Below are 56753 nucleotides of genomic sequence, written 5' to 3' on the forward strand. Positions count from 1 at the left end.
GCCACCACCACACCCTCGGCGGCGACCCCGAAGCCGAAGCCGACGACCGCCCGCCCGGCCGCACCGGCACCCGCGGTGACCTCGAAGAAGAAGGGCGTCGGCGTCTGGACGTTCAACGGCGTCAGCGCGGCATTGGCCAACTCCACGGCGAGCTGGTACTACACCTGGAACGTGGGCCACCCGGGGGTCACCAGCCCCAAGGGCAGCGAGTTCGTCCCGATGATCTGGGGTGCGAAGAGCGTCACCCCGAGCAACCTGCAACAGGCCAGGAAGAACGGGCGCTACCTGCTCGGCTTCAACGAGCCGGACATGGGCGGTCAGGCGAACATGAGCGTGGAGCAGGCGCTGGACCTGTGGCCGCAACTGGAGTCGACCGGCCTCCCGCTGGGCAGCCCCGCCGTCGCGTGGGGCGGGGACCGACCGGGCGAATGGCTCGACCGCTTCATGACCGGCGCGAAGGAACGCGGCTACCGGGTCGACTTCATCGCCCTGCACTGGTACGGCGGCGACTTCACCACCGCCAACGCGGTCAACCAGCTCAAGGCGTACCTCCAGGCCGTCCACGACCGCTACAAGCTGCCGATCTGGCTCACCGAGTTCGCCCTGATCGACTTCTCCAACGGCGTCCGCTTCCCCAGCCAGGCCCAGCAGGCCGCGTTCCTCACCGCGGCGACCCGGATGCTGGGCGGGCTGTCCTGGCTGCACCGGTACGCCTGGTTCGGCCTGCCCGCCACGGACAAGGACCAGACCGGCCTCTTCCGCACCGGCAGCGCAGCGACCGCCGTCGGCCGCGCCTACCAGGCCGCCCGCTGACCGGAACTACAACAGGTCCACATGGTCCCGCCAGGAGTGCTGGGGCTCGAAGCCCAGCACCCGGCGGGCCTTGTCGATGCTGAGCAGGGTCTCGTGCTCACCGAGGTCCTTGCGGATCTCGACACCCGGATAGACCGCCGCCATCAGGCTGGCGCTGGACCTGCTCATCACCGTGTCGGCGTTGGCGATGATGAAGACCTCGGCGCCCGGCTGGTCGTGGACGAGTGCCCGCTCGACCGCCTGGGCACCGTCGCGGGCATCGATGTAGCCCCACAGGTTCCACCGGCGCAACTGCGGATCCGCGTCGAACGACGGGAACGGCCCGTAGTCCTCGACGTCCATCACGTTGGAGAACCGCAGGCCCACCATCACCAGCTCCGGGTCCCACCGGCAGAAGTGCCGCGCCATCTCCTCCTCAAGAGCCTTGTTCAGCGAGTACGTCGACTCCGGGCGCGGCGCGTACTCCTCGTCGACCGGCGCGTACGGCGGCGGGGTGTCGAACGGCAGCCCCAGCACCGTCTCGCTCGACGCCCACACCACCCGCTTGATCCCTGCCGCCCGAGCCGCCGCGAACACGTTGTACGTGGCGGCCGAGTTGTTCGCGAAGGTGGTCGCGTTGCTGTGCAGCCCGGGGGCCGGTACCGCCGCCAGGTGCACGATCGCGTCGATCCCGCCGGGGTGCTCGTCGGCGCCGCCGGTGAACGCCTCCACCACCTGCCCGTAGTCGGTGAGGTCGACGAGAAGGAACTCGCCGTTCACGTCGCGGGGGTCGCGTCCGCCGGCGCGGTCGACGGCCAGGACGTCGACGCCGATGGCGCGCAGGTGAGTGACCACGGCGCGACCGAGCTTGCCGGTGGCACCGGTGACGACGACACGCTTGGGCAGGGCGGGATTGGTCATGACCCCATCTTCTCCGGCAGAGCGCGGCGCCCCACACGCGGGTGTGGTCCGCTCAGTTCTGGGGGTGGCCGGCCACCGCACTGGTCACGGGTCGCGAGGCCGCCCAGCGGCGGCACAACATTGCGCTGCGGCTCGGCTTCGAAGAGCCGGGCCGACACGGAGCGCCACTGATTGGTAACGTGGCGGCGGTCTCGGCGGTGATGACCGCCGATGTCCCTGGGGAGGGCCGACATGTGGGCGGACGACGCTGCGTTGGAGGCGGCGGCACGCCGGCTCGATGAGTGGGAGTCGTCCCTGGCCGAGCGAGCGTCCCGGGCGACGGCTCTGTCGGCACGGCTTCAGGCACTGACCGGCACCGCCACCACCCCCGACCGGACCGTCGAGGTGACCGTCGACGCATCCGGCCTGCTGACCGAACTGCGGCTGGACGAGCGGATCCGGCAGCATTCTGCGACCCACACCGCCCGTCAGATCATGGAAACCACCAGGGCCGCGCACGTCGACCTGCTGAGGCAGCTCACCGAGGCGACCGCCGAAGCGCTTGGCGACGACGACCCGACCGGACGAGCGCTGATCGACTCCTACCAGCGTCGGTTCGGCTCGGACGAGAGCGTGCCAGATGCCCAGCGGTGACAGCATCCATGTGGACCCGGACGACCTGACCTCCCACGCCGCACACATCGACCGCAACGCCGACAGCCTCGATACCGCCCGCCAGGCCGGCCAGCACGTCCGGTTGAGCGCCGACGCGTACGGGCAGCTCTGCGCGATCATGCCCATCCTGTTGGACGGGCTCCAGCGCACCCTGGTCGACGGCATCGGCACCGCCGCCGGGTCGGTACGCGACACCGCGGGGAGGCTGCGCACGAGCGCGGACCACTACCGGGCGTCCGACGCCCGCGCCGAGCAGGTACTGCGTCAGGCTGGGCGCCAGCGGTGACGACCAATCCACTGGTCGCCACAGCCTTCGCCTCCTCACCCAGCCCTTGGGCCGGCATCTGGATCTGCGAGGACATCGAGCTCATCGCCCAGGGCGTTCGTAACGGCAGTTGGATCGACGGCGGCCTCGGCGTGGTCAGTGCCGGCCTCGACGCGCTCGCCCTCGTCTCCGACCCGGCCGGCGCGCTGCTCCAGTACGGCATCGCCTGGCTCATCGAGCACGTCAAGCCGCTCAGCGAGGCTCTGGGCTGGCTCGCCGGCAACCCGGCAGAGATCGTCGCCCACGCCCAGACCTGGCGTAACGTCGCCTCCTCGCTGCGCGAGGAGGCCACCGGAATGGCCGCCGCCGTCCGCGCTGACGTCGCCGGTTGGGGCAGCACCGCAGGTCCCGCGTACCGGGCTTGGGCCGCGCAGCAGGACCAGGCCATCACCGGGCTCGCCCAGGGCGCCGACACCCTGGCCGCGATCACCGAGGGCGCCGCCGGTCTCGTCGCCGCCGTCCGGCTGCTGGTCCGCGACGCCATCGCCACCTGCGTCTCCCGCCTCATCGTTTACGCGGGCGAACTGGTCATCACCGGCGGGCTCGCCACACCGCTGGTGGTGGAGCAGGTCACCACGACGGTGGCGTCATGGGCCGCACGCATCGCCCGAATGCTGCGGGGCCTGCTGGCCAGCTTGCGCAGGTTGATACCCGAGATCAGACGGCTCGGCGACCTCATCGGGAAGCTGAAGCAGGTGCTCAGCCGTTTGAGGCGAGCTGGACCTGACCCTGGTGACCTCAGTCGGGTACGCAACAGGGGCCGTGGACCCCGAATGCCGATGAACATGGAGTCGGTACAGGTGATCGCCGACAAGTACGGCATCGATGTAACGGGCATCAAGTTCACCATCAACAACAGGATCTCGGGAGTGTGCGGGGTGACCAAGCCGGACCAGTCGGTCATGCTCTGCCGAGAGGCATTTCGGAGCGAAGAGGACCTGGCACGCACTCTGGAACACGAGAGATTCCATGTCTCGGAACTTCAGGATGGAAGCCCTTACCCCACCACCCGCGAGGGTATCGACGCTTTCGAGGATCGGGCCTACGCCCACGAGGAACGATGGTGGAATGATCACCAGATCAGGCCAGAGGGAATGAATTGATGGCAACCTTCGATGAGTGGCTGGACGCGTACGACGTTGTCTACCGCGCCCTGCCGGTGTCGTCTGACCTGCGATGCCCGAACTGCGGCCACCGGACGCTGCGCCTGGTCTTCACCGGACCATCCGGATCTGGATACGGCTACGCCTCGTTCTGGTGTGACACCTGCCTGGAGGGCATCCACCTTTCCAGGGTGCCTATCCCGGACGGGGTACCGGCACGATCCCTCGATGCCCCGGCCGAGGAACGCCACGGGGACATCCCCAGCTATCGGATCGTCACGTAGCCTCCGCTGGACGAGCCTGGCCGCCTCGGCATCGGCCGCGCGGCTGGCCCTCCCGCTCGGAGGCGGTCCGTCGGGGCGACAAGAGCGCAGCCCCTGCTGACTGGGCTCGCTGCGTGCGCGGCCAGAGGCGAGGTTCCATACGAGTTCGGTCCCGAGGACAGGTTTGCTCGAACGTTCATTCCGGACCGGAGCCTCGGTCCGTGAGTATTCATCGTGGGGGACTGATGGCCGGTCTTGTCGTGCTGAAACCTGGGGTCGACTGGAGCGCGACGGGAGGGTTGTTCGACTGGACGCTGGAGTTCCTGATCGGCCGCCTCTCAGACGAACAGACCGCGGCCCACCTCCAGGAAATTGTCGACAACAACCTCGGATCTCTGTGGATCGACGACCTGCCTGCCGCAGCCCAGCAGGAAGTTGTCAAGCACTGGCGAGACGGCCTGGTCGCGGCCGGGGAGCAGCAACTGCCGGACAGCGAGCACAAGGCGGATGTCATCCGCCATCTTCAGGAACTGGTGGACGCCACCTACTGGGACGGCTGCACCGGGCCGAACGATCCCGCGTAGTCGCTCTGCAGGCCTGCGCGGCATTCGGTGGGCTGCGTGCTGAGGAGCACTCGTTGACTGATCCCGGCGGTCGTGACCGGCGCCATGTGAGGCAAGCTTCCAGTGGACTCGCCTCACGGCTGACACCCATGACGGGGTGACGGACCACCCGGGTCCGCTTCGGAGGGAACGGGCACCGGTCAAGCGGCGGATTTGGCAGGATGGCGCCATGGCCACGGTCGCTGTGATCGGTCTGGGTGGGATGGGTAGCCGGATGGCGGGCCGGCTGCTCGATGTCGGCCATGACCTCGTCGTCTGGAACCGCACACCGCAGAGGGCCAGCGATCTTGTGGCGCGTGGCGCGGTCGCCGCCGACAGTCCGGCAGAGGCTGCCCGCCGGGCTGAACTGGTCATCACGATGCTGGCCGACCCGGCCGCGCTGCAAGAGGTGGTCGAGGGCCCGCAGGGCATCCTTGCCGGCGCTGACGCGTCGACGACGCTCGCTGAGATGTCGACGGTCGGGCCGCCCGCGGTGCGACGGTTGGCCGCGATGCTGCCGGAGGGCGTTGGCCTGCTCGACGCGCCGGTGCTGGGCAGCGTCTCGGAAGCCGAGTCGGGTTCGCTGCGGATCTTCGTCGGAGGGCCGGAGCAGCTCGCCCAACGGTGGATGCCGGTGTTGGGCGCGCTTGGCTCGCCCATGCATGTCGGGCCGCTCGGTGCCGGCGCTGCGGCCAAACTGGTCGCCAATTCGACCCTGTTCGGGGTCCTCGCTGTTCTCGGTGAGGCGCTGGCTCTCGCGGATGGGCTTGGACTGCCGCGGGACACGGCGTTCGAGGTGTTGTCCGCGACTCCCGTCGGCTCGCAGGCGGATCGGCGACGACCAGCGGTCGAGTCCGGTCAGTTCCCGCTCCGGTTCGCGCTGTCACTCGCCCTCAAGGACGCCGATCTGGTCGTGTCGGCCGCCGAGTCGGTCGGCGTCGACCTGCCGGTCGCGGCCGCCGCGCGGCAGTGGGTCGCGTCAGCCCAGGAGGCGGGCCTTGGCGACCGGGACTACTCGGCCGTGATCGCGCACATCACCGACGCCGCCCGATCGGCCTGAGACCTGGCCGTGCGGCGGGCCCGTCCGGTGACCGTTCAACTCGCCGGGCAGCAGGCGATGCCAGATCGACCCGGCAGGTTCAGCGGGGTCGGCTCAGCCACTCCCAGGCGCGGCGGAGGCCCACCTGCACCGGGTCGTTACCCGCGGCCTCGACCTCTCTGGCCGGCGTGTCCTCGCCCGGCTCGTGCATCTCGGCGCCGGGCACCGACAGCACGACCCCCCGCTCGTACAGGTCGGCGATCTGGTCCCGGTGGGCGAAGCGATGGGAACGGTACGGCTTCGGCGGGGCCACGATCACGCCGTGGAAGATGTCGGAGCGTTCGTCGGTGAGCACGTGCTCGACCACGCCGACGGGTGCCGATTCGACGTCGTAGACCCGGGTGCCGACGGCGAGCGCAAGGTACGAGACCTTCGCGCCGAGATCCTCCACGGCGTTCACGTTACCCGCCGCCTGATCCGGATGGGCCCGATCACGTAGTCGATGCGGACGCCAGGTTGGTGCGCGGCGGGGATTCGCCGCGCCCACCCACCACCACGCCGTTCACGCGGTACGCAGCCAGCCGAGAGTCGTCATGGTGGAGAGGCTGGTCGCCTTGAGGCCCCCGGCGGAGACGGTCCAGAGCACTCCGTCGATCACCAGTGACCGACGGATCGGGGTCAGGTCCTCGGGACGCCCCGTGCCCGGCGTGTGGTCGATCGTGCCGACCTCGGTGAACCCGCCGTCGTCGGCTCGCAGGGCCACAGCCACGTTGCTCGGCAGGCCCTTGCCGTAGACGGTCAGTGGGACCACGACCAGGCGTTCCGCCGGCCAGTAGAGGAACGCATGGGGGTCGAACTCCGCCTCGGAGTGCCCCTGCTTGACGTGATACTGGGCGAGTCGGGTCGGCTTGGTCGGATCGGAGACGTCGAAGAGCGAGAGCTGGGTGCCCTGGACGCGGCCCTGGGCGGACGCCTCCTGCCCGACGCCGAGCAGCCGTCCTTCACCGGCCGGGTGCAGGTACGCCGAATACCCGTTGATCTTCAGTTCGCCGGTCACCTTCGGCGCGCCCGGATCACGCAGATCGACGGTGTAGAGCGGGTCGGTCTGCCGGAAGGTGACCACGTACCCGGTGCCGCCGACGAACCGTACCGCGTAGATCCGCTCCCCCTTGCCCAGTCCGGTGACCTTGCCGACGTGGGTCAGCGTCCTGCCGTCGGCGCGCAGGACGTGCACGCTGGACGTCGAGTTCGGCTTGTCGCCCCAGGTACGGCCACTGGTGGTGGCCACTCTCAAATGCCCGTCCCACTCGGACATGGCGTACTGGTTGATGAGCCAGCCCGGGACGGACGCGTCGGCGACGTACCGCGGGGCACCGGCGCCCGAGATGTCGAACTGATAGATGTCGGTGGTCTCGTCTTTGGGATCGGGTGCGACGTTCCGCGCCCTCAGCATCGGCAGCACCCGCCAGCGCTGGTCGTTGGCGACGTACAGCCGGGGTCCGTTGCTGTAGACGGTGTCGCCGTCGGCGATCACGCTGACCGGGTCGCCGGCGCCGAGCGTGGCCGCACCGAGGTTGAAGCTGAGCATGGTCACCAGCGACGTCCCGGAGTAGGCGGCCGGCCGGCTGATCCGTTCGCAGCCGACCCGTCCGGCGCTGGTCCGTCCGCCGGAGGTGACCTCGTACCGGGGCAGCCAGTCGTCGAGGGTGGCGTTGTCGATGATCTCGCGGTTGGCGGCGGTGCGTTGCTCCTCGGTGGCCCGTTGCGGGTGCGGGAAGTCCAGCCGGGGCGCGGAGCGGACCACGACCCGGACAGTGGTGCCCACCTGGCGGGCGTCCACCAGATTGCCGTCGATCCGGTATTCGCCGATGATCTTCGGGGCGTCGGACAGGTCGACCATGATCAGCCGGGGGCCGATGATGCCGTCCGGCGTCGGGGCGTCCGCGACGCGCGCGTCTCCCCCGCGAATGGCCGGTTTCCCCATCCCGGCCCACCCGTCGCCGAGCAGCACCAGCGCCCGGTCGCCGTGCAGCAGCAGGCTGTCTTCGCCCCCGCGGAATCCATCGGCACCCGGTGCCAGTTTCAGTTCCCCGGTCAGCTGGCGGGTGGCCGGGTCGACCACGTACAGCTTGCCGTGCTGCACGGTGACGATCCGCTTGCCGTCGGTCTTGACCAGGTCCGGCTCATCGGCCCCGGCCTCGTGGGTGTTGGTGCCCGAGTAGCTCTTGGGCGCCGCATCCGTCCGCATCGCAGTGGCAGGCCCGGCGGCCTGTTCGGCGCCGGCGAAGGTACGGATGTCCCCGTTCGGCCCGAACCCCCAGGGCCCGACGTACGCCTTGGCCGCCGTCCTCAGCTGCTGCAACGCCTCCGGGCAGGAGTCGAACGCGACGAGCCGGAAGCCGCCAGCCGGCACTTCCCGGTCACGTGGCGGGACGGGAGCCGGCTCCGCCGTACAGCCGGTGACCAGCGCCAGGCCGGCGACCAGGGCCAGCCCCAGGAAGCGAGCTGGAGTCATTAATCGGGGGACGCCGGTGGCGACGGTTGGCTGGGGTACGTGGGCGCTGCTACGCGTCATGCCCCCTACGACGTGGCTGCCCCTGGCTCGGTTCCCGCCATACAGACCTCGCACCCGGAGCTGTCCGATCGACGTGACTCGGCGAGGAGCTGCTCAGCTGTTCTGTGGGAAGCCGAGGTTCACGCCGCCGTGGGACGGATCGAGCCACCTGCTGGTGACCACCTTGGCCCTGGTGAAGAAGTGCACGCCGTGCGGCCCGTACGCGTGCGAGTCACCGAACAGGGAGTCCTTCCAACCCCCGAACGAGTAGTACGAGACCGGAACCGGGATCGCCACGTTGACGCCGACCATGCCGACCTCGATCTCATTCTGGTACCGCCGCGCGGCGCCGCCGTCGTTGGTGAAGATGGCGGTGCCGTTCCCGTACGGGTTGGCGTTCACCAGGTCGACCGCCGCGTCGTAGCTGGGGACCCGCACCACCGAGAGCACCGGACCGAAGATCTCGTCGGTGTAGATGGACATGTCCACGTCGACGTGGTCGAAGAGTGTCGGCCCCAGCCAGAAGCCGGCGTCGTCGCCGTCGATCGATTGCCCGCGTCCGTCGACCACCAGCTTCGCGCCCGCGGACCGGCCGGCGTCCAGGTATGACCGCACCCTGTCGCGGTGCGCCCCGGTGACCAGAGGTCCCATCTCGCAGCCCGGTCGGCGACCATCGCCGACCTGCAGTCCGGCGATCCGTTCCCTGATCTTGCCGACCAGCTCGTCGCCGACCGGATCCACCGCCACGACGACGGAGATCGCCATGCAGCGCTCACCGGCCGAGCCGAAACCGGCCGAGACGGCGGCGTCCGCGGCGAGGTCCAGGTCGGCGTCGGGCAGTACGACCATGTGGTTCTTCGCGCCGCCGAGCGCCTGCACCCGCTTGCCGTTACGCGTTCCGGTCTCGTAGACGTACCGGGCGATCGGCGTCGACCCGACGAACGAGACCGCCTTGACCTCCGGATGCTCGAGGATCCGGTCGACCGCCTCCTTGTCGCCGTGCACGACGTTGAACACGCCATCCGGTAGCCCGGCCTCGGCGAGGAGCTCCGCCAGGAAGTTCGCCGCGGAGGGGTCCTTCTCGCTCGGCTTCAGCACCACGGCGTTGCCGCAGGCGATCGCGTTGGGAACGAACCACAGCGGCACCATCGCGGGGAAGTTGAACGGGGAGATCACCCCGACCACGCCGAGCGGCTGCTGGATCGAGTACACGTCCACCTTGGTCGAGGCGTTCTCGCTGAACCCGCCCTTGAGCAACTGCGGGATGCCGCAGGCGAACTCCACCGCCTCCAGCGCACGCTGTATCTCGCCCGCCGCGTCGGAGAGCACCTTGCCGTGCTCGGCGGTGATGATCTCGGCGAGGTCGGACTTGCGGGCGTTGAGCAGTTCGCGGAACGCGAACATCACGTTCGCGCGTTGGGTGAGGGAGGCGTGGCGCCAGCGGGAGAAGGCTTCGCGGGCGGCGGTGACCGCCTCGTCGACGTCCGAGGCGCTGGCGAAATCGACCTGCCCGCCGACCTGACCCGTCGCGGGGTCGTACACGTCACCCGTGCGCTGGGCGATGCCGGTCCATGCCTTGCCGCCGATCCGGTGCGTGATCCTCATGCCGACACCGCCTCGATTGCCTCAGCGAGGATGCCCAGCGCCTCGTCGGCCTCGTCCTCGGTGAGCGTCATCGGCGGCGCCAGCCGGATCACGTTGCCGTGCAGGCCGCCCTTGCCGACCAGCAGTCCGCGACTGCGCGCCTCCTCCAGCAGGGCGGCCGCGGCCGCGGGATCGGGTTCGCCGGCCGGGCCGACGAACTCGAGGGCGAGCATCAGACCCTTTCCGCGTACGTCGCCGACCACCGGATGCGTCGCGGCGACCGAGCGAAGGCCATGGATCAGGCGGTTCCCCAGCTTCGCGGCGTTCGCCTGGAGGTCGTGGTCCAGGAGGTAGTTGAGGGTGGCGAGGGCCCCCGCGGTGGAGATCGGGTTGCCACCGAAGGTGGAGATCGAGTTGGCCTGTAGGCAGTCCATGAGTTCCGCGCGGGCGACGACACCGCCGATCGCCAGACCGTTGCCGAGTCCTTTGGCGAAGGTCATCGCGTCCGGCACGACGTCGTGCGCCTGGATGCCCCAGAAATGCTCGCCGGTACGCCCCCAACCGGTCTGGACCTCATCGGAGACGAGCAGGATGCCGTACTCGTCGAGCACCTTCTTGAACTCGCGGAACAGGCCGTCGGGCGGGGAGGCGAAACCGCCCACGCCCTGGATCGGCTCGACGATCATGCACGCCACGTCGCCGGCGGTCGCGGTCTCGATCACCTCGCGCAGGTCGGCGACGCACGCCTTGACGTAATCGGCGTCCGCCAGGTCCTTGAAGGGGCTGCGGTACCGGTAGCCACCGTGCACCCAGCTCACCGTGATCGGGCTCAGCTCACTGGCCGACCAGCCGCGGATGCCGGTGATCGCGACGGTGGCGAACGCGCGCCCGTGGTACGAGTTGCGCAGCGCCAGCACCTGCCCGCTGCGGCGGTACTGCGTGGCGAGCATCAACGCGGTCTCGTTGGCCTCCGTGCCCGAGTTCGTGAAGAACACCTTCGCGTCCGGGATCCCGGACAGGTGCGCGATCTTCTCGGCGAGCTCGACCTGCGACTCGATCAGGTACAGCGTCGAGGAGTGCAGCACGCCGGTGTCGAGCTGCGAGCGGACCGCGTCGCTGATCTCGGCCACGTCGTAGCCGACCGAGTTGGTGAGAATGCCGCCGAAGAAGTCGAGGTACGTGCGGCCCTCGCGATCGGTCACCCGGCGACCGTGCGCGCTGGCGATCTCAATCGGCTCCTCGTAGTAGAGGGCCAGCCACTTCGGCAGCACGGACCGGTGTCGATGCAGCAACTCCCGATGCGCCATCGCGTCCTCCGTATCTCGTACCTCAGCCGAGTGTCCCGAGACTTCGGTGCTCGCCGCCACCGACAACCTGTACGGGTCGGCATCGATGGCGCTACGTTGTGTGCAACCCCGCAGGGGAGGCGGCATGTATCCGACGGTCGCGGAAGCGGTGGCGCTGCCCGTGATCCGGCGCGGCCGGCCACGCGTCGTCGCGGGGTCCGATGGCATGCAGCGACCCGTCCGCTGGGTTCACGCGGCGGAGGTCGCCGACATCGCTCATCTGCTGCGCGGCGGCGAGCTCGTGCTGACCACCGGCATCGCGCTGCCGGACGAGGAGACGGCACTGACGGCGTACGTGGACGACCTGGCCGCGGTCGGCGCGGCGGGGCTCGTGGTGGAGTTGGTCCGACGCTGGAGCGACCACGTGCCGGACGCGCTGGTGGCCGCTGCGGAACGACACCGGCTTCCATTGATCACGCTGGCGCGGGAGACCCAGTTCGTGTCCGTCACGGAGGCGGTCGTGGCGTTGATCGTGGACGCGCAGCTCGCCGAGCTGCGGGCGGCTGAGCAGGTGCACGAGACGTTCACCGCGCTCACGGTCGCCGGGGCGGAGCCAGCCGAGGTGTTGCGCGAGGTCGCGAGGATCTCCGGGCTGCCGGTCGTCCTGGAGACGCTGGGGCACGACGTGCTCGCGTACGACGCGGCCGGGCAGGACCCGATCGAGCTGCTGACCGACTGGGGGCAGCGATCCCGGTCCGTGGCGGTGTCCCAACGGACCGCCTACGACGAGGAGGCCGGCTGGTTGATCACCGCGGTCGGCGCGCAGGGCGCCGACTGGGGACGGCTGGTCCTGCTCTCACCGGCCCCTCCCCCGCACCGGCACGTGGTGGTCGCGGAGCGGGCCGCGTCGGCGCTGGCGGTGCACCGGCTCGTGGCGCGGGATCGGGAGAGCCTGGAGCGGCAGACACACCGGATGTTGCTCGCGCAACTGCTCGGCCAGGCGCTACCTCCTGCTGATCTGACCACCCGGGCGGCCGCGTTGGGCGTTGCGCTGGAGCGGCGGAAACTGGTCGGGGTGGCGATCCGACCGGGGAGCATCACGCCGCGCGCCCCCGCACTGGCCACGCAGGAGGTGTTGCGGGACCTCGCGGAGGCCACCGCGTTGGCCGCGCGACGGGTGAGTGTGCCGGCGTTGGTGGGCGTCGTGGACGACACCAGCGTGCGCGCGTTGTTGTCGTTGCCGGCGCAGGCGGAGGTCGATGCGATCCTGCGGCGGTTGGCCAGAGAGGTGCACCGCTCGGCGGCGAGTGCCGTGGTGGTGGCCGTCGGCACGACGGTGTCGCAGGTGTCCGATGTGCGGCGCAGTCTCGGCGAGGCCGCACACGTCGCCGGTGCCGCGCTACGGTCCACCGGCGCCCAGGTCTACCACCGGCTGGACGACGTGCGACTGCGTGGCCTGCTGCACCTGCTGCGCGAGGACGAGCGTGTCCGTGCTTTCGCGCACCGGGAGCTCGGGCCCCTGTTGGCGCGCGACGACAGCCAGGGCAGCCGGCTCGTGGAGCTGCTGCGCTGCTTCTGCGAGCAGGGCGGGAACAAGTCGGCGGCCGCCGGCGCCGCGCACCTGTCGCGTACGGCCTATTACCAGCAGCTGTCGCGGATCGCGCAGGTGCTCGGGGTGTCGCTGGAGGACCCGGAGTCGATGTTGTCGTTGTACGTGGCGCTGCTGGTGCACGAACTCGACGACGCGTGACGGGTCAAGGGCCCGGCAGAAGGCCCGAATCCATCCACCGTGGGGATTGACAGCTCAGTACGGGCACGCCCGTGGACAGAGTGTGCCCCGATCACGGCAAGCGTGGACACTTTGCCGCTGCCCGTGGCGGGTCCGGGACACCCACCATTCCGAGATAAAGATCGTGCTGATCCGCCCCCACTCGCAGCACGCGCCGGTTGGCCGGCCGCTGTTGCGGCAGCGTGACAGGGAGGTGACCGATGGCCGTTGAACCCCTGCCCCCCACCGAGACCACCGCGGTCGAGCCGGGCACACAGATCACCCATCCGGATGGCCGAGTCGAGTTGCGTGACTTCTCGACGATCGCCGACAGCCGTTACTTCAACGAGGAACTCGCCCCGGTTCCCATCGAGAAGCGCACCTGGACCACGTACAACTTCGCGGCGCTGTGGATCGGCATGGCGCACAACATCCCCACCTACCTGCTCGCCGCCGGGCTCATCCAGCTCGGCATGAACTGGGTGCAGGCGTTCCTCACGATCACGCTGGGCAATCTGCTCGTCCTGATCCCGATGCTGTTGAACAGCCACGCGGGCACGAAGTACGGGATCCCGTTCCCGGTCTTCGCCCGCGCGTTCTACGGAGTCCGCGGCGCGAACTTCCCGGCCCTGCTCCGCGCCTTCATCGCGTGCGGCTGGTTCGGCATCCAGACCTGGATCGGCGGCGAGGCGATCTACGCGATCGCCGGCAAGCTGCTCGGCTCCTGGTGGGTCGACGCGGCGACGGTGATGGACTACCCGTGGACGCTGTGGGCCTCGTTCTTCGTGTTCTGGGCCATCGAGATGGCCATCATCTGGCGGGGCATGGACACCTTGCGGCGCTTCGAGAACTGGGCCGCACCGTTCGTCATCGTGGTCGCCGTCGCCCTGCTGATCTGGGTGCTGGTCGAGGCGGGCGGGCTCGGCCCGATCCTGTCCGAGCCGTCGAAGCTGGGCTGGGGCGCCGACTTCTGGAAGCTGTTCGCGCCGTCACTGATGGGGATGATCGCCTTCTGGGCGACGCTGTCGCTGAACATCCCCGACTTCACCCGGTTCGGGGGCAGTCAGCGGCAGCAGGTGACCGGCCAGGTCCTCGGCCTGCCGACCACGATGTCGTTCTTCGCCATCCTGTCCATCCTGATCACGTCGGGCACGGCCGTGATCTACGGCGAGGCCATCTGGGACCCCATCCAGCTCGCGGCCAAGTTCGAGAACCCGCTGGTCGTCGCGCTCGGCCTGTTCACCGTCGTGGTCGCCACGCTGTCGGTGAACGTCGCGGCGAACACGGTCAGCCCGGCGTACGACTTCTCCAACGCCGCGCCCCGACTGGTGAGCTTCCGGACCGGGGGCCTGATCACCGGCGTGCTCGGCATCCTGATCCAGCCGTGGCGCCTGGTGCAGGACCCCAACATCTACATCTTCGTCTGGCTCGGGTTCTACGGCGGCCTGCTCGGCGCGGTCGCCGGCGTGCTCATCGCCGGGTACTGGATCCGCCACCGCACCAGCCTCCAACTGCCGGCCCTCTACCGCCCCGAGGGCAGGTACTGGTTCTCCGGCGGGTGGAACTGGGCCGCCATCGTCGCCACCGTCGTCGGCGCGGTCCTCGCGGTGGGTGGCGCCTACTCCGCACCCGGCAAGGGGCCGTTCCCGGAGGACGGCCTCATTCCGTTCCTCAAGCCGCTCTACGACTACAGCTGGGTGGTCGGGCTGGTCGCCGGGTTCCTCGTCTACCTGGCGCTGTCGATGCCGCGCACCGCGCACGTTAAGGGGGAGAGATGAGCACTATCATCCGAGCCGGGCTGGTGCAGCAGAAGTGGACCGGCGACAAGGAGTCGATGATCGCCAACGCGGTCGAGGCGATCCGCAGCGCCGCCTCGCAGGGCGCGCAGGTGGTCTGCCTGCAGGAATTGTTCTACGGCCCGTACTTCTGCCAGATCCAGGACGCGGACTACTACTCGTACACGGAGGCCATCCCGGACGGGCCGACGACCGCGCTGATGCGCGAGGTCGCCGAGCAGCACGGCGTGGTGTTGATCGTGCCGATGTACGAGCAGGAGCAGCCCGGGGTCTACTACAACACCGCCGCGGTGATCGACGCCGACGGCACCTACCTCGGCAAGCACCGCAAGAACCACATCCCGCAGGTGAAGGGGTTCTGGGAGAAGTTCTACTTCCGGCCGGGGAACCTCGGCTATCCGGTGTTCGACACCGCCGTGGGGCGCATCGGCGTCTACATCTGCTACGAGCGGCACTTCCCCGAGGGCTGGCGGGCGCTCGGCCTGGCCGGCGCGAAGATCGTTTTCAACCCGTCGGCGACCAGCCGCGGCCTGTCGCAGTACCTGTGGCGGCTGGAGCAGCCCGCGGCCGCGGTCGCCAACGAGTACTACGTCGGCGCGATCAACCGGGTCGGCGTGGAACCGCTGGGCGACAACGACTTCTACGGCCAGTCGTACTTCGTGGACCCGCGCGGGCAACTGGTCGGCGACGCGGCGTCGGACACCGAGGAGGAGGTCGTCGTCCGCGACCTGGACATGGACAAGCTGGCCGAGGTCCGTGACCTGTGGGCCTTCTACCGCGACCGCCGTCCCGAGACGTACGAATCGCTGGTGCAGCCGTGAGCATCGTCATCCGCAACGGAACAGTCGTCAACGCCACCGGGGCGTACCCGGCGGACGTGCTGGTCGAGGGCGAACGGATAGCGGCGCTCGCCGCGCCCGACTCTGGTCTGACCGAGCAGTGGGCGTCCGGTGCCGAGCGCGTGATCGACGCCGCCGGGAAGTACGTGGTGCCGGGCGGCATCGACGGCCACACCCACATGGAGATGCCGTTCGGCGGCACGTTCTCGGCGGACAACTTCGAGACCGGGACAATCGCGGCAGCCTGGGGCGGCACGACGACCATCGTCGACTTCGCCGTACAGGGCAAGGGCACGTCCGTGTTGTCCGCGCTGGACAAGTGGCACAGCAGGGCCGACGGCAACTGCGCGATCGACTACGGGTTCCACATGATCGTCTCCGACGTCAACGACACGTCTCTGAAGGAGATGGAGGCCTGCATCGACGCGGGCGTCAACACCTTCAAGATGTTCATGGCCTATCCGGGGGTCTTCTACGCCACTGACGGGGAGATCCTGCGGGCGATGCACAAGGCCCGGGACACCGGGTCGATGGTCATGATGCACGCGGAGAACGGCATCGCCATCGACCAGCTCGTCTTCCAGGCGCTGGCCAACGGCCAGACGGACCCGGTGCAGCACGGCCTGACCCGGCCGCCCGAGCTGGAGGGCGAGGCGACCTCGCGGGCGATCGCGCTGGCCAAGGTCACCGGCTCGCCGCTGTACATCGTGCACCTCTCCGCCGCGCACGCCCTGGACGCGGTCACCCAGGCGCGGGACACCGGGCAGAACGTGTTCGCCGAGACCTGTCCCCAGTACCTGTTCCTGTCGCTGGAGGATCTGGCCAGGCCCGACTTCGAGGGCGCGAAGTACGTCGCCTCTCCCCCGCTGCGCCCCAAAGAGCACCAGGCGGAGTTGTGGCGGGGCCTGCGCACCAACGACCTGTCGCTGGTGTCCACCGACCACTGCCCCTTCTGCTTCAAGGACCAGAAGGAGCTCGGCCGGGGCGACTTCTCCAAGATCCCCAACGGGATGCCCGGCGTCGAGCACCGGATGGACCTGCTCTATCAGGGCGTTGTGAAAGGCGAGATCAACCTGGCGCGCTGGGTGGAGATCAGCTCGACCACGCCCGCCAGGATGTTCGGGCTCTACCCGCGTAAGGGCGTCATCGCGCCGGGCGCCGACGCGGACATCACGGTGTACGACCCGACAGCCCAGCAGACCATCTCGGCCAGCACACACCACATGAACGTGGACTATTCCGCGTACGAGGGCATGGAGCTGACCGGGAAGGTCTCCACCGTGCTGTCCCGTGGTCGCGTCGTGGTCGACGGCAACGCCTTCCACGGCGCGGCCGGGCACGGCAGGTTCCTGAAGCGCGATCTCAGTCAGTACCTGGTGTGACAAGGAGGAGCCGTGGACTTCGGTGTCGTACTCCAGACCGACCCGCCGGCTCGCGACGTGGTCGCGGGCCTCACCGCCGCCGAGGGCAACGGGTTTCGCTACGGGTGGACGTTCGACTCCTGCGTGCTATGGCAGGAGCCGTTCGTCATCTACTCGCAGGTCCTCGCCGCAACCAAGCACCTGATCGTCGGGCCGATGGTGACCAACCCGAGCACCCGCGACTGGTCGGTCACCGCGTCGCTCTTCGCCACGCTCAACGACATGTTCGGCAACCGCACGGTGTGCGGGATCGGCCGCGGCGACTCGGCCCGGCGGGTCATCGGCCAGCCGCCGGCGAGCCTGGCCACGCTGAAAGAAGCGATGCACGTGATCAAAGAGCTGGCCGAAGGCAACGAGGTCGAACACCACGGCACGCCGGTGCGCATCCCGTGGGTGCGTGACGGCCGGCTGGAGATCTGGATGGCCGCCTACGGCCCGAAAGCGCTGCGGCTGGTCGGCGAGCAGGCCGACGGCTTCATCCTGCAGACCGCCGACCCTGACATCGCCCGCTGGACGATCGGCTCGGTACGCGACGCAGCCAGCGCCGCCGGCCGCGATCCCGACTCGATCACGATGTGCGTGGCCGCGCCGGCCTACGTGGGCACGAACCTCGCGCACCAACGGGATCAGCTGCGCTGGTTCGGCGGCATGGTCGGCAACCACGTGGCCGACCTCGTCACCCGCTACGGTGACTCCGGGGTCGTGCCGAAGGCGCTCACCGACTACATCAGGGGGCGCGCGGGCTACGACTACGCCCACCACGGCCGCGCCGGCAATCCGTCCACCGACTTCGTGCCCGATGAGATCGTCGACCGGTTCTGCCTCGTCGGCCCCGAGTCAGCCCATGTCGACCGGCTGCAGGAGCTCAAGGAGATCGGGGTGCACAACTTCGCCCTCTACCTCATGCATGACGACAAGGAGAAGACCCTCACCGCGTACGGCAAGAACGTCATCACGCAGGTCTGATTCGGAAGGGGTGCCGGCGGCGCCTGTCGTCGGGCTCAGGAAGTGGCTGTCCGACCCATCTCGGCGAGGATCCCGGTGCCCTGGCCGAGTTCGATCAGGTAGCCGTCCGGGTCGCGCAGGTAGCACCGGATCTCGACGCCATGGTCCTTCGGCTCCGTCAGGAACTCCCCACCCCGTGATCGCCACTTCTCGTAGACGGCTCGGACGTCGGTGACCCGGATGTTCATGGCGCTGCTGAGCGTCCGCGAGTCCGGTGGCGCCTGCGCCTGCACACCGGGCTTGTCGTCGGTCGGGCCACCCTCGTCGTTGATCACGATGTAGCTGTTGTGGAACCGCAGGATCGCCGGCTGGCGTTCCCGCACCACCGTCGCCCCCAGCACCCGCTGGTAGAACTCCCGTGAACGGTCCACATCCCGCACGATCAGCAGGTGCGTCAGCACCAGCCCAGCCTCGGGCTGGAAGTAATCGGGCGCCTCGCTCGCCATCACGCCTCCCCCACGTTCGATCGGCAGGGCGTACCCGCGTGCCGCGCCGGCACACCCATTGGCTCGACGACGCCGGCCACAACAAGTCACCACGAAGGGTGTCGGCTGTTACCGTCGGGCCTGTGCCCGCCGACGAGATCCGGCATCGGGTCCGGTCGGCCAGGGTGGCCCGGCTGGCCACCGTCGCAGCGGATGGACGTCCCCACCTGGTGCCCGTGTGCTTCGTGCTGCTCGACGAGGTCGCCTACCACGCGGTGGACGAGAAGCCCAAGCGCCACCGGCGGCTACGCCGGCTGGAGAACATCCAGGCGACGGGGCATGCATGCCTGCTGGTCGACGAGTACGACGAGGACTGGTCACGGCTGTGGTGGGTCCGCCTGGACGGGCACGGCCGGCTGGTGCAGGACCGCGTGGAGGAGGCCGCGGCCCGAGCGGCGCTGGCCGACAAGTACCCGCAGTACGTCCAGCGGCCACCGGCCGGGCCGGTGATCGCGATCCAGGTGACCGGCTGGTCGGCGTGGTCCGCGGCGGACGCGGCAGCCGACCCGGCCGGATGAGCGCCGGTCAGGGAGGTCAGCGGGTCGGGGCGAGGGCGTCGAGCACCTCGTCGGCCCGGCGCAGCGACGCCTTCGCGTCGGCGCGGGGTGAACCGATCTCCGGATCGAAGTTGAGGTCGACGAACACTTCGGTGATGCCGGCCTCGGCAAGTCTGGCGAAATCCGATCGGATCTGCTCGAGCGTGCCGGTGAGCGGCTCACGCTCGGACGGGCCCGTCGGCCGTACGCGGACCGCGCCGCGGCAGACGAATCGCAGTGCGCCGGGATCGCGGCCGGCCTCCGCGGCGGCGGCCTTGACGGTCGCGACCGCCTCGCCGATGCCGGTCAGGTCCGCCTGGCTGCCACTTATCCAGCCGTCGGCGAGCCGGCCGGCCCGGCGCAGGGCGGCGGGCGCCTGGCCTCCGAGCAGAATCGGCGGGTGTGGCCGCTGCACGGGTTTCGGCTCCAGGCGCGTCGGCGGGATCTGGTAGAACTCGCCGCGATGCTCGGCGACGTCGTCCTGCCAGAGAGCGCGGAGAACGGCCAGAAACTCCTCGGCGCGCTGGCCCCGCCGATGCTTGCTCACCCCCGTCGCCTCATACTCCTCGTCCGCCCAGCCCAGGCCCAGCCCCACGTCGAGCCGTCCGCCGGCGAGGATGTCGAGAGTCGCGGTCTGCTTGGCCAGCAGCACCGGAGAGACGAACGGCATGTTGAGCACCGCGACGCCGAGCCGGATCCGCGAGGTGTGGGCCGCCAGGAACGCCAGCGTGGTCAGCGGGTCCTGAACGCTGTGGTAGGTCTCGCTCCAACCGAGGTCGGCGGGGACCAGGAGCCGCTGGAACGTCCAGAGCGAGTGGTATCCGAGCTGCTCGGCGCGGCGGGCGACATGGATCATGTTCTCCGGTGTGGCCCACGAGCCGGAGACGGGCGGGGCGAATCCAACCTCCACCCGCGCACCGTACCCGGATCGGGCCAGGACGTGGGCTCGGTTCAGGCCCCGACGGTGCGGTCCACCGGACGGAAAAGCCGCCGGAAGTCCTTCGGCAGCTCGGATTCCAGGTTCTCCAGGTCTTCCGCGCTCACCGCCTCGCGCAGGGTCGTCAACACGGCGCGGGCAACCTCAGCGGTCCGGTCGCCATCCGTTCCCGCGCGGACCCCTACCTCATTGAGGAACTTCACGAGGTCGAGCTGTTCAGCGAAGTCCACGTCCTTGCGCAGGTACCCCCGCAACTCCTCGGGGACCTGGGTGGCCAGGTGCCGCGCCTCGCCGCCACTGACCCCTTCCGACAAGGTCGTGAGCGTGGCCCCGACGATCTTCGCCGCCTCCGCCGCCGGCATGCCCGCCCGCTTACCCACCACTTCGAGAAACTCGGCGTAGTTCACCAGTTCTCCTTCCGGACCAGTCGGGGTACGTCGCGGCGTGCGTGCTACCCGCGGCGCTGCCCGCCACCGGCACCCACCGGTTCGATCACCTGCTGGAATTCCTTCGGAAGCTGGGCCATCGCGTCCTCGAACTGGTCACGGGAGACAGCCTCACGGAGCGTGGTGAGCACCGCGCCGACCCCGGCAGCGGCGAGCGAACGGTCGACGGCCGGGCGATCCGCTACCCGCCGGACGAACTCGTCGAGCCCGAACGACGTGGCATGTTCCGCACTTCGCGGCAACGGATTGCGCAGGCAGTCGTCCAGCCCTCCGGGAAGCTGGTAGGCAAGGTTCTCCGCCTGGCCGGCGCTGATCCGGTCTGCCAACGTCTCCAACGTCGCCTGGCTGAGTGTCGCCGCCTGATCGGTCGGCACCTTCGCCCGCGTGGCCACTGCGTTGATGAAATCCTCGTATTCCACCTGATTCTCCTTCCAAGCCGGATCGCCGTCGAACCGCCGGTTGCGAGCCCCTGACCTCAATGCGCCGCGATCGCACACTTCAGCTCTCGGGTGCCGAGCGAACTGGTACCTCGACAGCCTCCCGGGACGGGGGGTGAGCCTGCCTCATCCCCATCGGGCGAATCACCTGTGTCCGGGCAACTTGCCGATCTCGGCGGGTGGCGGGCACATGGCCCGGCGTAGGCTCGCGGTCGGTGCCGCGTCGGATGGGGCCGGTTTGCGGGTTGATCGACTCGGTATCGCCGATATCGGGACATCAGCAAGCCCCGGACACCGCAATATCCCTGATATCGAGTCGATCACCCCCGAAGAGGCCACTCCCCAGGCGAGCCCGGGCGAGGTCGTCAACGAGCGCGATACCTCAGAGGCATATTTATGACTCACAGGTATACCGCCCACCACAGCCACCGCCCAGGCGCGGTCGGGCTACCGCCGGCCGGACCAGCGCCGGGGACGGTCTCCACGGCCGGAATCACCGGCTACCGTTCGATAGACGGTTGTGAAGGTCCGCGTCGCCCAGCATGATCGTTCTGTGGCGCGGTGGCCACCCGGTCGCCGGGAGACTCGGGCAGCCCCCTCGGGGTGCTGCTGCGGTGACGACCCAGTGAGGAGGTGACGGGACGATCTCATGCAAGGGGAGCTGCAACGCCTCGTCGACGCACTCGCCGCGTACGCGGGCCGTCCGGCGCTGATCGAGGACCGCCGTCAGCGGGTGGTGGTCTACAGCGAGCACACCGGGTTGATGGACGACGTGCGCAAGGCGTCAATCCTGCGCCGGCAGAACACGCCGGAGGTGATGGCGTGGTTCCGGGACGTCGGCATCATGAACGCCCGTACCGCCGTGCGTACGCAGGCGTCGCGAGAGCTCGACCTGCTGCCGCGGGTCTGCGTGCCGATCCGTCACCAGGACCTGCTGCTGGGGTTTGTGTGGTTCATCGACCCGGACGGCACGATGGCCGACGCGGACATCACCGCCACCGGACTGATGAGCGAGCTGTCGCTGGCGCTGTACCGGGAGAACCTTCTCGGTGAGCTGGCCTCCCAACGGGAGACCGAGGCGGCGCGGACCCTGCTCTCCGACAGCGACGTCAGCCGGGACCAGTCGCTACGGACCCTGCGCGAGACCGGCCTGATCGCCGGGGACGGGCAGGCCACCGCGCTTGTCGCGCAGCTGGTGCCGCCGCACGGCGAACTGCCCGACGAGGTTGCCCGTCTGGCGCTGGAGCAGGCGCTGGTCACCACCCGGCGGTGGATCGGCACCCGGGAGGCGCTGCACCTGGTCCGCGACGACCACGGGGTGCTGCTGCTCTGCGGCGAGCGGGGCGCCGGGCGCCCTTCCCCCGAGGTCGTCGCGAAGCTGCTCGACGACAACCTGCGACAGGCAACCCGCGGGCTCGGCTCGGTGGAGCGCGTCGTGGTCGGGGTCGGGCAGCCGCGGCCGCGGCTGACCGAGGCGATCGCGTCGTACGGGGAGGCGCTGCAGTCGGCCCGGGTGGGCGTACGGTTGCCGGCGCTCGGCCCCGTGGTGTCGTGGGCGGGGTTGGGCATCTACCGCGTGCTGTCGCGGATGGAGGGTCGGCACCTGGACATCGCCGACGTGCACCCCGGGCTTGATCGGTTGCTGAGGGAGCAGCCGAATCCGGTGTTGCTGCAGACCCTGGAGCGCTATCTGGATCTGGCCGGGAACGCGCACGCCACTGCCGAGCAGCTACGCCTGCACCGCACCACGCTCTACTACCGGCTGCAGCGGATCGAGGAGTTGGCCGACACCGACCTGAAGAACGGAAACGAGCGGCTCTGTCTGCACCTGGCGCTGAAGCTGGGCCGGTTGACCGGCGCCTACCGGCCGCAGGAGTGACACCGGTGGGCAGGGCTATGGCCCCGCCCACCGGGTCCCTTGTTACAGGCCTGCGGCCGCGGCCGCCGGTCGGCCACCGACGATCGGTAGCTCGATTCGGCTGCGGTCGAAGTGGACGGTGATGTCGGCCTGGTTCTGCTTCGCCCGGCTGCTGTAGCCGGAGTACGAGCCGAGTAGCACGACGCCGACCTGGTTGCCGGCCGCGAAGACGTAGTCCTCGGGGAGCAGCGGCACGTCGACGGAGTTCTTCCTGCCCGGCACCAGCGGCGTGGTCACGGACGACGACTTCAGGTTGAGGCCGTCCAGGATGCCCTTGGTCACCAGCTCCTGCGGATCGGTGACGACGGTCTTCTCGGTCTGTCGGTAGCAGGCGTCCTCGGCGTGTCCGCCCCAGGTGGCCGATTCGCCCCAGCAGTCCTCGGTGGTCAGGGTCCGAATGCCGTCGCCCGAGGTGCTGAACCGCGGCCGGGTGCCGTAGTCCACCAGCAGGCCGGCGAAGCTGGTGTCCTCGCCGTTCACCGATGCGTTGATCTTGACGATCGGGGTGCCCGAGATGTGCAGTGGCCGGCGCAGCGGTTGGGAGAGGAAGACCAACCGGTTCTCCGTGTTCGCCGCCGGGTCCGACGGGTGCCGGATCGCGTTGGTCTGGCTCATCGACGGGGTGTCCTGGAACGTGCGGGACGCCTTACCCGGCTGCGGGCGGACCGACAGCCCGCCGGCCGCCCCCTCGTCGCCGGGGCGCAGGAACACCTGGGTGCTCCGGACGGCCGGGACCGGCCAGCTGCGGTAGGTCTCCCAGACGTCTGGCGTCCGCTCGATGTCGGCCATCGGCTCGGCCATGATGCCGTTCTTCACCCCGTGCAGCCAGAAGTCGAACCATCGGTGCAGGGTGTCGACCCACTCACCCCGCCGGAAGTCGAACGGGTCGATGTGACCGGTGCCGGTCAGCCAGAGCTTGCGCGGCACGTTCTCCTCGGCCAGCGCGTCCCACCACTTACTGAAGTGGTCCGCGCGGACGTTGTTGTCGTTGATGCCGTGGACCACGAACACACTCGCCCGCACCCGGTCAGCGCGCGGGACGTAGTCTCGCTCGGCCCAGAAGGCGTTGTAGTCGCCGGTGACGTCGTCCCCGTCGACGCCGAGCTGGGTCCGCACCGCCGCACAGTGCTCCCGCCGCTCCGGGTTGGTGACGGTGTTGGCGAGACTGCCGGAGTAGTTGTTCGCCCGGGTGACCAGGCCGTTGCTGCGCGAGTAGTCGTACCAGCTGGAGATCGCCGAGATCGGCACGATGGTGGTGAGCCCCCGCACGCCGCTGGCGGCGGCCGCGTTGGCCAGCGTCCCGTCGTACGACTTGCCGATCATGCCGGTCTTGCCCTTGTGCCAGTCGGCGACGACCCGCTCGCCGGCCGCGTTGGTGCCGGCCCGACGACCGTTGAGCCAGTCGATCGCGGTGGGCGCGCTGATGTTGTCGGCGCGACCACCGGTGACCGGACAGCCGGTCGAGTTGTTGGTGCCGATCATGTCGAGCAGGACCACCGCGTAGCCGCGCGGGACGAAGTAGTTGTCGTAGAAGAGCGGCCACTTGTCGTTGAGGCCGTCACCGTCGATGTCCGCCTTGCACTCGCTCTCGTTGCCCCGACACACCGTGGAGTAGTAGGGGCTGGCATCCATGACCACCGGCACCCGCAGGCCGGCATCGCTGGCCTTGGGCCGCATGATGTCCATCGCCACGACGTCGCGGGCGCCGTCGCCGTCGGTGTCGACGTCGGAGGTGACGAACACCCGCTCGCGGATCGCGTCGGCATACCCGAACACCGGCTGGGTGACTCCGTGCTGAATGACCGGCCTGACCCGGCCCGCCGCCGGGTTCGCCGACGCGGTTGCCGCCGGCAGGCCGACGGCGATGGCCGCGACGACCACCACCGACGCTCGCCACCAGCTCCTTGTGGTTCGCATGGCGCTCCTCCCCATGTCCGGCACCGGCCGTGGACCGGTCGTCCCGGGCGAGGACGACGTGCCGGCGGTGCGGCAGTTGCCTCGCAGCCTAGAAACCGATTTACCGATGGTCATCGGACAGATGCGGGAGGTGATCGCCGTCCGGTCCTACGTCTGTCGCATCTCGACAGGCGTAGGACGGGACGGCGGGTGATTCCAACAGGTGCCCGATGACGTGCCGGCCGCCCGGCCATAGGTTCGCCGCACCACCTCCGCCGGTCGACCCGACCGTCACCCAGGGTCACCAGCGGGGCCAATCGGCGGTATCGGAGCCGAGCGCGCCAACGAGTCGGCGGGCGACGGGAAGGGCGGGATGTGCGGTTCTCGGGCCCAGCCGTGATCCCGCGGTTCATGGGGCGGTTCCTGGTGCCAGCGGCGTTCGCGGCGCTCTTCGCCGCACCACTGTGGTTCATGGTGGTCGGCTCACTGCGACCTGCTGGCCTGCCCCCGCCCCGCACCTTCGAGGTACTCCCACCCGAACCGACCGTGGCCGCGTACGCCCGGCTGCCTGAGCTGATCCCGCTGTTCCGGTACCTGGCCAACTCGGCGCTGGTCGTCGCGGTCGCCGTGCCGCTGACCGTCATCGTCGCCTCACTGACCGGCTTCGGGCTGCGGCTGTTGACGCCGGTGGCCCGACGCCGGGCGGTCCTGGGCCTGCTGGCGGTGCTCCTGGTGCCGGTCACCGCGGTGTGGGCCACCCGGTTCGAGCTGTTCCGGCTGGCCGGCGTGGTCGACACGTACGTCCCGTTGCTGGCCCCGGCGCTGCTCGCCGGCAGCCCCTTCCTGGTGCTGCTCTACGCGTGGAGCTTCGGCGGTGTGCCGGACACTCAGCTCGGGGCGGCCCGGCTGGAGGGCGCCGGTTGGTTGACGATCTGGCGCCGGGTGGCGCTGCCGCAGGTGCGCCCGGCGACGCTGGCCGTCGGCGTGCTCGCCTTCACGCTGCACTGGTCCAACCTGATCGACCCGCTGCTCTACCTGCAGAGCGGTGACCGCTACACCTACCCGCTCGGCCTGCAGTTCCTGCGGCTGCTGAACCCGACGGACTGGCCGCTGCTGATGGCCGCCTGCGTTGTCGCGACAGCGCCGTGCGTGGTGGTGTTCCTGCTCGCCCAGCGAATCCTGCTCAACGACGATCCGCTGGCGGCACTGAGATCTGGAGGTCGTAGGTGAGCACGTTCCGCGCTCGACGATGGGTTGCCCTGATCACCGCCGCGCTGCTGCTCGGCTACGCGGCCGGCTGCGGCGCCGGCGACCGCGCGGCCGACCGACCAGGCATCACGGTCGTGCTCTTCGGCGACGCTGAGGAGATCGCCGGCTACCGCAGCCTGGTCGCCGCCTTCGAGCAGGCTCACCCCGACGTGCCCGTCAACCTCTCCCCCGTCGCCACGCAGGACGATCTGATGGCCCGCCTGACCACCTCGTTCGCGGGTGGGCAGCCACCGGACGTGTTCCTGCTCAACTACCGCCGTTACGGCCAGTTCGCGGCCCAGCAGGCGATCGAACCGGCGCAGGGTTACCTCGACCGCAGCGAGGCGCTGAAGGAGAGCGACTTCTCCCCGCGGGCGCTGGACGCCTTTCGGTTCGACGGTAAGACGCTGACCTGTCTGCCGCAGAACATGTCCTCCCTGGTCGTCTACTACAACGCCGACCTGTTCGCGGCGGCCGGCGTGCCGCTGCCGAAGGCCGGCTGGACCTGGGACGACTTCCTGGCCGCCGGCCGGGCCCTGACCGGCGACGGGGTGTACGGCGTGGGCGTGGAGCCGTCCCTGCCGCGGCTCGCCCCGTTCGTCTGGTCCAACCGGGGTGAGCTGGTCGACCACCCGGACAAGCCGACCACCCTGACCCTCACCGGCGACCCGGCCAGCCGCGCCGCCGTCGACTGGTTCCTCGACCTGCAACTGAAGCACCACGTCGTGCCGCCGGACGCCGAGGAGCAGAGCGAGTCGAGTGAGGCCCGGTTCCTGCGCGGCACGCTCGGCATGTACCTCAACAGCCGGGTCGCCGTGCCGACGCTGCGCACCATCGACGGCTTCACCTGGGACGCGGCGCCGCTGCCGATCGCGCCGGGCGGCGTACCCGCGTCGATCCTGCACAGCGACGCCTACTGCATGAGCGCCGGCCTGCCCGACCACGACCAGGCCTGGCGGTTCATCGAGTTCGCGATGGGCGGGCAGGGCCAGCGGATCCTCGCCGGGTCGGGCCGCACGGTGCCGTCCCGGCTCGACGTGGCCAACTCCCCGGACTTCCTCGACCCGCAGAAGCCCCCTAGGTCGTCGCGGGTCTACCTCGACGCCGAGCCGCACCTGCGCGCCACCCCGCGCACCGGCACCTGGTCGCGAGTGGAGCGCGAGGCCGGCGGCCTGCTCGAGGAGGTCTTCTACGGCCGGATCGGACGCGAGGAGGGGCTGCGACAGCTGGAGGAGAAGCTCCGGCCGCTCTTCGCGCTCCCGGTGGGCGCCGGTGGCTGAGCGGGGCGTGATCCGGCTCGAATCGCTGACCAAGTCGTACGGGAAGGTCGTCGCCCTCGACGGCGTCGACCTGACGGTGGGCGCCGGCGAGATGGTGACCCTGGTCGGCCCGTCCGGCTCCGGCAAGTCGACGATCCTGCGGCTGATCGCCGGCCTGGACCGGCCGGACCGTGGCAGGGTCGTCGTCGACGGGCAGGACGTGGCCCAGGTGCCACCGCACCGACGCGCGGTGGCAATGGTCTTCCAGGACTACGCGCTCTACCCCCACCTCACCGTCCGCGGCAACCTCCTGTTCGGGCTGCGGGTTCGCCGCGTCCGGCGCGCGGAGGCCGAGGATCGGGCCCGGGCGGCGGCCGACCGACTCGGCATCGCGGACCTGCTCGACCGCTACCCCGACGAGACCTCCGGCGGGCAGCGCCAGCGCATCGCCCTCGCCCGCGCGCTGCTGCGCGAGCCGACCGTCTATCTGCTCGACGAGCCGCTGGCCAGCCTGGACGCGCCGCTGCGCTTCGCCACCCGCGCCGACCTGCTCACTCTGCACCGGGAGCTGGGCACCACCACCATCCACGTTACCCACGACCAGGCCGAGGCGATGACGCTCGGCGACCGGGTCGTCGTCCTCGACCACGGTCAGGTCCGCCAGATCGGCCCGCCGCAGCAGGTCTACGACGAACCCGCGGACACCTTCGTGGCCGGCTTCCTGGGCAGCCCGCCGATGAACCTGGTACGCGGCGGCGGTGTGCTGGGCGGCGGCACCGACCTGACCCTCGGCGTACGGCCGGAGGATCTGAGCCTCGACCCCGACGGGCCGGTGACCGCGACCGTGGAGGCGGTGGAGGCGCTCGGCAGCGAGGCCATCCTGCTGACCCGCTGCGACGACGGCACGCGGCTGACCGTCCGCACCGGCCCCCGGCCCGGCGTGTGGCCGGGCGACCAGGTACGACTGCGCGCCGATCCGGGCCGGATCCACCGCTTCGACGCCGACACCGGGCGACGCCGGTGAGCACCGGCCGGGTCAGCCGGCCGCTGACCGCGTGGGCGTTCCTCGCGCCGTACGTGGTGGCGGTCGCGCTGCTGATCGCGCTGCCCGCCCTGCTCAACGTCGGCTACGCGTTCACCGACCACACCGGACTGACCCGGGACCCACGGTTCGTCGGCCTGGACAACGCGCGCCGCCTGCTCACCGACGGTTTCCTCGCCGACAGCATCCGGGCCTCCGCTATCCACCTGGCGCTGGCCGTACCGCTGCGGCTGCTGGCCGCCATCGGGCTCGGGTTGCTGTTGGCGGCGCCCCGCCCTGGCGGCCGCTGGTTCCGGGTCGCGGTCTACCTGCCGACGGTCGTACCCGACGTGGCCCTGGCGGTGCTCTTCCTGTGGGTGCTCAATCCGCTCTACGGCCCGCTCAACCAACTGCTCGGGCTCTTCGGCCATCCGGGCATGAACTGGCTCGCGGAGCCCGGCTCCGCGCGGTTGGCGGTGGCGCTGATGCTCGCGTTCCCGATCGGTGAGGGGTTCATCGTCGTGCTCGCCGCCCGGCGGATGCTCGACGGCCGGCTGTACGAGGCGGCGGCCCTGGAGGGCTGCGGCCCGTTCGGCCAGTTGCGCCGGCTCACGCTGCCGCTGCTCGCGCCGGTGCTGCTGCTGCTCGCCGTCCGCGACACGATCCTCACCCTGCAGGTCAACTTCGTGCCGGCGTACGTCCTCACCGACGGCCGGCCCGCCAACGCCACGCTCTACCTGCCGGTCTACATCTTCGACCAGGTCTTCGAGTTCTCCGGCTTCGCCTATGGAGCCATGATCACGAGCGTCCTCATGGTGGTCACCGGGGTCATCATCACCGCGCTGCTGCTGATGGTGCGACGCTGGCGGGTGCTGCGCTGAGCGTGACATCCTGCTGCGGTGAGACTCCGGATGTTCGCCGTCGTCGTCACGGTTCCATTGCTCGTCGCCTGCGGCGGCACGGACGCGGGGCAGCCCACCGGCCGGGGGCCGGGCATGCTCGCGAACCTGCCCAGCTGCGACCGGGTGCCGCTGGACGCCGACGCCGAGGTGGACAGCCAGGTCACCGGCCTGCTCCTGCCGGACGGCGCGCGGGTCACCTCGGTGGTCGAGCAGGGCGCCCTGACCACGGTCGCGGCCACCATCCGGATGACCCCGCTGGACGTCCGCGCCCACTACGAGGGCCGTGGGGACATCGACCTGCTGCGCGCCGAGGACGAGGTGTTCGAGGCCGAGGTGCTGATGCGGGCGCAGGAACGACGGACGTACCTGCGGGCCACCGCGCTCTGCGCGGACGGAACGACGCTGACCGCGGTGGTCGGACCGGACTCGGACGATGCCGGCCTACCCGAGTTCCAGAGCAACTGACCATCAAAGCCGTTCTCGACAGCTGTCCTAATCAGGCAGGTCGATTCGCAACACGTGCTGGGTGACGTCGGTCACTCCACTGTCTAGCGTGCGCACTGTAGACCACTTTCCGGTCGCCACGGCGCGTGGACAGGGAGACTGCATGAGACTCACGCTCGTCCGACGGTATCGCGGCCTCGCGATGACAACGAGCCTGGGGCTGGTCATCGCGCTCGCGCTGACCGCCTCCTCCGCACCCCGACCAGTCCAGGAGTCGCTGGCCACCAACTCGCCCACCGGTCCGATGGAAATCCCCGACGAGTGGATGACCGCCCAGCGGATGAGCGACGGCAGCCGGGACCTCTCGGTCACCAAGTACACGAAGGCTCGCGGCGAGGCCCACGATCTCAACCTGCGCACCCGCCTCCTCTACCGCCACCTGGCACAGCGGAAGTGGAACTTCTTCGGGCCCAGCAACATCGGCGGCCGGGTCGTGGACATCGCCGTCGACCCGCAGGTCCCCGACCAGATCTTCATCGCCGCCGCCTCCGGCGGCGTCTGGAAGTCCGACGACGCCGGCGCCACGTTCGAGACGGCCTGGCCGGACGACGGGACGCAGAGTTTGGGCGCGGTCGCGATGACCAGCGACGGCGTCCTCTTCGCCGGAACCGGCGAGGCCCAGCCGGGTGGCGGCTCGATCACCTTCGGCGGCGACGGCATCTACCGCTCGAAGGACCGAGGCAGGACCTGGCGGCACGTCGGCCTGAAGGACAGCCACGCCATCGGCCGCTTCGCCATCGACCCGAGCAACGAGGACCGGATCTTCGCCGCCGCCAGCGGCAACCTCTTCGTACCGGGTGGCCAGCGCGGCGTCTACCTCTCGGAGAACGGTGGGAACAGCTGGAAGCAGGTGCTCGCGCCGCCGAACGCCACCACGGGCGCCACCGAGGTCGTCATCGACCCGAGCAACCCGCGCCGGATGTACGCGGCCATGTGGGACCACCTGCGCGAACCACATCAGCGCACCTACGGCGGGCTCGGCTCCAGCCTCTGGCGCTCCGACGACGCCGGCCGCACCTGGTCGCGGATGACCAACGGCCTGCCCACCGACGCCGACCAGGGCCGCTGGGGCATCGCGGTCGCCCCGGACAACCCCCAGCGGCTGTACGCGTACGTCGGCACCGCCCTCGGACCGTTCCGCGCCTTCTACCGCTCCGACGACGGCGGCGACAGCTGGACGCAGACGCCGGTCACCGCCGGTCAGGCATCCCAGTCCACGTTCAGCTGGTGGTTCGGCAAGCTCTTCGTCGACCCCGGCAACGCCGATCACGTCTTCCTCACCGGGGTCAACCTGATGCGTTCGACCAACGGCGCGCAGAGCTTCTCGTCGGTGAGCGGCGTGCACGCCGACCAGCACGCGATGCGCTGGGACCCGAAGGTGCCCGGGCGGGTCTACCTGGGCAACGACGGCGGCCTCTACCGATCCGAGGCGAACGGCGCGAGCGACTGGGTCAAGGCGACCTACGAGCCCTACACCCAGTTCTACACGGTGGACGTGGCGCAGACCGATCAGGCGCTGAAGGTCGGTGGCGCGCAGGACAACGGCTGCAATCGCGGCTACAACGGCGTCGGTGGCCCGTGGAACGCCATCGGCTGCGGTGACGGCCTCCAGGTGGTCATCCACCCGGAGGCCCCCAACATCGTCTTCGGGTGCAGCCAGTACGGCTCCTGCTACCGGTCGGAGAACTCCGGCGGCACCCCCCGCCAGAGCATCGGCACCGGCCAGACGGCCTCGGAGCGGCGCAACTGGCTGACCCCGCTGCAGTTCGACCCGAGCGACCCGAACGTCATGTACTACGCCGGGAACATCCTCAACCGCTCGACGGACAACGGTCGCACCTGGACGCCGATCAGCCCGGACCTCACCGGCGGCGGCCCCAACGACCCGAACGGCTACCCGTGGGGCACGATCACCACCGTCGCCGCCGCGCCCACCGAAGGCAACAAGCTCTACGTCGGCACCGACGACGGGAGGCTGTGGTGGACCGACGACCTCGGGCAGAACTGGCAGCAGGTCGACCCGGGGCAGCTGCCCGGCACCTGGGTCACCCGGGTGGCGGTGAACCCCGCCGACAAGAACATCGCCTACGCCACCTTCTCCGCCTTCCGGTCCGGTAGCGACCGGTCCCACGTGATGATGACCCGCGACGGTGGTCGTACCTGGAGCAACATCGGCCGGGGTCTGCCGGACGCGCCGGTGAACTTCGTCGTCCCGACCGCCGACGGCCTGCTGCTGGTCGGTACCGACGTCGGGGTGTTCATGTCGGCGTGGAACGGTGGCGAGTGGGCGGCGCTGGGCACCAACCTGCCGCAGGCGGCCGTCATGTACCTGCGTTACCACGAGCCGAGCCGGCAGCTCACCGCGGCGACCTTCGGGCGGGGCGTCTACGACCTCACCGTGCCCCGCTGCCCGGCAGCGTCGACCAGGCTGCCGCTCAAGCCGACCGGCGTCGGCGTGATCGGCGTGCTCGCCTCCTGCCGGGCGGGCTGATCAACCGGTAGTTCGTCGCGTCTGACGCGGCTAGCAGGCCACCTTCCGGACCCGGGAGGTGGCCTGCCCGTTGAGACTCGACGGTCATCTGCGCAGCCGGCGGGCGCAGGCGCCGTCGTGGCCGTCGCGGAGGAGGCAGCGCCGCCCGCCAGGCAGCCTGAGGTCGCAGAAGACCCGGTGCCGAAGGAACTGCTGGTCTTCCTCGGAGACGGTGGTCTCCCCCGGATCCGCCATCGGTAGCACCAGCATCCACCGGCCGATGACCCGGGCCAGGCGCTGCGCCGCAGGCAGATCGGTGGCCACGACAGGCAGGTGGATGACGTACCGCTGGCTCATCGGGCCCGGTCCCGCTCGTTGCGGGCGCGGGCCTGGTCGGTCTGCCAGCGACGCAGCCCGGCCTTGATCCGGGCAGTCTCGCGGCGGCTCTCGGCGAGAGCGGCGTAGACGGCGGCCATGTCGACGGCAACCCGGTCGAGGAAGGCGTACACGTCGTCGGGGTTCAGGCCGCGACGTCCGAGCCCGGTCGGCGCGAAGCGGCGCTCGCGCACCTGCCACGGCAGCAGACCGGTGTACGCGGCGGAGCGATACGTCGTACCGCCGCTCGGCGGCCCTGGTCGCTGGTTTCTGGCGTTCATGTCTGCCTGCCTTCCTGATGCGGAGGGGCGAGGGGTGTTCGGGGAAGGACGGCGGCCGCTCGGGGGGACCGGCCGGCCGCCGTGCTGTGATCAGCCTGCGACAGTCCGCAGTGGAAGCGGAGCCTGCAGTTCACCCGGGTCCTGGCTCGTATCCGGGTGCCGCGGGCCGGGGGTGAGCGTCCGCGGACCCGCGGACCGGGTCCTAGCCGACGCACGGCGGTGAGCTGCACCCGGCGGCGGGGAGCGGCGCGGTAGCCGATCCGCCGCCGCGAACGCCTGGGCGGGCCTCGATGTGCTGGCGTTGAGTGAGGCAGAATCGAGGGGCATGATCAGAAGGGCTATCAGGAAATGAGCCATGACTGACCTGACCGGCGCCAGTTGGCGCAAGAGCACCCGCGGCGGCGGCAACGGCGGCAACCGCGTCGAGGTCGTGCCCAACCTTCCCGGCCTCGTCCCCGAACGAGACTCCAAGGACCTCCTCGGCTACGCGTTGGCGTTTCGATTGGATACCTGGCGCGCCTTGATCACTTCCATGCGTCAGCCCCATCCCAATGGCTAGCAATCGTCGGCTGCCTGGCGTCCTCCGTCAATTTGCCGAAGAGAGGGATTGGCAGCAGTTTCACACGCCGAAGAACCTTGCCATGGCGCTGGCCGGCGAGGTCGGCGAGCTCCTGGCCGAGCTGCAGTGGCTCACGCCCGAACAGGCGGCGGCGGTGATGGACGAGCCCGAGGCAGGCGCGCGGGTTCGGGCGGAAATTGGCGATGTGATGATCTATCTGACCCGGTTGGCGGATGTGCTCGGAATCGACCTGGAGGAGGCCGCCCGGGCGAAGCTCGCGGAGGTCGCCGTCCGCTATCCGGTTGAACAGGCCAAAGGCTCGGCCGCCAAGCGGTAGCGGGCATGCGAAAAGTTGATCTGTTCGCTACATTCCAGACCTGTACAGGCGCGTAACGACGGGCTTCCAGCCATGGCTGGACACGCTCCCCATGCGCACGATCACTTCGTGCTGCCCGGGGGCAACTGTTGTCAGCGTTCCGCACCTCCGCCGAGGGGCTTCTCCGCTATGCCACCGGCGGCACGCTCGCCGATCGCATCACGGAACAGATCGGCCGCAACGTGAGCGCCGCTGAACGCCGGTCCTGGGAGCGCAGTCTCACGGTGCTCGGGCAGGATCTGGCCGACGCGGGCCTGGGTAAGGTCGAGGTACTGGTCGAGTACCAACTGCCGCTCACCAGCAAGCGGATCGACGCGGTGCTTGCGGGCGTGCATCCCGGGACCGCTGAGGACTCCTACGTGGTCGTGGAGCTGAAGCAGTGGTCGCAGGCAGAGTCCTACGAAGGGTCGGACCGGCTCGTCCTTGTCGAGCACGCCCGCGGGCCACGTTTGCATCCCGGCGTGCAGGTCGGCGACTACTGCGAGTACCTGACGGACTTCCTCGGCGTTCTCTCCCACCGACGGAGCCCGATAGTCGGTGCCGTGTACCTACACAACGCCGTGGACCGGGACGTCAATGACCTCTTCCTCCGCCGGCCCACCGAGCAGAGCAGGATCTACACGAAGCAGCGCCGGGGTCAGTTCCTGGACTATCTCCGGACCCACCTGGCTCCCACGTCGGGCGCGGCCGCTGCTGACCGTTTCCTCACCAGTTCCGTCCGCCCGAGCAAGCACCTCCTGTCGTACGCCGCTGCCGAGTTGAAGGACCGGCCGCACTTCACGCTCCTCGACGAGCAGCGTCTGGCGTACGAACTGGTGCTGCACGCGGTGGAAAGGGCGCGCGCCGCCGACCGCAAGTCGGTCGTGGTGGTCGCCGGCGGGCCAGGCAGCGGCAAGAGCGTGATCGCGCTGTCGGTGCTCGGGGAGCTGGCCCGGCAGCAGCGCTCGGTCATGCACGCCACCGGCTCGCGCTCGTTCACGCAAACGCTGCGCAGGTATGCCGGAAAGGGCTCGACCCGCCTGAAGAACCTGTTCGGCTATTTCAACAGCTTCATGGTCGCCGAGCGGAACGGCCTCGACGTGCTGATCTGCGACGAAGCGCACCGAATTCGGGAGACCTCGGTCAACCGCTTCACCCCGAAGGCGACACGAGGCAAGGCCCGGCCGCAGATCGACGAGCTGATCGCGGCAGCGCGGGTCCCGGTATTCCTCCTCGACGAGCACCAGGTGGTCAAGCCGGGTGAGCTCGGCAGCGTCGACGTCATCTCCGCGTACGCGAAACAACTCAACCTAGACGTGGAGGTCGTATCCCTGCACGACCAGTTCCGCTGCGGCGGCAGCGAGGCGTACGAGCAGTGGGTCCTTGACCTGCTCAACCTTGACGGCGGCCAGCCGTCAATCTGGTACGGCGACGGTCGGTTCGAGCTGCGCCTTGCGGAGTCGCCGGAGGAGATGGAGGCGTTCCTGGCGGCCAAACAGGCCGCCGGCCAAACGGCGCGCATGTCGGCGGGCTACTGCTGGCCGTGGAGCGACCCGAGACCCGACGACTCGCTGGTGCGGGACGTGAAGATCGGTGGCTGGGCCCGGCCGTGGAACGTCAAGAGCGACCGCAGCGTCGGCGACGCGCCGGGTAGCGCGTACTGGGCAACCGACTCGAACGGCTTCGGCCAGGTGGGCTGCGTCTACACCGCGCAAGGATTCGAGTACGAGTGGTCGGGCGTCGTCATCGGGCCCGACCTGGTCGCACGCGACGGCCGGCTGGTCACGCAGCGGGCCGAGTCAAAGGACCCGGCGTTCCGGAGCCGGAAGCAGCTCAGCGACTTCGAGGCGGACCGCCTCATCCGCAACACCTACAAGGTGTTGTTGACGCGGGGCATGCGTGGCACCACCCTCTACTCCACCGACGCGGAAACCCGCGACTTCCTGGCTTCGGTGATCCAGGTGAAATACCAAGTGGAGACGATGTACGAACCTGTCATCGCCGACGATGACCAGCCGCAGAGGACGCCTGGTGTCGTTCTCCGGTGAGGGTTAGAGTCTGCCGCGAAAAGGCGGACCGACAGGCTTTCGAACCCGAACATGCCTCCACCGCACGAGTATCTCGTGCAACCGGGGGCAGGACGCGTTGTCGACGACCTTCTACGTCTACGTCGGAATCGATTCTCAAGCGAACTACGAAAAGGGCAAAGCGCAGGGCGTCTGGGGGTGGGAGTCCAGCGTGCTCGACCGCGGCGGGGCTGACGGCTCGGCGAATCGGACCGTGGCTCTCCGCATACGTCCCGACGACTACCTGATTCTGGGGTTCAAGGCACCCGGCGGTCCCCGTGTCGATGACGAGAGGTTCTTTTCGCAAGAGCTGACCGAGGTCCTGATAACTCGGGTAAGGCGTTCGCTCTACCGGTCGGCCGCGAAGGTATGGGAAGACAAGCCGTACCCGGAACGGATCGATCTCGAGGCTCTCCAGACCCTCGACCAAGCGCCGGGATGGCGCCTGGGGCGAGCGGCGATGAGGGCGCTCCGCCTGTCGGGCACCAAACAGGGAGCACCAGTCGCCGGCGACCCGTTGGCCATCGCGGCCTTCGACGAAGGTGCGCACAGCGATCAGGACGACGAACTCGAGTTGGCCGGTGACCTCGACGCCCTGGTCACTGCCGTACGACGACGTGAACAACGTCGCCTACGCATGTTGAAGTTTGGCTCGCTGACAGAGGCGAGATGTGACCTCTGCGGCCGGACATTGCCGGTACGCCTCGTCTCGGCTGCACACATCAAGCGGCGCGCTGACGCGACCAGACGTGAACGACTTAATCCCGACAACATCATGGCCGCTTGTCTGCTCGGCTGCGACGCACTCTTCGAACACGGTCATGTCCATGTCGATCCCACCGGTACGATTCGGGTTGGGCGCCACGTACGGGGTGAACTACTTGCGGCGGCCCGCCATCTCGCTGGTCGCCAATGCCCTGCCTACACGTGGCGCTCGCGTACCTTCTTCGAGGCCCATGCCACGCGGTTCAGCAGACCCGGTGTGGACAGCGCGTGGCCACAGGCCAATTGGGAACTTGCAGCCGACGAGCAAGCAGCGGGACGGCCCTTGCGAGCCGACGGCTGACCGACTCCCCACCTTGCACTGCTAAGGGCTGGCGCCGATTGCCGCACACCTGTCCCGCCACGATCCTCATCCAACGGCGGTCGGGCTGGCACGTGCGTAACGTGCAGGGGTAACCCCCTGACGCGAAGAGGAGACTTCATGTCCAAGCCACCGCTGCCCGAGCCCGCGATCGCCATGCTGCAGAAGCCGAACCCGGCGGTCATGACGACCCTCCAGGCGACTGGTCAGCCGGTGTCCGCCGCCACGTGGTACCTGTGGGAGGACGGCCGGATCCTGGTGAACATGGACGCGAGCCGCCGACGGCTGGACCACATCCGGAACGACCCCCGGGTCTCGCTGACCGTTTTGGACGAGGCGGGCTGGTACACCCACGTCAGCATCATCGGGCACGTCGCCGAGCTGCGCGACGACGAGGATCTCGCGGACATCGACCGGTTGTCCGAGCACTACACGGGCAACGCGTACCCACGGCGGGAGCGTGCTCGGGTCAGCGCCCTGATCGAGATCGACCGCTGGCACGGCTGGGGCGCGCTCAAGGACAACAGCCAGATCGGCTGACCAGTACGAAACGACCCGGCCGGCGGCACCGCCGGCCGGGCCAGCAGGTCAGGGCTGCACGGTGGTGGTGGCCGGTGCGCCGACACGGGTCACCAGGTAGCCGAAGGCCGCCGCGGTGAAGAACATGACGATGCCGTAGACGGCTCCCGGGATCGCCATCTGGGTGCTGTCGAGCAGCGCCGGGCTGAGCGCGATCGTGATGGCCAGGGTGCTGTTGTGGATGCCGATCTCGAACCCGGCGGCGGTCGCGGCGCTGCGGTCGACTCCGGCCAGCCGGGGTACGCCGTATCCGATGGCGAGGCTCAGCAGGTTGAAGGCGAGCACGGCGAGGCCGACGGAGACGAAGTAGTCGGCGATGTTCTCGCGTTCGCCGAGTACGGCGCCGGTGATCACCGCGACGAGGACGACGACGGACAGGATGCGGACCGGGCGGTTCAGGCGTTCGGCGATCCGGGGCACCCGGGCGCGGATCAGCATGCCGATCGCGACGGGGACGAGCACGATGGCGAAGACCTGCAGCACCTTGTCGAACTGCAGGCCGATGCTCCTGCCGTCGGGCAGGAAGTACGCCGCCGACAGGTTCACCAGGATCGGCAGGGTGAACACGGCGAGCACCGAGTTGATGGCGGTGAGAGTGATGTTCAGGGCCACGTGCCCGCCGAAGAGGTGACTGTAGAGGTTGGCCGTGGTGCCGCCGGGGGAAGCGGCCAGCAGCATCATCCCGACGGCCAGCTCCGGTGCCAGGTCGAACGCGAGGACCAGGGCGAAGCAGAGCCCCGGCAGCACCAGCACCTGGCACACCAGCGCGATGACGGCGGCCTTCGGATGGTGGGCCACCCGGCGGAAGTCCGCAATGGTCAGCCCGAGACCCAGGCCGAGCATGATGATGCCGAGGGCGATGGGCAGACCGATCAGGGTCAGGGCTGAGTCCATGGCACAACATCGTTACCACCCGGTAACGCCGCCACAATCCCCCATGTGGCTGGACGGCTCTTGACCCCAGACCGTGATCGCCTTAACTTCATCAATCAGATAAGTGTCTTTACTAATTCCGCTCCATTCCTCGTGGGAGTGCCGATGCGACCATTCCGTCACCGCCGTCTCACCGCCATCGTCGCCCTGGCGGCGATGCTGGTCACCGCAGCACCGCCAACCGCCGCGAGCGCTGCCGACAAGCCCGACCGCCGTGCCGGTTACCACCGGGTCGGCTACTTCACCCAGTGGGGCATCTACGGCCGGGCCTTCCCCGTCAAGAAGCTCGACACCTCCGGGGCGGCGAGCCGCCTCACCCATGTCAACTACGCCTTCGGCAACGTGAGTGAGGACGGACGCTGCTACATCGACGGTGGGCCGGGCGAGGGCGACGCGTGGGCCGACTACCAGCGTCCGGTCCCGGCGGAGGAGAGCGTCGACGGCGTCGCCGACGCCCCGGGTCAGGCGCTCAACGGCAACTTCGGCCAATTGGCCAAGCTGAAGGCCAAGCACCGCGACCTGAAGGTCCTGATCTCGCTGGGCGGGTGGAGCTGGTCGACGTACTTCTCGAACGCCGCCCTGACTGACGCCTCCCGCAAGGCGTTCGTCGCCTCCTGCATCGACCTCTACCTCAAGGGCAACCTGCCGGGCGGTGACGGCGCCGCGGGCGGCCCGGGTGCGGCCGCCGGTGTCTTCGACGGCATCGACCTCGACTGGGAATGGCCGAACTGGGCCGGTGAACCGGGCAACGTCATCCGCCCGGAGGACCGGGAGAACTTCACCAAGCTGCTCGCCGAGTTCCGTCGGCAACTCGACGCGTACGGGCGCACGACCCGCGAGCACTACGCGCTGACCGCCTTCCTGCCGGCCAACCCGGCCACCATGGACGCCGGCTACGAGGGCCGCAAGATCTTCAAGTACCTGGACTTCGCCACCGTGCAGGGGTACGACTTCCACGGCGGCTGGGACGCGGTCACCAACCAGCAGTCCGCGCTGCGCGTACCGGCGGGAGCGCCGGACAACCCGGACTTCTCCGCCGAGGTGGCCATCGACGGCTGGATCGCCCGCGGCGCACCGCGCGACAAGCTGGTCCTGGGCATCCCGTACTACGGTCGCGGCTGGACCGGCGTCACCGGCGGCGGCAACGGCCTGTTCAAGCCGGCCACCGGGCCCGCGCCGGCCACCTTCGAGGCCGGGTACGAGGACTACAAGAAGCTCAAGACCCTGGCCGGCAACGGGTACACCGTGCACCGCGACCTGCGCTCCGGGCACGCCTGGCTGTTCGACGGTACGACGTTCTGGACGTACGACGACCCGGCGGTCGTGCTGCAGAAGACGCTCTACATCCGGCGGGCCGGTCTGGCCGGAGCGATGATCTGGTCGCTGGACGGCGACGACGACAACGCCACGCTGACCAAGACGATCGGCCTCGGGCTGACGACCTGGTAGCCGTACCCCGCCTGCGGTGGTCCCCCGGCCCGTCGCCGACCTCGGTCGGCGGCGGGCCGGCAGGCGCTCAGGGCTCGCTGGTCTCGGGTTGCGCCGCGCGCACCGCCGCCTCGATCAGCGCGGTGACCTGGTCCATGTCCCGTGCCTGGCGTACGTCCAACTCGGCCGACCATCCGTTCGGACGGGTGAGCCGCACCGTCACGTCCTCGCGGCGGTGGGTCAGCCAGTCGGCGATCGCCTGCACCAGCACCATGACGACGCCTGCGCTGTGGACGGCCACGACCAGCCCGTCCGTGGCACCCGCCGGCTCCTGCTCGGGCGGCGGCGGACCGGCGTCGGGTGCGGTGGTCACCTGGCCGCGAAGCCGCTCCTCGGATCGCAGCCACGACGCCAGCGAACGTCGGGCGTCGGCGGACGGAAGATCGGGATACACCGAGATCGTGATCGTCTCCTGAGACGTCAGCACCGTCTCCTCCTTCCGGACGAGGCCACCCGCACACCATCATCCTGCCAGCCGATCCCCCGCCGGGCATCCCATGAAGTCACCGGAGTCGATCCGACCTTGACCCAGGTACCGGTGGTTCATAGGCTCCGGCCACTGCCAGGTTGTTCCCGAGAAGGGAAACACGAGACATGGCCCGATCGATGCGTCCGTCCTGGACGGTCCCTCCGAGGCGGCTGGCGAGCGCCGCCGCGATCACCCTCCTGCTCGGCACGATTCCCCTGCTCAGTGGCACATCCGCCGCGAGCGCCGCCCGGCCCTCCGCCCCCTGCAGCACCGACCCGACGGCGCGTCTGAGCACCGTGCCCACCCCGGAGACCGTGCTCGGCTTTCCGCTCGGGGTGGGTCAGGAGCGGGTCGTCACCAACGACGAGGTCCGGACCTACCTGGGAGCGGTGGACACCGCCTCCGACCGGGTCGTCACCGGCGTGATGGCCACCAGCGTGCTCGGTCAGCCGCTGCCGTACGCGGTGGTGTCCAACGAGCGCAACGTCCGGCCGTCCGCGCTGCGCGAGATCGCCGACGACGTGCGGGACCTGCGCGACCCGCGCCGGACCAGCGCGCGGACGGCCGCGCGGACCGCCAAGGACAGCCCGGCCATCGTCTGGGTGACCGCGAACGTGCACGGCGGCGAGAAGAGCGGCACCGACGCCGCGCTCAAGACGCTGTACGAGCTGGCGGCCGGCCTGTCCTGCGCGGTCGAGCAGCGCAACGACAACCTGGTCACCATCATCGTCCCGACGCAGAACCCGGACGGGCGCGACGCGACCCGGCGGCAGAACGAGTTCGGCTTCGACATGAACCGGGACTGGTTCGCGCGCACCCAGCAGGAGACCGACGGCAAGCTCGAACTCCTGCGCCGGTACCCGCCGCAGGTCTTCATCGACGCGCACGAGATGGGTGGCCGGCAGTACTTCTTCCCGCCCAACGCCGACCCGATCCACCACGAGATCGCCGGCGAGGCGGTCGACTGGATCAACCGGATCGGGGAGGCCAACAAGGCCGGCTTCGGTTACAACGGCGCCTGCGTCGACGACGACAGCACGGAGTGCTACTTCAACTACGACACGTACGACATGTTCTTCATGGGCTACGGCGACACGGTGCCGACCACCGGCTTCGGCGCCGCCGGCATGACGTACGAGAAGGGCAGCGCGTCGGCGGTGGCCGACCGGGTTCAGCAGCAGTTCGACACCCAGTGGGCCACGCTCGGTTGGGCAGCTGCGAACAAGCGCGAGGTGCTGAACGACTACTTCGACATCTGGACCGACGCGCTCGCCCAGGGCAGGGCGGGCACGCTGGAGCCGAACGAGGTGGTCCAGCCCACCAACGAGGTCCAGTTCCCGGTGCCGGACATCAAGATCCGCTCGTACTTCCTGCTGCCCGACCGGCAACTCGCCGACGTCCGCCAGCTCGTCGAGCGGCTGCGCCGGATGGACGTCGAGGTGTACGAGGTGCAGAAACCGACCCGGGTGCCCACCGCGCGGGTCTTCGGCGGCCGGACGGCCACCAACGTGACGGTGCCCAAGGGCGCGTACTGGATCCCGATGGACCAGCCGCAGAAGCACTGGATCCAGGCGATCATGGGCGAGGACCCGTACGTCCCCTTCCCGTACTTCTACGACGTGTCGTCCTGGAGCAACCCGCTGCTGATGGGTGTCTCCACCATCTACACCGGCGACAACGTCCGGCCGAAGGCGCAGCTGGTCCGCACGATCTCCGGCGGCCGCAGCGGCCTGGCGTGGCCATGGGGCTCGTACACGTACCCGCTGGACTCGGCGGCGGCCGCGGAGCTCACCTTCACCCTGCTCAAGCGCGGCGTGCCGCTCGTGCGCAACCTGGAGACCAGCACGGTCGCCCTACCGGCGACCAGGCTGAGCCGTACGGTCGACGAGCTGGCCGAGTCGTTCGGGGTGACCCTCACCCCGGGCGGGCGGCCCAGCGGGACCCGACTCGACCTGCCGGACGTGGGGCTGTTCCAGGGCACCGGCATCTCCACCACGTCGGGCTCGCACGGCGAGGCCCGGTACGTGCTCGGCAAGCGGTGGGGCCTGGACCTCACCCCGGTCACCACGGCCGACATCAACGACAACACCGAGGCGTTCACCGGACGCACGGTGCTGCTGGTGCCGGACGGCAGCAGCCCGACCGGCGGCCTCACCGCCGCCGGGCAGGCCAACCTGCGCGACTGGATCGCCCAGGGCCACACCTACATCGGGCTGCGCAACGAGGGCACCCGGATGGCTCGGGCGGCCGGGCTCACCTCCACGACGGAGAAGACCAAGCCGGCCGACTACCTGGTGATCGGCTCGCATCTGCGGGTCGACGTCGACCGGGACAGTCCGGTCGCCCTGGGCCGCCCGGCGGAGGACTTCGAGTTCAACAACAGCGACCCGATCCTCAACCCGAGCACCACCGGGACGAACGTGCTCAGCTACCCGGCGGGGAACACGTTCTGGGCCAACGGCTACACCGTCGGCGCGGACGCGTTGAAGGGCACGTCGGCAGTGGTCGACGAGCCGACCGGCGCCGGTCGGGCGGTGCTGTTCGCGTTCAATCCGCTCTTCCGGGCGTACAACGAAAATGGTCTGCACCTGGTGGCCAACGCGCTGCTCTACCCGGCGGCGACCAGCGCGCCGGACGCCCGGCGCACGCCGGGCATCGACCCGGCGCGCGCCAGCGCCGCGGCCGCGCCGGTGGCGGCGGACCTGGGTGGTGGGTGGCGACCGACCACCATCGAGGTGGCGGCGACGGACCTGCCGCGCACCCGGGCGATCGTGGAGCGGTTCACCGCGGACGCGCGGGCGTCCACGACGGGCGGCTCGGCCTACCTGGTGATCCCGAACCCGGAGGGACTCCAGGCCGACGAGCACCCGTTCCTGGGTGATCTGGTACGCGCCCTGCGTGCTGCCCAGGTGCCGTTGCGGTCCGTGGTGGGCTGACGCCGGACCCGCACAGTGGAGCGCCCGCCCCCGGCGTCGGGGGCGGGCGCTTCGCGCAGCCGCGGTCTCAGCCGCTCGTGCAGCGGATGCCGTTGAGGGTGAACGCGGTGGGCAGCACGTTCGGGCCGCTGTACGCGCCGACGAAGCCGGCGCTCACGCTGCCGCCGGCGGCGATCTGTCGGTTGTCGTCGGTGGGTGTGACCCGCACGGCGGTACCGACCTGCTCCCAGGTGGCGCTCCAGCCGCTGCTCACCTGCTGCCAGGCCGTCGGCCACGTCCAGGTGAGCGTCCAGCCGTTGATCGAGCTCGTGCCGTTGTTGGTGATCTCGACACCGCCGATGTAGCCGTTGCCCCAGTCGCCGCTGGTGGTGAAGCGAACGCCGCACGCGCTGGCGGCCGGGCTGCCGGTGGCGAAGGTGAGCGGCGGTGAGGACCAGGACACCCGACCGGCGGTGTCACGGGCCAGCACGTTGACGGTGTACCTGCTGCCGGGCACCAGGTTGCCGACCGTGAACGAGGTGGACCTCGTCTCGCCCAACTGCTCGCTGATCGCACCGTTCTGTCGGTACACCTCGTACTTGGCGATCGGGCTGCCACCGGATGCGGCCGCCGGCCAGGAGATCGTCGCGGTCCGGTCGGTGACGCCGCCGACCGTGGGCTGGCCCGGCGCCGCGGGCCGCCCGGCGGTCGCGCCGGCCGGGCGCAGCACGAGCGTGGTGAGCGAGTACGGCGGCAGCGTCCGACTGGTCGCGGAGCCGGACTGGCCGGTGGCGATCCCGGCCGCGCCGTTGGTGAGGGTGGAGACCGTCGGCGTGGCGGCGGACGGCGTGAACCCCGCGTAGTCGATGGTGACCGGATGCGCGCTGTCCGGGTCCTTGTTGACCAGCAGCACCGCGAGGTCGCCGTTGGCCCGGCGTACCGCGTGGGCGCTCACCAGCGGCTGGTCGGTGCCGGCGCGGACGAACTGGTTGCCGGGCTGGGCGAAGAGTTTCATCATGGTCAGCGCGTGGTACGGCGCGAACGGTGTGTTCAGCGGCGGCTCGCACACCGAGCCGTCCTCCGTGCAGGCGCCGCTGGAGAGGATGCCGAAGTCCCCGTAGTCGGTCTGGCCCGCCACCTCCGACACCGTGCCGATGCCGTTGTGCACGTTCCACCACTGCACGGTGAAGACGCCGTTCTCCAGCAGCCCGCTGTAGGCGTCGGCCAGGAAGAGCGCCGCCGGCTGGGTGGTCCGGCCCGCGTCGACGTTCAGCTCGGTGAAGCTGATGCCGATGCGCGCGGCGTTCGGGCCGGCGTACCGGGTGATCTGCTCCCGGAGCAGGTAGGCGGCGTCGGGAATGTGGTTGGTCCGGGCCAGTGACTCCGCGGCGGAACCACCCGGATACCAGTGCACGTCCACGAAGTCGATCTTCGGGCCGGCGAGGGAGAGCACCGTCTGGTTCCAGGGGCCCGGGTCGGCGCCGGCGGTGATCCCGTCCGGCCAGTTGCCCGGCATCGTCAGCACCGCGCCGACCTTGATGCTCGGGTCGACCGCCTTCATCGCGTCGGCGTACTCGACGACCAGCCTCGCGTACTGGGTCGCGCTCTTGTCCGGGTGGTCGTCGGCCTCCCAGGCCGATCCGTAGTGGCCGTTGCCGTAGTTCTCGTTGCCGACCGTCCAGTATTTCGCGCCGTAGCCCTTGGTCACGTTGGCGTACCGCACCCAGTCGGCGGCCTCGGCCGGGGTGCCGGTGCCGTAGTTCGCGATGATCATCGGTTCGGCGCCGACCCGCTGGACCGCCGCCATGAAGGTGTCGAAGTCGGTTCCCGGCGCGACGTACCCGCCGGGCGCGGTGTGGTCCTTCCAGTGGTAGATGTCGGCGTACGAACCGCCGGGGTACCGCATCATCCGCACGCCGGCGTCGCGCAGCAGGTCCGACGTCTCGGCGGTGCCGAGGTTCTGGTCCCAGATGGCGTGGTTGACGCCCAGCGCGGTGGCGGGCACGGTCGCCAACCCCGCCCGCGCGTTCACGGTGACGGCGACCGGATCGACTGCCGCGCTGGCGTTCGGGGGGTTGACGCCGCTGAGCGCGCCCACGGCGAGCAGAAGGCTCGTCAGGAGAGCTGTGCGACGGGATCGGGCGGGCCGGGGCCCGCGGGTTTTCGGGTACGGCATGTGGCTGGGCTCCTTAGCGGAGAACGACAGTGAGTCGCCCAGCCCGTCACGCGTCGGTCGCATCAGCAGACGCGGCGGTGGGCAGACTCGTGGACGGACGGCTCCCGGTGTGCCATCTCTGGTGCCACCGTCCCCCGGGAATCCAGCGAGTGATCCCGGCTGCCCATGGACGGGCGTCAGCCCCGCGCGCGGCATGTCATCGACGTTCAAGAGTCTCACGGTCGATTCGACGATCTCAAGGGCCGTCACCGTCAGTGGTCCGGAAGGCTCCGTGTCCGGGCGGGACGGGGGTGGCGCGCGGGCGGGACGGCTGCCACCATCACGGGCATGCCTGTCGCCCGTCGTACCCTGCTCGGGGCCAGCCTGGCCGCCGCAACCTCCGCCGTCGTCGGCTGCGATGACGGGCGCGGATCGGGCGCGGGGTGGACCGGCCGGGGCGATGCGGCGACCGCGACCGGCGCCGCCGGCAACAGGGCAGGGCTCGGCCCATCCGGGAAGCCGTCGGCGGCGTCGCCCTCGGCGGAGTTCGGCGCGGCGGAGGCCGGCACGGCAGAGCACGGCGCGGCCCCGGGTGGCGGCAGCATCCCGGCGAAACAGGCCCGCTACGTGACCGGTCTGCTCCGGCAGCACCTGCCCGCCACGCCGCAGACCTTCCAGCACAGCGGCTTCCCCGGTGCTGTCGCCCTCGTTCAGGTCAACGGCAAGGCGACGGTGCACGCCGCCCTCGGGGAGGCGCTCCGCTACTCGGCCGGCCCGAAGCTCCTCCCGGTCGACAAGCGCGTCCCGATGCGCCCCGACTCCATCTTCGACCTCGCCTCGGTCACCAAGGTCTACACCTCCATCCTCCTCCTGCAACAGGTCGACAAGGGGCGCGTCGACCTCGCCGCCCCCGTCGTGGACTACCTGCCCGCCTTCACCGGCGCCGGCAAGGACCGGGTCACCGTCGAGATGCTGCTCACCCACACCAGCGGCCTCCCGGTCGGCGCCAAGGTCACCGGTCTGCCGGACAACGCGGCACGCTGGAACGCCGTGCTCGCCACCCCACTGGTCTCCGGCGCCGTGCCTGGGGACACGTTCCGCTACTCGAGCGTCGGGCTCATGGTCGCCGGCAAGATCGTGGAGAAGGTCACCGGCCAACTCCTCGACCAGGCCCTCAGGTCCACCATCACCGGGCCCCTCGGCCTGCAGGACACCGGCTTCAATCCCAACACCTGGCTGTCCAACGACGCCAAGGCCACCCGCCTGGTCGCCACCGACGCCCGCTCCTCCCGCGGCCTGCTCCGCGGCACCGTCCACGACGACGTCGCCAACCACCTGGGCGGCGTCGCCGGTCACGCCGGCATCTTCGCCAGTGCCACCGACCTGGCCGCCATCGGCGAACTCCTGCTCAACGGCGGCACCTATCAGGGCAAGCGCATCCTCGCCGCCGCCACCGTTCAACGGATGCTCACCGACCACAACGCCGGCAAGCCCGCCATCGACCCCGAGCGTCCCAACCGCACCGCCGCTCACGGCCTCGGTGTCGTCCTCAACCAACCCTGGTTCATGGGCAGGCTCGCCTCCCCGCGAACCTTCGGCCACACCGGCTTCGCCGGCCCCTCACTCCTGGTCGACCCCAACCGCAAACTCGTCCTCGCGCTGCTCACCAACCGGGCCCACCCCAACTGGAGCTGGGCGGACCCCGACCCGGTACGCGCCGCCCTCGGCGACGTCCTCGCCAAGCTCCTCTGAGGGCCGCCCGCCACAGCGGCGGGCCGGCCGAGCGGGGATAATCTCGCCGCATGCGGGGACGAATCGGTGCGGTCCGACGGTGGTACGGGAAGCGCAGGAGGGCAGTACGCCGCCACCTCCTCCTCGCGCTGGTCGCTGGTGTGGTGCTCCTGAGTGGCGGGACCGTGGCCAGCGTGGCGTGGGTTCGCGGTGACGCGGACGGCCACATCTACAGCGAGGCCGGCGTGCCGGACGCGCCGATCGCCCTGGTCCTGGGCACGAAGGTGGACGCGGACGGCGAGCCGTCCGCGTTCCTCGCCGCCCGGCTGGAGATCGCCCGGCGGCTGTTCGACGCCGGCAGGGTCCGGGCGATCCTGGTGTCCGGCGACAACATGAACGCCGACTACAACGAACCCGCGGCGATGATGCGCTGGCTGGTCGACCGGGGCGTGCCGGCGCAGCAGGTGGTGCTGGACCACGCCGGCTTCGACACGTACGACTCGTGTGCACGGGCGGAGCGGATCTTCGGGGTGACACGCGCGACCGTGGTGACCCAGGCCTTCCACCTGCCCCGCGCCGTGGCTCTGTGCCGGCGCCTCGGCATCGACGCCAACGGCGTCGGCGACGAGACCATGAAGCGGTACGCCCGGCCGTGGCGGGTCAGCTCCACCCGCGAGTACGGTGCCTGCCTGAAGGCGGCCCTGGACCTGCTCTCCGGCCGTGACCCGGCCCATCTCGGCCGCCGCGAGACCGGCGTCGACGACGCTCTCCGGACCGGCTGACGACGACCGGCTGATGACGATCTGCTGACGACGACAGGTGTCCCGGCCCACTCGGACGCGGCGGCTGCGAGCCGGTGTCCGCGTCAGCGGTGCCGGGGCGCGGCGGCGCTGTCGCGTTCGATGAGGTCGGTGGCGAGTTCGACGCGCGGGCTCTCGATCGTCTCGCCGGCGGCGAGGCGCAGCACGGTACGCGCGGCCAGCATGCCCATCTTGGCCAGAGGTTGGCGAACCGTGGTCAGCGGCGGGGAGCACCACTGGACCTCGGGCAGATCGTCGAAGCCGACCACGCTGATGTCGCCGGGCACCCGTAGGCCACGTTTGCGGACCGCCTCGTAGACGCCGAGCGCCATCTGGTCGCTGGCGGCGAAGATGGCGGTGGGCGGGTCGGGCAGGGACAGCAGCTGCGTACCGGCGGTGTAGCCGGCCTCGTGGTAGAAGTTGCCGGGGCGGATCAGGGCGTCGTCGAGGGCGATGCCGGCGGCGGCGAGAGCGGCGCGGTAGCCGTCCAACCGGGCCCGGCTGCACATCAGGTGCGGTGGACCGGCGATGAAGCCGATGCGTCGGTGGCCGAGGCCGAGCAGGTACTGGTTGGCGCTCAGGCTGCCCGCCCAGTTGGTGGCGCCGATGGTGGGCGCCGCCCGTGGGTCCACGCCGGCGGGGTCGACGATGACCACTGGCAGGTGGAGCCGGCTCAGCTCGGCCTGGAGCGGCGGATTCACCATCGAGGTCACGAAGATGACCCCGTCGGTGGAGCGGGTGCGCATGTTGTCGAGCCACTGTTTGGCCGAGGAGATGCGCCAGTGGATGGCCGAGACGACGGTGCCGACGCCGCTGCTCAGGGCGACGTCCTCGACGCCGCGGATGATCTCCACCGCCCATGGGCTGTCGAGGTCGTTGAAGACCAGGTCGATCAGGGCGGCGTCGGTCCGCTTCGGCGACGAGCGACGGCGGTAGCCGTGCCGGGTCAGCAGTTCCTCGACCCGTTCCCGGGTCTGCGGCGCGACGTCGGAGCGGCCGTTGATGACCCGGGACACCGTGGGTACGGAGACACCGGCCAGCCGCGCGATCATCGCGATGGTGACGTTTCGTCCGATGTCGGAGCCCACGTCCGGCCTCCCTGACTGGTGATCGCGCCCTCGGCGTCACGGCGCATGACGATGGGTGGAAGCTCCGGAACTTTCGATGCCTGACCGATAATGTCGATCGATGGCCGGGACGTTACGAGTTGTTTCCATACTGGTCAAGGCCTTTGCCGCATCCCGAATGGAACCGATCATGGGGTCCTGCTTTCGGAAGGCATCGGCACGTGGACCGAAATTTTCACGCCCACGGCGTGACCTGGGTCGGTCCGCGGCCGGCGGTCGCACGACTCACCTGATGCCGTGCGTCACAAGGGGCGTGGTTGACCGGCCGGATCGGCGCCGATACCGTCGATCCACTATCTGCGGCGACGCGAGGGAAGCCGGTGTGAATCCGGCGCGGTCGCGCCACTGTGAGCGGTCCCCACGGGGTCCGCGAGCCAGGACACTCGGTTGTCCGCAGCCTTGCGATGGGGACGCGTCATCCCCGAGGAGGTTTGCGTATCATGTCCAGCTCCACGTCCAGCCAGCCGTTGGTGCAGCCCGCTGGCAACGTCCGTCTGCTGTGGACGGCCCTGGCCACCGTCGCCGTGCTTCTCCTGCTGGCCTATCTTGTCGCCTTCGACCAGGGGGCGGTCTCCCGTAGCGGGATGTACCTGCACGAGCTGATGCACGACGGTCGGCACCTGCTGGGTGTCCCGTGCCACTGACCACCACCACCGCACCACGGTTCGTCACCGTTCTCGTCCGCGGACTGCTCGCCGGCCTGGTCGCCGGCCTCCTCGCCGGAACGTTCGCCTATGTGGCCGGCGAACCACACGTCGACGCGGCCATCGCGATCGAGGACGCGGCGGCACACGCCGATCCCACCGCCGGTGGGCACCATCACGATGACGCGCTGGTCAGCAGGGACGGGCAGCGTGGCGGTCTGTTCCTGGCCACCAGCCTGTTCGGCGCGGCGATGGGTGGCCTGCTGGCCACCGCGTACGTTCTGCTCTGCCGTCGGCGGCGGGCGTACGACGACGGCCGGTCGGGTCTGCTGCTGGCCGGCGCCGCGCTGCTCGGCGTGGTGATCGTGCCGTTCGTCAAGTACCCGGCGAATCCACCGGCGGTCGGCGACCCGGCCACCATCGACCAGCGCACCGGCACCTACCTGCTGATGGTGGCACTCGGCCTGGTGGCGGTGTGGGCCGGCTCGCTGGGTTACCGGTCGGTCGGCGGCGCGGCGCCACTGTGGCTCCGCGCCGGGGCCGCCGTCGGCGGGTTCCTGCTGGTGACCGGTGTGGCCTACGTCGTGCTGCCGTCCTTCCAGGAGGTCCCGGACGACTTCCCCGCGACCCTGCTGTGGGACTTCCGGCTCGCCTCGCTCGGCACCCAGGTGGTGCTCTGGACGGGGATCGGGCTGCTGTTCGCGGCCCTGATGAACCAGGACGGGCGCCGCAGGGCCGCCACCGCAGCCCCGAGCACGTGACCACCACCCGCCTGCGGCTGGTCGCGCACGGGCACACGGCCGCGCTGCGGCGGGCGACGTTCGGCGGGGGAAACGAGAGCCTGGACGAGGGTGGTCGACGCGCCGCCCTCGCCCGGGCCTCCGCTGGGCGGGACCGGCGGGGCGGCAACGCGGTCTGCCTGTCCAGTCCCGCGCCGGCGGCCATCGAGACCGCGTACGCCCTCGGGCTGACGCCGAGCGCCGAGGCGGCGCTGGCCGACTGCGACCACGGCCACTGGACCGGACGGTCGCTGGAGGCGGTCGGCGCCGAACAGCCTCGGGCGCTGCAAGCATGGCTGTCCGAGGTGGACGCGGCGCCGCACGGGGGCGAGTCGATCGTGGCACTCCGGGACCGGGTCGGCCGCTGGCTGGACGCGCAGCGGGGGCGCGGCGAGCGGATCATCGCCGTCACCCATCCGATCGTGATCCGGGTCGCGGTCGTTCACGCCCTCGACCTGCCGTTGGCGACGTTCCGGCAGCTGGATGTCGAGCCTTTGGCGATGGTCCGGCTCACCGGTCACGGGGCACGGTGGCAGCTACGGCTGAGCGCACCGCGGGCCGACTGAGACGGGCACCGGTCAGGGCGCCTCCCGGCGGGCCGCGGGTCCCCGGGCCAACGACGGCGTGACGCGGGCCCGACCGGCCCGGCGCGGCCCCGATCCGGCGGGTCGGAGCCGGCCACGGGCGACCAGTTCGACGGTGAGGACGACAGCGACGGCCTCGACGGCGAGGAGTCCGACGAGCACGACCAACTGCGTCACACCGGCGGCGAGGGGGCTCGCCCCACCGAGCAGCACCCCGACGAACGCACCCGGAAGGGTCACCAGGCCCACCGTCCGTGTCTGGTCGAGTGCCGGGACCAGCGCCTGCCCGGCCGCCGGACGGCACACCAGCAGCACGGCGTCCCGGGGCAGCAGGCCCAGGGCCAGGCCGGCCTCCACCTCACCGCGCCGGCTGGTCAGCTCGTCCAGCGCACGGCGACCGGCCAGCGAGGTGGCGGTCATCGCCCCGCCGATCAGGATCCCCGCGACCGGAATGATCGCGATGCCACGCGGCGGCACGGGTCTCGCTCGGCTCGGCCACTCCCCCGGCGCGGGGTTGTCGAGGGGCCCTGGCGTCGCCGTCGAACCTCCGGCCAGCGAGACCGGGACGTCGCCGCTCGACGGCGACGCGCAGGAGGCGTCGACGCGCGTACCGGAGGTGCAGCCCGCGGCGGCGGTCGCGGGCGGCCGACCCCTCGCTCAGCGTGAGTAGTACTCGACGACGAGCTGCTCGTCACAGACCACCGGAACCTCCGGCCGCAGCGGGACCCGGGTCAGGCGAGCGGTCAGGCCGGTCAGGCTGACCTCCAGGTACGGCGCTGGCCGCTCCGGGGCGTGCGCCCCGGCGGCCGCGACGACGAACGGGGCCTTGCCCCGGCTGCGCTCCGCCACGGCGATGACGTCGCCGGGCTGCAGCCGCGCGGACGGCCGGTCCAGCCGGCGGCCGTTGACTGTGACGTGTTGGTGGGTGACGACCTGACGGGCCTGGTAGATGGTGCGGGCGAAGCCAGCCCGCAGCACCAGCGCGTCCAGCCGGCACTCAAGGTCGACGATCAGCTGCTCCCCGGTCTTGCCCGGCCGCCGGACAGCCCGGTCGAACGCGCGCCGCAGCTGGCCCTCGTGCAGGTCGTACTGCGCCTTGAGTCGCTGCTTCTCCAGCAACCGGACCTTGTAGTCGCTGGTGGTCCGGCGAGCCCTGCCGTGCTGCCCGGGTGGGAACGGGCGGCGTTCGAAGTAGCGCACACATTTCGGGGTCAGTGCGATGCCGAGAGCACGGGACCGCTTGACCTTGGGGCGGGTCTGATTCATTCTTCACCTCTCAAGTAAGGTAAGCCTAACCTTATTAGGAGGTGATCGGGTTGAGCAACCCCTCGACCAGCACGACGGACTCCACCGACGACCCGGCGGTCCGTCTTCGATCGATGCTCGTCGCCGCTCATTCCCTCACCCTGCACATCCCCGGCCACGAGGCGCACGTCGCCGGACGGCACACGGTGACAGGTGATGGACGGGTGCGAGTCGAGCTACCGGCCGACTGCCAACTCGCGCAGCGCCTCGCGCACCAGCGGGAGACCGTGGCGATGATCCAGGTGACCGACCTGGCACCCACCCCGGTACGCAACCGGGTCCGGGGACGCGGCACGCTCACCGGCTGGCTGGCTCCGACCGGAGGCGACACCTCCGGGTACGACGGGAGTGACGACCTGGTGGCGGTCCTTGATCTCGCCACCGCCGAGGTGAGCACCGCCGACGGCACCACCTCGATCGACCCGGCCGCGTTCGCCACCGCCCGGCCCGACCCGCTGGCCGCCACCGAAGCCGACCTGTTGTGCCATCTCGACCACCACCACGCGTACACCGTCGACCGGCTGTGCCGACTGGTTCCCACCCACCACATGCGGGGTGTTCGCCAGGTCCGGCCGCTGCGCCTCGATCGCCACGGTGTCGTGCTCCGCCTGGAGCTGCCCGCCGGCGATCGGGACGTCCGGCTGAGGTTCCGCTCGGCACTGCGCCATCCCGACGAACTCGGCGGCCAGATCGACGCACTGCTCAGCGAGTCTCGGCACTGCCGACGCGCCCGTTGATGACCAGCGCCGACTGATCATCAGGGTCACCGTCGGGCAGTTGCGGACCCGGCGATCTCGCACCGGCCCGGGCGGGCCGGTGCGCCGTCATCGGCCACCCCGGTTCGAAGGTGACCACGTCGGTGGGGGCGCAGCGGCAGCGCACCTCCCAGGGCGTTCCGCGTCGTCCGATCGACGTCGCTAGGAAGCCGTCGGAGCGGCCCAGGCCGGGTCGCGCCCGGTGAGCCCGACGACCCGGTCGAGCAGCGCCGCCTCGGCCGGCACCGTGATCAACGGCCCGAACAGGCCCGGACTGCCCTCGCTGCTCGCCTGCTGCGACACCAGACCGTGGAGGCACTCGACGATCTGCGGGGCCACGTCGTACGCCTGGCCGGTCGCCCGGGCGAGATCCCAACCGTGCACGACGAGCTCGTTAAGCGCGAACAGGCCCATGACCTCGGCCGGCAGCACGACCCCGCCGGCCGCCGCATCACCCGTCCAGGCGCTCGGCACGCGCCAGGCGGCAGCCAGTTGGTCGAGCTGCGCGGGCAGAACCGTGCGCCACTCAGGATCCAGGTTGGCCATCGTGGACTCGCCGGGGCCGTCTGGAGCACCGTCGGGCGCCTTCTCCGCGGCCATGCGGAAGGCGACCGTGAGACCGACGAGATGGTCGAGCAGGTCACCCACGACCCATCCCGCACACGGGGTGGGAGCGGTGAGCTGCTGATCGGTCACCCCCAGCACCAGCGACGTCAACGCGCGGGACGCCGGCTCGAAGTCCGGGGTGGCTCTGCTGGTGTCGCGCATCTCGCTACTCCTTCGGGACGGATCGTCCGCACGGTAGTCGGCGGGTCCGACAAGACGCCCCAGGCTGTGCCGGGGCGCTGGGCGCGGACCGCCCGGTGGCGAGCGCCCCTCATGCTGAAGAGGTGATTCGCTTCGTGCTGAACGTTCTCTGGCTCATCTTCGGCGGTGGCATCGTGCTGGCGGTCGGCTACGGCATCGCCGCGCTGATCTGCTTCGTCCTGGTCATCACCATTCCCTTCGCTGTCGCGTCGCTGCGTCTCGCCGTCTACTCGTTGTGGCCGTTCGGCCGCACGCTGGTGCCCAAGCCGGGCGCGGGCGTCGCCTCGGGGCTCGCGAACGTGCTGTGGGTGGTGCTGGCGGGCTGGTGGCTCGCCCTGTCCCACATCGTCGCCGGCATCGCCCTCTGCGTCACGATCATCGGGATACCGTTCGGCATCGCCAACTTCAAGCTCGTGCCGGCCGCGTTCTGGCCCCTCGGCCGCGAGGTCGTCGACGCGCCGTGAGAGAGCTCGGCCACGCCGACGCGGACGCCGATCCGCGCCGGACGCCAAACCGTCGACAGTGGACGCGCGGGTACGATGCCGCTCGTACCGCAACGGTGCCCACAGTCTGACGACCTTCCGATTGGAGCCTGGCATGGCCGGCCCGGATGCCGAACTCGCAGCGAAGCTTGAGCCCGACGTGCCGCACGCGGCACGGATCTGGAACTACTGGATGGGTGGCAAGGACAACTTCCAGGCCGACCGGGCGGCCGGCGACGCCGTGGCCGAGGTCTATCCGGAGATCGTCGTCATGGCACAGCAGTCCCGCCGGTTCCTGGTGCGGGCCGTTCGCCACCTGGCCGCCGAGGCGGGCATCCGGCAGTTCCTGGACATCGGCACCGGCCTGCCTACCATGCAGAACACCCACGCGGTCGCCCAGGGCATCGCGCCCGAGTCGCGGATCGTCTACGTCGACAACGATCCGATGGTCCTCGTGCACGCCCGGGCACTGCTGGCCAACACGACCTCGGAGGGCGTCACCACCTACGTGCCCGCCGACTACCACGATCCGGAGAAGATCCTCGCCGAGGCGGCGCGGACGTTGGACTTCGACCAGCCCGTGGCCGTGATGTACATGGGCGTCATGGGTTACGAGCCCGACCTCGACGTGGTGCGCTCGATCGTCCAGCGGACGATGGACGCCATCACGTCCGGCAGCCACCTGGTGTTCTGGGACGGCACCAACACCAGCCCGGCGGTCGTGTCCGGCGCCCAGCGGCTGGCGGAGAACGGCGGCGTCCCGTACATCCTGCGCAGCCCCGAGGAGCTCGCCAGCTGCTTCTCCGGGCTGGCGATGGTGGAGCCCGGCCTGGTGCCGATCCCGCTGTGGCGCCCGGACGAGCCCGACGCCCAGGGCATCGACGCGTACGGCGCGGTGGCCCGTAAGCCCTGAATCGTCGACTGATCGGTGACCCGGAGCGCGGCCGGCTGGTTCAGCCGGCAGCGCTCCGGCGTCGCGCCGGCGGATGCGCGGCGGCAGCCGATCTTGTCGGAGGGCGTGGTTAGCGTGTGGTCACTGTCGCCGCGCCGGCCACCTCGGGCCGGTCGCTGACCCCCTCGGAGGCCCCCATGCCGCAGGAGACGACCTACCTCGAACTGTCCGAAGTGGACGGTGCGCACAAGTTCTACGAGGTCGTCGTCGACGACGCCACGCTGACCGTGCGCTACGGCCGAATCGGCGACCAGGGGCAGGTCAAGGCGAGCGCCTACCCGGACAACGCCCGGGCCCGGGCGGCCGCGGCGAAGAAGATCGGCGAGAAGGTCCGCAAGGGCTATTCTCCGGCCGTCCCCGGCGTCCGACCGAAGCGCAGCATCTCGCGGCGACAGATCGTCAGCACCCGCTCCACGGCCCGCACCGCCCCGGTGCTGTGGCGCTACGACTCCGGCGCCCCCGCCTTCGGCATCTTCGTCGACGACCAGCACTGCATGGTGGGCAACGAGCAGGGCGTGATCACCACCCTCGGGCACGACGCCCAGGTGCGCGGTCAGGTCCGGCTCCCCGACGGGGTGAAGTGCATCGTCGCCGACGACGCCTGGATCTACGCGGGCTGCGACGACGGCAACGTCTACGACCTCTCCGGCAAGATCCCCCGGGTGGCGTACGCGATCGCCCCCGAGATCGACATCTACTGGCTGGACATCCACGACGGCGTCCTGGGCGTCTCGGACGCCGACGGCGGGATCGCCGCCATCGACCACGAGGACGAGTTCCTCTGGCGCCGGCCCGGGCGGGGCCGCTCGGCCTGGATGGTGCGCTGCGACCCCGACGCGCTCTACCACGGCCACTCGAAGGGGGTGACCGGCTACGACTGGCGTACCGGCCGCGAGCTCTGGCACACCACGACCGGTTCGGTGCTCTTCGGGTGGCAGGAACGCGGCAGCGTGTTCGCCGGGACGGGCACCCGCGAGGTGGTGCGGCTGGCCAAGGACGGCCGGGTCGAGCGCAGCTACCGGTGCGACGCCCCGGTCTTCTCCTGCGCCACCGCCGAGGGTGGCCGGTTCGTGTTCGCCGGCGACAGCCAGTCCTCGATCTACTGCTTCGACGCGGCGGGCACCCGGCTGTGGAAGCTCGGCACCGGCTGCGGCTCGGCGTACTCGATGCAGTATCACGGCGATCGGCTCTACGTCGTCACCACCGGCGGCCACCTGGCCTGCATCGACGCCAGCGAGTCGGCGATCCGGGCGGCACAGACCGGGGACGTGCCGGACGTGCTGGACGTCAAGGCGCCCCGTCAGGCACCGCGGACCGTGGAGCCGACGGTCGTCGAGGTGACCAGCGACGCCGGCGCGGGCGTGGTGGTGCAGTGCCTGACCGACCGGGGGCGGATGCGAGTCCAGGTGCTGTCCGACGGCTACCGGCGCGACTGGTCGGTGCAGTTCCCCAAGGGCATCCGCGAGCCCGGTGCCCGCTACCTGGTGACCGAGGTCCGCGAGTCGGGCCGAGGTGGG

55 protein-coding genes and 1 riboswitch (1 of these 56 running past the window's edge) are annotated in these 56753 nt (G+C 70.1%); of the genes, 36 read left to right on the forward strand and 19 right to left on the reverse strand.

The features are described 5' to 3' along the window. The coding region (locus EAD98_RS09980) for a glycoside hydrolase family protein (protein WP_199723358.1) at positions 1-813 on the forward strand (813 nt) is incomplete at its 5' end. Positions 814-819: 6 nt separating this feature from the next. On the opposite strand, the gene EAD98_RS09985 is transcribed toward EAD98_RS09980, so the two are convergent. Continuing rightward, the gene (locus tag EAD98_RS09985; protein ID WP_121653772.1) at positions 820-1713 is read right to left on the reverse strand and encodes an NAD(P)-dependent oxidoreductase; all 894 of its coding nucleotides are present in this window, start codon (positions 1711-1713) and stop codon (positions 820-822) included. 210 nt (positions 1714-1923) lie between these two features. On the opposite strand from EAD98_RS09985, the gene EAD98_RS09990 reads away from it, so the two are divergent. The 6 genes from EAD98_RS09990 to EAD98_RS10015 all read left to right on the forward strand — a co-directional run bounded on the left by EAD98_RS09990 (position 1924) and on the right by EAD98_RS10015 (position 5720). After that, positions 1924-2346, forward strand: a complete 423-nt coding sequence (locus tag EAD98_RS09990) for a YbaB/EbfC family nucleoid-associated protein (RefSeq protein ID WP_233583777.1) — start codon at positions 1924-1926, stop codon at positions 2344-2346. After that, on the forward strand, positions 2333-2653 hold the full coding sequence (locus EAD98_RS09995; RefSeq protein ID WP_121653774.1) for a type VII secretion target: 321 nt from the start codon (positions 2333-2335) through the stop codon (positions 2651-2653). The genes EAD98_RS09990 and EAD98_RS09995 overlap by 14 nt, the downstream gene beginning before the upstream one ends. Next, entirely contained in the window at positions 2650-3795 is a 1146-nt protein-coding gene (locus tag EAD98_RS10000) for a WXG100 family type VII secretion target (protein WP_233583778.1), read from the forward strand. Before EAD98_RS09995 ends, EAD98_RS10000 begins: the two co-directional genes overlap by 4 nt. Next, positions 3795-4079, forward strand: a complete 285-nt coding sequence (locus EAD98_RS10005) for a hypothetical protein (RefSeq protein WP_121653775.1) — start codon at positions 3795-3797, stop codon at positions 4077-4079. Before EAD98_RS10000 ends, EAD98_RS10005 begins: the two co-directional genes overlap by 1 nt. Before the next feature lie 200 nt (positions 4080-4279). Beyond that, entirely contained in the window at positions 4280-4642 is a 363-nt protein-coding gene (locus EAD98_RS10010; protein ID WP_233583779.1) for a hypothetical protein, read from the forward strand. Positions 4643-4778: 136 nt separating this feature from the next. Next, a complete protein-coding gene (locus tag EAD98_RS10015; protein ID WP_255421219.1) occupies positions 4779-5720 on the forward strand; it encodes an NAD(P)-dependent oxidoreductase in 942 nt (313 codons plus the stop codon). A 79-nt stretch (positions 5721-5799) separates the two neighbouring features. On the opposite strand, the gene EAD98_RS10020 is transcribed toward EAD98_RS10015, so the two are convergent. The 4 genes from EAD98_RS10020 to EAD98_RS10035 all read right to left on the reverse strand — a co-directional run bounded on the left by EAD98_RS10020 (position 5800) and on the right by EAD98_RS10035 (position 11144). After that, positions 5800-6150, reverse strand: a complete 351-nt coding sequence (locus EAD98_RS10020; RefSeq protein ID WP_233583780.1) for a hypothetical protein — start codon at positions 6148-6150, stop codon at positions 5800-5802. Positions 6151-6261: 111 nt separating this feature from the next. Then, complete coding sequence (locus EAD98_RS10025) at positions 6262-8274, reverse strand: beta-propeller domain-containing protein (RefSeq protein WP_233583781.1); 2013 nt, start codon at positions 8272-8274, stop codon at positions 6262-6264. 93 nt (positions 8275-8367) lie between these two features. Then, positions 8368-9858 carry a CoA-acylating methylmalonate-semialdehyde dehydrogenase gene (locus tag EAD98_RS10030; RefSeq protein ID WP_121653779.1) on the reverse strand — a complete coding sequence of 497 codons (1491 nt, stop codon included), beginning with the start codon at positions 9856-9858 and terminating at the stop codon, positions 8368-8370. Continuing rightward, entirely contained in the window at positions 9855-11144 is a 1290-nt protein-coding gene (locus EAD98_RS10035) for an aspartate aminotransferase family protein (RefSeq protein ID WP_121653780.1), read from the reverse strand. Before EAD98_RS10035 ends, EAD98_RS10030 begins: the two co-directional genes overlap by 4 nt. Before the next feature lie 124 nt (positions 11145-11268). On the opposite strand from EAD98_RS10035, the gene EAD98_RS10040 reads away from it, so the two are divergent. The 5 genes from EAD98_RS10040 (at position 11269) to EAD98_RS10060 (ending at position 17913) form a co-directional block, all read left to right on the forward strand. Continuing rightward, positions 11269-12873: a PucR family transcriptional regulator gene (locus EAD98_RS10040; RefSeq protein WP_121653781.1), complete on the forward strand. Its 1605-nt coding sequence runs from the start codon at positions 11269-11271 to the stop codon at positions 12871-12873. A gap of 239 nt (positions 12874-13112) precedes the next feature. Next, entirely contained in the window at positions 13113-14669 is a 1557-nt protein-coding gene (locus tag EAD98_RS10045) for an NCS1 family nucleobase:cation symporter-1 (protein ID WP_121653782.1), read from the forward strand. After that, on the forward strand, positions 14666-15508 hold the full coding sequence (locus tag EAD98_RS10050) for a nitrilase-related carbon-nitrogen hydrolase (RefSeq protein ID WP_121653783.1): 843 nt from the start codon (positions 14666-14668) through the stop codon (positions 15506-15508). The genes EAD98_RS10045 and EAD98_RS10050 overlap by 4 nt, the downstream gene beginning before the upstream one ends. Next, on the forward strand, positions 15505-16908 hold the full coding sequence (gene hydA / locus EAD98_RS10055; protein ID WP_121653784.1) for a dihydropyrimidinase: 1404 nt from the start codon (positions 15505-15507) through the stop codon (positions 16906-16908). Before EAD98_RS10050 ends, hydA begins: the two co-directional genes overlap by 4 nt. A gap of 12 nt (positions 16909-16920) precedes the next feature. After that, positions 16921-17913: a TIGR03842 family LLM class F420-dependent oxidoreductase gene (locus tag EAD98_RS10060; protein ID WP_121653785.1), complete on the forward strand. Its 993-nt coding sequence runs from the start codon at positions 16921-16923 to the stop codon at positions 17911-17913. 35 nt (positions 17914-17948) lie between these two features. Here EAD98_RS10060 and EAD98_RS10065 read toward each other — a convergent pair whose 3' ends face one another. After that, on the reverse strand, positions 17949-18398 hold the full coding sequence (locus EAD98_RS10065) for a VOC family protein (RefSeq protein ID WP_121653786.1): 450 nt from the start codon (positions 18396-18398) through the stop codon (positions 17949-17951). A gap of 122 nt (positions 18399-18520) precedes the next feature. On the opposite strand from EAD98_RS10065, the gene EAD98_RS10070 reads away from it, so the two are divergent. Then, the gene (locus EAD98_RS10070; protein WP_121653787.1) at positions 18521-18955 is read left to right on the forward strand and encodes a TIGR03668 family PPOX class F420-dependent oxidoreductase; all 435 of its coding nucleotides are present in this window, start codon (positions 18521-18523) and stop codon (positions 18953-18955) included. 16 nt (positions 18956-18971) lie between these two features. On the opposite strand, the gene EAD98_RS10075 is transcribed toward EAD98_RS10070, so the two are convergent. Genes EAD98_RS10075 through EAD98_RS10085 form a run of 3 tightly spaced genes read right to left on the reverse strand, consistent with a single transcriptional unit; the run spans position 18972 to position 20775 of the window. After that, entirely contained in the window at positions 18972-19883 is a 912-nt protein-coding gene (locus EAD98_RS10075) for a TIGR03619 family F420-dependent LLM class oxidoreductase (protein WP_121653788.1), read from the reverse strand. 41 nt (positions 19884-19924) lie between these two features. Beyond that, positions 19925-20317 carry a DUF2267 domain-containing protein gene (locus EAD98_RS10080; protein ID WP_121653789.1) on the reverse strand — a complete coding sequence of 131 codons (393 nt, stop codon included), beginning with the start codon at positions 20315-20317 and terminating at the stop codon, positions 19925-19927. Positions 20318-20361: 44 nt separating this feature from the next. Then, positions 20362-20775 (reverse strand): DUF2267 domain-containing protein, encoded by a 414-nt coding sequence (locus EAD98_RS10085; protein ID WP_158609783.1) that lies wholly within the window; start codon positions 20773-20775, stop codon positions 20362-20364. Between the two features lie 667 nt (positions 20776-21442). Here EAD98_RS10085 and EAD98_RS10090 point away from each other — a divergent pair. Further along, positions 21443-22672 (forward strand): CdaR family transcriptional regulator, encoded by a 1230-nt coding sequence (locus tag EAD98_RS10090; RefSeq protein ID WP_121653791.1) that lies wholly within the window; start codon positions 21443-21445, stop codon positions 22670-22672. Positions 22673-22714: 42 nt separating this feature from the next. On the opposite strand, the gene EAD98_RS10095 is transcribed toward EAD98_RS10090, so the two are convergent. Further along, positions 22715-24628: a Xaa-Pro dipeptidyl-peptidase gene (locus EAD98_RS10095; protein ID WP_121653792.1), complete on the reverse strand. Its 1914-nt coding sequence runs from the start codon at positions 24626-24628 to the stop codon at positions 22715-22717. A gap of 375 nt (positions 24629-25003) precedes the next feature. Between EAD98_RS10095 and EAD98_RS10105 the strand changes: the two genes are divergently transcribed. The 6 genes from EAD98_RS10105 (at position 25004) to EAD98_RS10130 (ending at position 32032) form a co-directional block, all read left to right on the forward strand. Continuing rightward, positions 25004-25837: a carbohydrate ABC transporter permease gene (locus EAD98_RS10105; RefSeq protein WP_147457360.1), complete on the forward strand. Its 834-nt coding sequence runs from the start codon at positions 25004-25006 to the stop codon at positions 25835-25837. Then, positions 25834-27135 carry a sugar ABC transporter substrate-binding protein gene (locus EAD98_RS10110; protein ID WP_121653795.1) on the forward strand — a complete coding sequence of 434 codons (1302 nt, stop codon included), beginning with the start codon at positions 25834-25836 and terminating at the stop codon, positions 27133-27135. Before EAD98_RS10105 ends, EAD98_RS10110 begins: the two co-directional genes overlap by 4 nt. Next, positions 27128-28138, forward strand: a complete 1011-nt coding sequence (locus tag EAD98_RS10115; protein ID WP_121653796.1) for an ABC transporter ATP-binding protein — start codon at positions 27128-27130, stop codon at positions 28136-28138. The genes EAD98_RS10110 and EAD98_RS10115 overlap by 8 nt, the downstream gene beginning before the upstream one ends. After that, positions 28135-29016 carry a carbohydrate ABC transporter permease gene (locus EAD98_RS10120; RefSeq protein ID WP_158609784.1) on the forward strand — a complete coding sequence of 294 codons (882 nt, stop codon included), beginning with the start codon at positions 28135-28137 and terminating at the stop codon, positions 29014-29016. The genes EAD98_RS10115 and EAD98_RS10120 overlap by 4 nt, the downstream gene beginning before the upstream one ends. Positions 29017-29034: 18 nt before the next feature. Then, positions 29035-29502, forward strand: a complete 468-nt coding sequence (locus EAD98_RS10125; protein ID WP_147457361.1) for a hypothetical protein — start codon at positions 29035-29037, stop codon at positions 29500-29502. Positions 29503-29644: 142 nt separating this feature from the next. Continuing rightward, positions 29645-32032, forward strand: coding sequence for a glycosyl hydrolase (locus EAD98_RS10130; RefSeq protein ID WP_233583782.1), 2388 nt, complete (start codon positions 29645-29647; stop codon positions 32030-32032). An 84-nt stretch (positions 32033-32116) separates the two neighbouring features. On the opposite strand, the gene EAD98_RS10135 is transcribed toward EAD98_RS10130, so the two are convergent. Together EAD98_RS10135 and EAD98_RS10140 are read right to left on the reverse strand one after the other, a co-directional pair. Then, positions 32117-32368 carry a hypothetical protein gene (locus tag EAD98_RS10135; RefSeq protein WP_121653800.1) on the reverse strand — a complete coding sequence of 84 codons (252 nt, stop codon included), beginning with the start codon at positions 32366-32368 and terminating at the stop codon, positions 32117-32119. Then, on the reverse strand, positions 32365-32667 hold the full coding sequence (locus tag EAD98_RS10140; RefSeq protein WP_121653801.1) for a DivIVA domain-containing protein: 303 nt from the start codon (positions 32665-32667) through the stop codon (positions 32365-32367). Before EAD98_RS10140 ends, EAD98_RS10135 begins: the two co-directional genes overlap by 4 nt. 355 nt (positions 32668-33022) lie before the next feature. Here EAD98_RS10140 and EAD98_RS10145 point away from each other — a divergent pair, with 355 nt between their 5' ends. The 5 genes from EAD98_RS10145 (at position 33023) to EAD98_RS10160 (ending at position 37271) form a co-directional block, all read left to right on the forward strand. Next, positions 33023-33226, forward strand: a complete 204-nt coding sequence (locus tag EAD98_RS10145) for a DUF397 domain-containing protein (RefSeq protein WP_121653802.1) — start codon at positions 33023-33025, stop codon at positions 33224-33226. Beyond that, positions 33219-33563 carry a nucleotide pyrophosphohydrolase gene (locus tag EAD98_RS10150; protein WP_121653803.1) on the forward strand — a complete coding sequence of 115 codons (345 nt, stop codon included), beginning with the start codon at positions 33219-33221 and terminating at the stop codon, positions 33561-33563. Before EAD98_RS10145 ends, EAD98_RS10150 begins: the two co-directional genes overlap by 8 nt. A 128-nt stretch (positions 33564-33691) precedes the next feature. Then, the gene (locus EAD98_RS10155; protein ID WP_121653804.1) at positions 33692-35629 is read left to right on the forward strand and encodes a DUF2075 domain-containing protein; all 1938 of its coding nucleotides are present in this window, start codon (positions 33692-33694) and stop codon (positions 35627-35629) included. 97 nt (positions 35630-35726) lie between these two features. Continuing rightward, on the forward strand, positions 35727-36713 hold the full coding sequence (locus tag EAD98_RS30675) for a hypothetical protein (RefSeq protein ID WP_147457362.1): 987 nt from the start codon (positions 35727-35729) through the stop codon (positions 36711-36713). 138 nt (positions 36714-36851) lie between these two features. Further along, positions 36852-37271: a PPOX class F420-dependent oxidoreductase gene (locus EAD98_RS10160; protein WP_121653805.1), complete on the forward strand. Its 420-nt coding sequence runs from the start codon at positions 36852-36854 to the stop codon at positions 37269-37271. Positions 37272-37319: 48 nt separating this feature from the next. On the opposite strand, the gene EAD98_RS10165 is transcribed toward EAD98_RS10160, so the two are convergent. Then, on the reverse strand, positions 37320-38204 hold the full coding sequence (locus tag EAD98_RS10165; protein ID WP_121653806.1) for a bile acid:sodium symporter family protein: 885 nt from the start codon (positions 38202-38204) through the stop codon (positions 37320-37322). Between the two features lie 144 nt (positions 38205-38348). Between EAD98_RS10165 and EAD98_RS10170 the strand changes: the two genes are divergently transcribed. Then, positions 38349-39692, forward strand: a complete 1344-nt coding sequence (locus tag EAD98_RS10170) for a glycoside hydrolase family 18 protein (protein WP_121653807.1) — start codon at positions 38349-38351, stop codon at positions 39690-39692. A 67-nt stretch (positions 39693-39759) separates the two neighbouring features. On the opposite strand, the gene EAD98_RS10175 is transcribed toward EAD98_RS10170, so the two are convergent. Further along, the gene (locus EAD98_RS10175) at positions 39760-40158 is read right to left on the reverse strand and encodes a hypothetical protein (protein ID WP_121653808.1); all 399 of its coding nucleotides are present in this window, start codon (positions 40156-40158) and stop codon (positions 39760-39762) included. Between the two features lie 167 nt (positions 40159-40325). On the opposite strand from EAD98_RS10175, the gene EAD98_RS10180 reads away from it, so the two are divergent. Further along, positions 40326-43136 (forward strand): M14 family zinc carboxypeptidase, encoded by a 2811-nt coding sequence (locus tag EAD98_RS10180; protein ID WP_121653809.1) that lies wholly within the window; start codon positions 40326-40328, stop codon positions 43134-43136. Between the two features lie 67 nt (positions 43137-43203). On the opposite strand, the gene EAD98_RS10185 is transcribed toward EAD98_RS10180, so the two are convergent. Further along, a complete protein-coding gene (locus tag EAD98_RS10185; RefSeq protein ID WP_121653810.1) occupies positions 43204-45291 on the reverse strand; it encodes a cellulose binding domain-containing protein in 2088 nt (695 codons plus the stop codon). Positions 45292-45618: 327 nt separating this feature from the next. Here EAD98_RS10185 and EAD98_RS10190 point away from each other — a divergent pair, with 327 nt between their 5' ends. Together EAD98_RS10190 and EAD98_RS10195 are read left to right on the forward strand one after the other, a co-directional pair. Continuing rightward, positions 45619-47022 (forward strand): serine hydrolase, encoded by a 1404-nt coding sequence (locus EAD98_RS10190; protein WP_121653811.1) that lies wholly within the window; start codon positions 45619-45621, stop codon positions 47020-47022. Positions 47023-47072: 50 nt separating this feature from the next. After that, the gene (locus EAD98_RS10195; RefSeq protein WP_121653812.1) at positions 47073-47783 is read left to right on the forward strand and encodes a vancomycin high temperature exclusion protein; all 711 of its coding nucleotides are present in this window, start codon (positions 47073-47075) and stop codon (positions 47781-47783) included. An 83-nt stretch (positions 47784-47866) separates the two neighbouring features. On the opposite strand, the gene EAD98_RS10200 is transcribed toward EAD98_RS10195, so the two are convergent. After that, on the reverse strand, positions 47867-48889 hold the full coding sequence (locus EAD98_RS10200; protein ID WP_121653813.1) for a LacI family DNA-binding transcriptional regulator: 1023 nt from the start codon (positions 48887-48889) through the stop codon (positions 47867-47869). A 299-nt stretch (positions 48890-49188) separates the two neighbouring features. After that, positions 49189-49335: riboswitch (cobalamin riboswitch) on the forward strand. 33 nt (positions 49336-49368) lie between these two features. Here EAD98_RS10200 and EAD98_RS10205 point away from each other — a divergent pair. Genes EAD98_RS10205 through EAD98_RS10215 form a run of 3 tightly spaced genes read left to right on the forward strand, consistent with a single transcriptional unit; the run spans position 49369 to position 50917 of the window. Continuing rightward, on the forward strand, positions 49369-49572 hold the full coding sequence (locus tag EAD98_RS10205) for a CbtB-domain containing protein (protein ID WP_121653814.1): 204 nt from the start codon (positions 49369-49371) through the stop codon (positions 49570-49572). Continuing rightward, positions 49563-50333 carry a CbtA family protein gene (locus tag EAD98_RS10210; protein WP_121653815.1) on the forward strand — a complete coding sequence of 257 codons (771 nt, stop codon included), beginning with the start codon at positions 49563-49565 and terminating at the stop codon, positions 50331-50333. The genes EAD98_RS10205 and EAD98_RS10210 overlap by 10 nt, the downstream gene beginning before the upstream one ends. Beyond that, positions 50330-50917 (forward strand): histidine phosphatase family protein, encoded by a 588-nt coding sequence (locus EAD98_RS10215; protein WP_121653816.1) that lies wholly within the window; start codon positions 50330-50332, stop codon positions 50915-50917. Before EAD98_RS10210 ends, EAD98_RS10215 begins: the two co-directional genes overlap by 4 nt. Before the next feature lie 12 nt (positions 50918-50929). On the opposite strand, the gene EAD98_RS10220 is transcribed toward EAD98_RS10215, so the two are convergent. Both EAD98_RS10220 and rpsD read right to left on the reverse strand, forming a co-directional pair. Then, entirely contained in the window at positions 50930-51412 is a 483-nt protein-coding gene (locus tag EAD98_RS10220) for an ABC transporter permease (RefSeq protein ID WP_233583783.1), read from the reverse strand. Positions 51413-51592: 180 nt separating this feature from the next. Further along, positions 51593-52201, reverse strand: coding sequence for a 30S ribosomal protein S4 (rpsD, locus tag EAD98_RS10230; protein WP_121653818.1), 609 nt, complete (start codon positions 52199-52201; stop codon positions 51593-51595). A 113-nt stretch (positions 52202-52314) separates the two neighbouring features. Here rpsD and EAD98_RS10235 point away from each other — a divergent pair, with 113 nt between their 5' ends. Continuing rightward, the gene (locus EAD98_RS10235) at positions 52315-52977 is read left to right on the forward strand and encodes a DUF2470 domain-containing protein (protein WP_121653833.1); all 663 of its coding nucleotides are present in this window, start codon (positions 52315-52317) and stop codon (positions 52975-52977) included. 180 nt (positions 52978-53157) lie between these two features. Here EAD98_RS10235 and EAD98_RS10240 read toward each other — a convergent pair whose 3' ends face one another. Beyond that, positions 53158-53763: a TIGR03086 family metal-binding protein gene (locus EAD98_RS10240; protein WP_121653819.1), complete on the reverse strand. Its 606-nt coding sequence runs from the start codon at positions 53761-53763 to the stop codon at positions 53158-53160. Positions 53764-53885: 122 nt separating this feature from the next. Between EAD98_RS10240 and EAD98_RS10245 the strand changes: the two genes are divergently transcribed. From EAD98_RS10245 to EAD98_RS10255, 3 genes are all read left to right on the forward strand, one after another. Further along, positions 53886-54266 carry a YccF domain-containing protein gene (locus EAD98_RS10245; RefSeq protein WP_121653820.1) on the forward strand — a complete coding sequence of 127 codons (381 nt, stop codon included), beginning with the start codon at positions 53886-53888 and terminating at the stop codon, positions 54264-54266. Between the two features lie 133 nt (positions 54267-54399). Beyond that, a complete protein-coding gene (locus EAD98_RS10250; protein WP_121653821.1) occupies positions 54400-55197 on the forward strand; it encodes an SAM-dependent methyltransferase in 798 nt (265 codons plus the stop codon). 176 nt (positions 55198-55373) lie between these two features. Next, positions 55374-56753, forward strand: partial view of a WGR domain-containing protein gene (locus EAD98_RS10255; RefSeq protein ID WP_121653834.1) — the 5' portion only. It continues 39 nt past the right edge of the window; 1380 of the gene's 1419 nt are visible here — the first part of the coding sequence; its start codon is at positions 55374-55376; the stop codon falls past the right edge of the window.

The sequence above is a fragment of the Micromonospora sp. CV4 genome (assembly GCF_003667455.1).
Classification (GTDB): Bacteria; Actinomycetota; Actinomycetes; order Mycobacteriales; family Micromonosporaceae; genus Micromonospora.

Bases quoted from the DNA above. Each gene is read 5' to 3' on its own strand.
- EAD98_RS10205 (WP_121653814.1), top strand. From the start codon at position 49,369: ATGTCCAGCTCCACGTCCAGCCAGCCGTTGGTGCAGCCCGCTGGCAAC.
- EAD98_RS10130 (WP_233583782.1), top strand. From the start codon at position 29,645: ATGAGACTCACGCTCGTCCGACGGTATCGCGGCCTCGCGATGACAACG.
- EAD98_RS10150 (WP_121653803.1), top strand. From the start codon at position 33,219: ATGGCTAGCAATCGTCGGCTGCCTGGCGTCCTCCGTCAATTTGCCGAA.
- EAD98_RS10050 (WP_121653783.1), top strand. From the start codon at position 14,666: ATGAGCACTATCATCCGAGCCGGGCTGGTGCAGCAGAAGTGGACCGGC.
- EAD98_RS10195 (WP_121653812.1), top strand. From the start codon at position 47,073: ATGCGGGGACGAATCGGTGCGGTCCGACGGTGGTACGGGAAGCGCAGG.
- EAD98_RS10165 (WP_121653806.1), bottom strand. From the start codon at position 38,204: ATGGACTCAGCCCTGACCCTGATCGGTCTGCCCATCGCCCTCGGCATC.
- EAD98_RS10185 (WP_121653810.1), bottom strand. From the start codon at position 45,291: ATGCCGTACCCGAAAACCCGCGGGCCCCGGCCCGCCCGATCCCGTCGC.
- EAD98_RS10065 (WP_121653786.1), bottom strand. From the start codon at position 18,398: ATGGCGAGCGAGGCGCCCGATTACTTCCAGCCCGAGGCTGGGCTGGTG.
- EAD98_RS10145 (WP_121653802.1), top strand. From the start codon at position 33,023: ATGACTGACCTGACCGGCGCCAGTTGGCGCAAGAGCACCCGCGGCGGC.
- EAD98_RS10140 (WP_121653801.1), bottom strand. From the start codon at position 32,667: ATGAACGCCAGAAACCAGCGACCAGGGCCGCCGAGCGGCGGTACGACG.
- EAD98_RS10170 (WP_121653807.1), top strand. From the start codon at position 38,349: ATGCGACCATTCCGTCACCGCCGTCTCACCGCCATCGTCGCCCTGGCG.
- EAD98_RS10240 (WP_121653819.1), bottom strand. From the start codon at position 53,763: ATGCGCGACACCAGCAGAGCCACCCCGGACTTCGAGCCGGCGTCCCGC.
- EAD98_RS09995 (WP_121653774.1), top strand. From the start codon at position 2,333: ATGCCCAGCGGTGACAGCATCCATGTGGACCCGGACGACCTGACCTCC.
- EAD98_RS10040 (WP_121653781.1), top strand. From the start codon at position 11,269: ATGTATCCGACGGTCGCGGAAGCGGTGGCGCTGCCCGTGATCCGGCGC.
- EAD98_RS10135 (WP_121653800.1), bottom strand. From the start codon at position 32,368: ATGAGCCAGCGGTACGTCATCCACCTGCCTGTCGTGGCCACCGATCTG.
- EAD98_RS09985 (WP_121653772.1), bottom strand. From the start codon at position 1,713: ATGACCAATCCCGCCCTGCCCAAGCGTGTCGTCGTCACCGGTGCCACC.
- EAD98_RS10250 (WP_121653821.1), top strand. From the start codon at position 54,400: ATGGCCGGCCCGGATGCCGAACTCGCAGCGAAGCTTGAGCCCGACGTG.
- EAD98_RS10095 (WP_121653792.1), bottom strand. From the start codon at position 24,628: ATGCGAACCACAAGGAGCTGGTGGCGAGCGTCGGTGGTGGTCGTCGCG.
- EAD98_RS09990 (WP_233583777.1), top strand. From the start codon at position 1,924: ATGTCCCTGGGGAGGGCCGACATGTGGGCGGACGACGCTGCGTTGGAG.
- EAD98_RS10030 (WP_121653779.1), bottom strand. From the start codon at position 9,858: ATGAGGATCACGCACCGGATCGGCGGCAAGGCATGGACCGGCATCGCC.
- rpsD (WP_121653818.1), bottom strand. From the start codon at position 52,201: ATGAATCAGACCCGCCCCAAGGTCAAGCGGTCCCGTGCTCTCGGCATC.
- EAD98_RS10160 (WP_121653805.1), top strand. From the start codon at position 36,852: ATGTCCAAGCCACCGCTGCCCGAGCCCGCGATCGCCATGCTGCAGAAG.
- EAD98_RS10090 (WP_121653791.1), top strand. From the start codon at position 21,443: ATGCAAGGGGAGCTGCAACGCCTCGTCGACGCACTCGCCGCGTACGCG.
- EAD98_RS10235 (WP_121653833.1), top strand. From the start codon at position 52,315: ATGCTCGTCGCCGCTCATTCCCTCACCCTGCACATCCCCGGCCACGAG.
- EAD98_RS10045 (WP_121653782.1), top strand. From the start codon at position 13,113: ATGGCCGTTGAACCCCTGCCCCCCACCGAGACCACCGCGGTCGAGCCG.
- EAD98_RS10035 (WP_121653780.1), bottom strand. From the start codon at position 11,144: ATGGCGCATCGGGAGTTGCTGCATCGACACCGGTCCGTGCTGCCGAAG.
- EAD98_RS10005 (WP_121653775.1), top strand. From the start codon at position 3,795: ATGGCAACCTTCGATGAGTGGCTGGACGCGTACGACGTTGTCTACCGC.
- EAD98_RS10025 (WP_233583781.1), bottom strand. From the start codon at position 8,274: ATGACGCGTAGCAGCGCCCACGTACCCCAGCCAACCGTCGCCACCGGC.
- EAD98_RS10180 (WP_121653809.1), top strand. From the start codon at position 40,326: ATGGCCCGATCGATGCGTCCGTCCTGGACGGTCCCTCCGAGGCGGCTG.
- EAD98_RS10190 (WP_121653811.1), top strand. From the start codon at position 45,619: ATGCCTGTCGCCCGTCGTACCCTGCTCGGGGCCAGCCTGGCCGCCGCA.